31 protein-coding genes are annotated in these 41,229 nt (G+C 64.1%); 12 read left to right on the plus strand and 19 right to left on the minus strand.

What is annotated here, in order from left to right:
• Window positions 1-18: 18 nt before the first annotated feature.
• The 7 genes from EOA19_RS30630 to EOA19_RS30660 form a co-directional block, all read right to left on the minus strand.
• Entirely contained in the window at window positions 19-900 is an 882-nt protein-coding gene (locus tag EOA19_RS30630) for a DMT family transporter (protein ID WP_031213978.1), read from the minus strand.
• A 214-nt stretch (window positions 901-1,114) separates the two neighbouring features.
• On the minus strand, window positions 1,115-2,197 hold the full coding sequence (locus EOA19_RS30635; RefSeq protein WP_128305724.1) for a histidine kinase dimerization/phosphoacceptor domain -containing protein: 1,083 nt from the start codon (window positions 2,195-2,197) through the stop codon (window positions 1,115-1,117).
• Between the two features lie 158 nt (window positions 2,198-2,355).
• Window positions 2,356-3,846, minus strand: coding sequence for an efflux transporter outer membrane subunit (locus tag EOA19_RS30640; RefSeq protein WP_128305725.1), 1,491 nt, complete (start codon window positions 3,844-3,846; stop codon window positions 2,356-2,358).
• A gap of 12 nt (window positions 3,847-3,858) precedes the next feature.
• Window positions 3,859-7,002 carry an efflux RND transporter permease subunit gene (locus tag EOA19_RS30645; RefSeq protein ID WP_128305726.1) on the minus strand — a complete coding sequence of 1,048 codons (3,144 nt, stop codon included), beginning with the start codon at window positions 7,000-7,002 and terminating at the stop codon, window positions 3,859-3,861.
• Between the two features lie 3 nt (window positions 7,003-7,005).
• Window positions 7,006-8,217: an efflux RND transporter periplasmic adaptor subunit gene (locus EOA19_RS30650; RefSeq protein WP_164893085.1), complete on the minus strand. Its 1,212-nt coding sequence runs from the start codon at window positions 8,215-8,217 to the stop codon at window positions 7,006-7,008.
• A gap of 302 nt (window positions 8,218-8,519) precedes the next feature.
• Window positions 8,520-8,726 (minus strand): hypothetical protein, encoded by a 207-nt coding sequence (locus tag EOA19_RS30655; protein WP_128305728.1) that lies wholly within the window; start codon window positions 8,724-8,726, stop codon window positions 8,520-8,522.
• 140 nt (window positions 8,727-8,866) lie between these two features.
• Window positions 8,867-9,586 carry a hypothetical protein gene (locus EOA19_RS30660; RefSeq protein ID WP_023814319.1) on the minus strand — a complete coding sequence of 240 codons (720 nt, stop codon included), beginning with the start codon at window positions 9,584-9,586 and terminating at the stop codon, window positions 8,867-8,869.
• A 209-nt stretch (window positions 9,587-9,795) separates the two neighbouring features.
• Between EOA19_RS30660 and EOA19_RS30665 the strand changes: the two genes are divergently transcribed.
• The 6 genes from EOA19_RS30665 to EOA19_RS30690 all read left to right on the plus strand — a co-directional run bounded on the left by EOA19_RS30665 (window position 9,796) and on the right by EOA19_RS30690 (window position 17,427).
• Window positions 9,796-10,524 (plus strand): response regulator, encoded by a 729-nt coding sequence (locus EOA19_RS30665; RefSeq protein WP_031213974.1) that lies wholly within the window; start codon window positions 9,796-9,798, stop codon window positions 10,522-10,524.
• The gene (locus EOA19_RS30670; protein WP_128305729.1) at window positions 10,521-11,762 is read left to right on the plus strand and encodes an ATP-binding protein; all 1,242 of its coding nucleotides are present in this window, start codon (window positions 10,521-10,523) and stop codon (window positions 11,760-11,762) included. Before EOA19_RS30665 ends, EOA19_RS30670 begins: the two co-directional genes overlap by 4 nt.
• Window positions 11,763-12,321: 559 nt before the next feature.
• The gene (locus EOA19_RS30675; RefSeq protein ID WP_128305730.1) at window positions 12,322-13,491 is read left to right on the plus strand and encodes an acyltransferase; all 1,170 of its coding nucleotides are present in this window, start codon (window positions 12,322-12,324) and stop codon (window positions 13,489-13,491) included.
• A complete protein-coding gene (locus EOA19_RS30680) occupies window positions 13,488-14,594 on the plus strand; it encodes a glycosyltransferase family A protein (protein WP_128305731.1) in 1,107 nt (368 codons plus the stop codon). The genes EOA19_RS30675 and EOA19_RS30680 overlap by 4 nt, the downstream gene beginning before the upstream one ends.
• Before the next feature lie 4 nt (window positions 14,595-14,598).
• On the plus strand, window positions 14,599-15,633 hold the full coding sequence (locus EOA19_RS30685) for a glycosyltransferase (protein ID WP_128305732.1): 1,035 nt from the start codon (window positions 14,599-14,601) through the stop codon (window positions 15,631-15,633).
• 9 nt (window positions 15,634-15,642) lie between these two features.
• Entirely contained in the window at window positions 15,643-17,427 is a 1,785-nt protein-coding gene (locus tag EOA19_RS30690) for an ABC transporter ATP-binding protein (protein ID WP_128305733.1), read from the plus strand.
• A gap of 279 nt (window positions 17,428-17,706) precedes the next feature.
• Here EOA19_RS30690 and EOA19_RS30695 read toward each other — a convergent pair whose 3' ends face one another.
• The 9 genes from EOA19_RS30695 to EOA19_RS35480 form a co-directional block, all read right to left on the minus strand.
• Window positions 17,707-19,173, minus strand: coding sequence for a hypothetical protein (locus tag EOA19_RS30695; RefSeq protein ID WP_128305734.1), 1,467 nt, complete (start codon window positions 19,171-19,173; stop codon window positions 17,707-17,709).
• Between the two features lie 326 nt (window positions 19,174-19,499).
• The gene (locus tag EOA19_RS30700; protein WP_128305735.1) at window positions 19,500-21,704 is read right to left on the minus strand and encodes a diguanylate cyclase; all 2,205 of its coding nucleotides are present in this window, start codon (window positions 21,702-21,704) and stop codon (window positions 19,500-19,502) included.
• A 297-nt stretch (window positions 21,705-22,001) separates the two neighbouring features.
• Window positions 22,002-22,274: a cell division topological specificity factor MinE gene (gene minE / locus EOA19_RS30705; RefSeq protein ID WP_023813379.1), complete on the minus strand. Its 273-nt coding sequence runs from the start codon at window positions 22,272-22,274 to the stop codon at window positions 22,002-22,004.
• Window positions 22,271-23,086, minus strand: coding sequence for a septum site-determining protein MinD (minD, locus tag EOA19_RS30710; protein ID WP_031213651.1), 816 nt, complete (start codon window positions 23,084-23,086; stop codon window positions 22,271-22,273). Before minD ends, minE begins: the two co-directional genes overlap by 4 nt.
• 72 nt (window positions 23,087-23,158) lie before the next feature.
• On the minus strand, window positions 23,159-23,968 hold the full coding sequence (gene minC / locus EOA19_RS30715; RefSeq protein ID WP_128305736.1) for a septum site-determining protein MinC: 810 nt from the start codon (window positions 23,966-23,968) through the stop codon (window positions 23,159-23,161).
• A gap of 218 nt (window positions 23,969-24,186) precedes the next feature.
• Window positions 24,187-26,295 (minus strand): family 16 glycosylhydrolase, encoded by a 2,109-nt coding sequence (locus EOA19_RS30720; protein ID WP_128305737.1) that lies wholly within the window; start codon window positions 26,293-26,295, stop codon window positions 24,187-24,189.
• Window positions 26,296-26,321: 26 nt separating this feature from the next.
• Complete coding sequence (locus EOA19_RS30725; protein ID WP_206638138.1) at window positions 26,322-27,164, minus strand: glycosyltransferase; 843 nt, start codon at window positions 27,162-27,164, stop codon at window positions 26,322-26,324.
• A gap of 80 nt (window positions 27,165-27,244) precedes the next feature.
• Window positions 27,245-28,879: a carbamoyltransferase C-terminal domain-containing protein gene (locus tag EOA19_RS30730; RefSeq protein WP_128305738.1), complete on the minus strand. Its 1,635-nt coding sequence runs from the start codon at window positions 28,877-28,879 to the stop codon at window positions 27,245-27,247.
• Window positions 28,880-28,996: 117 nt separating this feature from the next.
• On the minus strand, window positions 28,997-29,347 hold the full coding sequence (locus EOA19_RS35480) for a hypothetical protein (protein WP_164893084.1): 351 nt from the start codon (window positions 29,345-29,347) through the stop codon (window positions 28,997-28,999).
• On the opposite strand from EOA19_RS35480, the gene EOA19_RS30740 reads away from it, so the two are divergent.
• The gene (locus tag EOA19_RS30740) at window positions 29,340-29,759 is read left to right on the plus strand and encodes a VOC family protein (protein ID WP_128305739.1); all 420 of its coding nucleotides are present in this window, start codon (window positions 29,340-29,342) and stop codon (window positions 29,757-29,759) included. The two genes, EOA19_RS35480 and EOA19_RS30740, sit on opposite strands and share 8 nt — an antisense overlap.
• A gap of 126 nt (window positions 29,760-29,885) precedes the next feature.
• On the plus strand, window positions 29,886-30,839 hold the full coding sequence (locus tag EOA19_RS30745) for an EamA family transporter (RefSeq protein WP_128305740.1): 954 nt from the start codon (window positions 29,886-29,888) through the stop codon (window positions 30,837-30,839).
• Between the two features lie 435 nt (window positions 30,840-31,274).
• Here EOA19_RS30745 and EOA19_RS30750 read toward each other — a convergent pair whose 3' ends face one another.
• The gene (locus EOA19_RS30750; RefSeq protein WP_128305741.1) at window positions 31,275-31,622 is read right to left on the minus strand and encodes a DUF2934 domain-containing protein; all 348 of its coding nucleotides are present in this window, start codon (window positions 31,620-31,622) and stop codon (window positions 31,275-31,277) included.
• Window positions 31,623-31,712: 90 nt separating this feature from the next.
• A complete protein-coding gene (locus EOA19_RS30755; RefSeq protein WP_128305742.1) occupies window positions 31,713-32,321 on the minus strand; it encodes a BA14K family protein in 609 nt (202 codons plus the stop codon).
• 377 nt (window positions 32,322-32,698) lie between these two features.
• Here EOA19_RS30755 and EOA19_RS30760 point away from each other — a divergent pair, with 377 nt between their 5' ends.
• Genes EOA19_RS30760 through EOA19_RS30770 form a run of 3 tightly spaced genes read left to right on the plus strand, consistent with a single transcriptional unit; the run spans window position 32,699 to window position 37,946 of the window.
• Window positions 32,699-36,823: a Pls/PosA family non-ribosomal peptide synthetase gene (locus tag EOA19_RS30760; protein ID WP_128305743.1), complete on the plus strand. Its 4,125-nt coding sequence runs from the start codon at window positions 32,699-32,701 to the stop codon at window positions 36,821-36,823.
• A gap of 14 nt (window positions 36,824-36,837) precedes the next feature.
• Window positions 36,838-37,305, plus strand: a complete 468-nt coding sequence (locus EOA19_RS30765) for a GNAT family N-acetyltransferase (protein WP_245486381.1) — start codon at window positions 36,838-36,840, stop codon at window positions 37,303-37,305.
• Window positions 37,302-37,946, plus strand: a complete 645-nt coding sequence (locus EOA19_RS30770; protein ID WP_128305745.1) for a 4'-phosphopantetheinyl transferase superfamily protein — start codon at window positions 37,302-37,304, stop codon at window positions 37,944-37,946. Before EOA19_RS30765 ends, EOA19_RS30770 begins: the two co-directional genes overlap by 4 nt.
• 9 nt (window positions 37,947-37,955) lie before the next feature.
• Here the strand turns inward: EOA19_RS30770 and EOA19_RS30775 are convergent, their stop codons facing one another.
• The gene (locus tag EOA19_RS30775; protein WP_128305746.1) at window positions 37,956-39,050 is read right to left on the minus strand and encodes a KamA family radical SAM protein; all 1,095 of its coding nucleotides are present in this window, start codon (window positions 39,048-39,050) and stop codon (window positions 37,956-37,958) included.
• Window positions 39,051-39,374: 324 nt separating this feature from the next.
• On the opposite strand from EOA19_RS30775, the gene EOA19_RS30780 reads away from it, so the two are divergent.
• Complete coding sequence (locus EOA19_RS30780; protein ID WP_128305747.1) at window positions 39,375-41,030, plus strand: acyl-CoA synthetase; 1,656 nt, start codon at window positions 39,375-39,377, stop codon at window positions 41,028-41,030.
• Window positions 41,031-41,229 lie beyond the last annotated feature (199 nt).

The raw sequence follows: 41,229 nt of genomic DNA on the forward strand, positions 1-41,229 counted from the left end.
ACCCTACTCCGCCCCACCCTACTCCGGCGATGGAACCGGCGGCCGTGATGTCAGCGCCGTGCCGAAGGCGGCGACAACGACGGCTGCGATCCCGGCCAGTTGCGTTGCGGTCAGGCTTTCATGCAGGAACAGGAAGCCGGCCAGTGCGCCCAGCCCCGGCTCCAGGCAGGTCAGCGTGCCGTAGATGCGCGCCGGCATGCGGGTCAGCGCCACCATCTCAAGGAAGAATGGCAACGCGCTGGAAAACAGGCCGACCAGCAGCGCGCTGACCAGGATCGACGGCGCCAGCAGCGCGGTTCCCGCCTGTGCCACGCCGAAGGGCAGCACCAGCACGGCGGCGATCGCCATGCCGTAGGCGGTGGTGCGAGTGCCAAGCTCCGCGCCGGCCTTCTGGGCCAGCACGATGTAGAGCGCCCAAAACCCGCCGGCCGCCAGCGCCAGCATCACCCCGATCGGATCAAGCGGCGCGAGGGAATGAACGAAGGGCGACAACAGCAGGATGCCGGCCACCGCCAGCGCGATCCAGGCAAAGTCGCTGGCGCGCCGCGAGCTCAAGGTCGCCACCAGAAGCGGGCCGGTAAACTCCAGCGCCACCGCGATGCCGAGCGGAATCCTGGCCAGCGCTGCGTAGAACAGGAGATTGAGCGCGGCGAGCGTCACCCCATAGGCGACCAGCCACGGCATGGTGGCACGCGAGGGCCGCATCTGCCAGGGCCGCAGCACCGCGATCAGCATCAGCGCACCGATGACCAGCCTGAGCGTCGTCGTGCCTTGCGCGCCGATCTGCGGGAACAGGCCCTTGGCGAAGGTGGCGCCGATCTGGATCGACACCATGGCGCCCATCAGTGCCGCGACCGGCAAGGGCGCTGCTTCGCGACTGGCAATCGGCGTCGATGTCACGTGATCCCATCCTCCATACCGCCGGGTCCAAACCCGACCGGCGGCATGGAGATAGGGCGAACCGGCCGACCTGTCGTGAGGCAGCCGCAACTGGCTGCTGGGGCAAGGACTGCAGGCACGCTATGAGCCTCCCGGCCGCGAAGCGTTCATTGCCGCGGCGGACAAGGAATAGCTGGAGATGATCCTGTAGGTGTGAGAGCGCAACGACAACGCTTTAGGCGGTGGCAGCCGAGCGCTTGAAGACGATGGTGACCCGCGTACCCTCGGCAGCGCTCGACTGCACGTCGAACTCCGCCCTGGCATTCTCGGTTAGCGAGCGGGCGATCAGCGCGCCGAGCTTGCCGCTCTTGGGCCAGGTCTCGCCGTCCGGCAGGCCGATGCCGTCATCGGCGATCACGATGCGGCAGCCATCACCGTCGACGATGCTGTGCAGCGTGATCGTGCCGCCGTCTCGCCCCTGGAAGGCATGTTTGAGCGCATTGGTCAAAAGTTCGTTCACCACCAGTCCGGTCGGCATGGCGACATTGATCGACACCGGATAGGTGTCGACCTTCATGTCGAGGCGGATGCCCTCGACCGCATGCGAGTTCATCACCGCCGACGCGATCTGGCTGAGATAGACGCCGAGATCGACCTCATCCTTGCCATCGTCCCCCGACAGCGTCTGGTAGAGGATCGCCAGCGCGTCGACGCGCCCTGCCAGCCTCTCGAAACGCTTCTGGTCCGGCTCGGCCGCGTTTCGCGTCTCCATCCGGATCAGTGCGGTGATCATCTGCAGATTGTTCTTCACCCGGTGCTGCAGTTCGCGCAGCAGCGTGTCCTTCTCGCGGATGCGCTCATCGATCGATCGCGCATCTTCGGTTTCGCCATGGGCAGAGACGTCGACCAGCGCCACCAGCCGGAAGCAGGCCTTGCCATTGTCGTCCTCGATGACATTGGAATAGACGTCGACGATCGCCTGTTGGTCTTCCTTCCGCTCCAGCCGGAACGTGCCGATGAAATCGGTGTCCTCGACCACGGCCTCGAACAGCGGCCGGCCCTTCTGCTTGTGCAGGCCGGTGCCGGAAAGCGCCGCCCAGTGTTGCCGAGCGAGCGTCGCCGCCTTGAGGCCGGACAGTTTCTCGAATTCCGGATTGGCATAGACGACACGCTCCTTCGCACCGAGGTCGGAGACGGCAATGGCGATCGGCACCTGGTCGAGGAACTTCTTGAACTGTTCGCTTTCCAGCGCGCTGGCAAGGTCCGGCGTTTCGAGCAGCTGCCCGACCGCTTCGGCCTTCTGTGTATCGGATGTCATCTGCGACGCCTGTGCTGTGTGATCACCATCAATAACAGCGATGCGATCTCCCCGCCATCGCCAAAGCACGAGCCGGCATTTCACGCGCCGCCACGAGCGGTGTGTCGCACAATCTCGAAATCTGCGTAGCCGCGTCGAAATACTTGACCGAGGCCCGCTCACGAGGCCGGCTTCGACGCCAGCCGTGGACCGGTCTTGACGTCGACGATCTCCGGCTTGGCACTGTCCACCGCGCCGTCCCAACCGCCGCCGAGCGCCTTGTTGAGGGCGATGTAGTTGATCGCCAGCAGGACGCGGCTTTGCAGCAGCGAGTCCTCGGCCGAGTAGAGAGAGCGCTGGGCGTCGAGCACATCGAGAAGGCTTGTCTCGCCGGCCTTGTAGAGCGTGCCTTCGAGACTTGCCGCCTCGCCATAGGACCTCGCCGACGAGGCGAGCTTGCCGATCCGGATGCGCTCCTGTGACAACAGCACCAGCGCATTCTCGACATCCTCGAGCGCCGTCAGCACCGAAGACCGGTATGCGATGAAATATTGATCGCGCTGCGCCTTGGCGACCTCGACGGCGGCCTGCAATTGACCGGCATTGAACACCGGCACGCTGAGCGTCGGCCCGAACGACCAGCCAATCGACGAATTCTTGCCGAGATCGCCGAGCTTCAGCGCCGCCGTGCTGATGTCTCCCGTCAGGCTGACCGAGGGATAACGGGCGGCTTCGGCCTGGCCGACCTTGGCGGTGTATTGCGCATATTGGCGCTCCGCCATGCGCAAATCGGGCCGCGACAGCAGGAGGTCGGCGGGAATTCCGGTGGGCATCGGCAGGCGTGGTGCAGGGATTGGGGCGACCCGCTTCAGCCGCTCGTTGAGCGAGGCAGGCGGCCGGCCGGCCAGCACCGCGAGACGATGCACGGCCTGGGCATAGCTTGCCTCCAGCGTCGGCACCGCGGCTTCGGTGCTCGCTGCCTGCCCCATCGCCTTGGCGACATCGGCGGCGGTCGCCGTGCCCGCCTGAGCCATGGTGCGGGTAAGTTCGGCGGTCTGCCTTTGCGACGCGACCGAACGGCGGGCGAGCGCGATGCGGGCCTGGTAGCCGCGCGCCTGGGCATAATAGGAAGCGACATCACCGACCAGGGTGAGAAGCGTCGAGCGCAGTTCCTCCTGTGAGGCGTCCAGCCCGTAACGCGCGGCCTCGACGCCCCTGCGGTTGGCGCCGAACAGGTCGAGTTCCCAGCTGGCGTCAAAGCCGGCCTGATACTCGCTGTAGGTGGCATCAGAGCCTGACGTGGCTTCTGACGACTTGTTGCGGGAGACCGAGCCGGAGCCGTCGGCCGACGGCAGCAACGTGCCGGCACTCTGGCGATAGCTGGCGCGCGCCTCGCGGATCCTGGCCTTGGCGGTGGCGACATCGAGATTACCGGCAACCGCTTCCTCGACAAGCGTGTTCAACTCGGGATCGCGCAGCCGCTGCCACCATTTCGACAGTTGCGCCGGCAGGGCAGGCTTTGTCGGCTTCTGGCCGCTCCAGCTTGCAGGCATCGCCAATATCGGCGTCTGATAATCCGGACCGACGACGCATCCCGCGAGCAGGACAGCGGTAAGCATAGGCGCAAGGAGCCGCCTCGCGGCCACCGAGCCACGTTCCAAGCCTGTCATGTGAAGTTTTCCTTATTGCTGGTTGGCCGTCACCGGCGTCTCGCCCGTATCTGGTTTGGCCGCCCTGCCCTTGAAGATGCGTCGCACCGTGACGAACAATAGCGGCACCAGGAACACGCCGATGACCGTCGCCGCGATCATGCCGCCCATCACGCCGATGCCGACCGAGTTCTGCGCGCCCGAGCCCGCGCCGCTGGCAATCGCCAGCGGCAGCACGCCGAGGATAAAGGCCAGCGACGTCATCAGGATCGGCCGCAGCCGCTGTCGCGCCGCCTCCAGCGTCGCCTCGACCAGCCCCATCCCGGCGGTCTGCCGCTCGATGGCGAACTCGACGATGAGGATGGCGTTCTTGGCGGCTAGACCGATCGTGGTCAGCAGGCCGACTTTGAAATAGACGTCGTTGGACTGGCCGAACAGGCTTGCCGCCAGCAGCGCGCCGAAGATGCCGATCGGCACCGACAGCATGACCGCGAACGGGATCGACCAGCTCTCATAAAGTGCTGCCAGGCACAGGAACACCACAAGTGCCGAGATCGCATAGAGCGACAGCGCCTGGTTGCCGGAAAGCTTCTCCTGGTGCGACAGCCCTGTCCATTCGTGGGAATAGCCGGCGGGCAGTTGCGCGACAAGCTTGTCGATCTCGTCCATGGCGGCACCCGAGCTGACGCCCGTGGCCGCCGCTCCCTGGATCTCGACCGCCGCCGAACCATTGTAGCGCTCCAGCCTGGGCGAACCGAATGTCCAATGGCTGGAGGCAAAGGCCGAGAACGGCACCATCGCGCCGCTGGCATTGCGGACCTGCCATTTGTCCAAATCTTCCGGCTGCATGCGGAAGTTCGGGTCCGACTGCAGATAGACTGGTTTCACCCGCCCGCGATCGATGAAGTCGTTGACGTAGTCGCTGCCCCAGGCGGTCGAAAGCGTGTTGTTGATGTCGGCCAAGCTGACGCCCAGCGCGCTGGCTTTTTCCTGGTCGATGTCGACCGAGAATTGCGGCTGGTCTTCCTGCCCGTTGGGCCTTGTGTTGGCGAGCAGCTTGCTCTGCCCGGCCAGGGCCAGAAGCTGGTTGCGCGTCTGGATCAGCGCGTCATGGCCGGCGCCGTTGACGTCCTGCAGGTAGAAGTCGAAGCCGTTGGTGTTGCCGAAGCCCTGGATGGCCGGAGGCGCGAGCGCGAAGACCTGCGCATCCCTGATCTTCGAAAACGCGCCCATTGCCCGGCCGGCGATTGCCTGTGCGGCCGAGGCCGGCGATTTGCGCAGGTCGAAATCCTTCAGCCGCACGAAAGCGATGCCGACATTCTGCCCTGCGCCGCCGAAGCCGAAGCCGGAGGCGGTGAACACCCCGTCGACGACGTCCTTCTCCTGGTTGAGATAATGGTTGGTCACCTCTGCCAGCACGCGCTCCGTGCGATCCTGCGTCGCGCCGACCGGCAGCTGCACGCTGGTGATCAGGATGCCCTGGTCCTCTTCCGGCAGGAACGAACTCGGCAGCCGGGCAAACATCCAGCCCACGGCAACGACGATGGCCAGGAACACGACGAGGAAACGCCAGGACCGGTTGATGATGCCGTGCGAGCCGTCGCGATAGGCAAGCGTGCCGCGATCGAAGACCCGGTTGAACCAGCCGAACGGACCGGTCTGCGTCGCATGGTCCTTGGGCGGCCGCAGGATCGTGGCGCAAAGTGCGGGAGTCAGCACCAGTGCGACCAGCACGGACAGCACCATCGCCGAGACGATGGTCACCGAGAATTGCCGGTAGATGATGCCGGTCGAACCGCCGAAGAAAGCCATCGGCACGAACACGGCCGAAAGCACGGTGGCGATGCCGATCAGCGCGCCGGTGATTTCGTGCATAGACTTGCGCGTCGCCTCTTTCGGCGGCAGGCCCTCTTCCTGCATCACGCGTTCGACATTCTCGACCACGACGATGGCGTCGTCGACCAGCAGGCCGATCGCCAGCACCATGGCGAACATGGTCAGCGTGTTGACGGAATAGCCGAACAGCGACAGCACGCCGAACGTGCCGAGCAGCACCACCGGCACGGCAATCGTCGGGATGATGGTGGCGCGCAAATTCTGCAGGAAAATGAACATCACGAGGAACACCAGCACGATCGCTTCGGCCAGCGTCTTGACCACCTCCTCGATCGACAGCCGCACGAAAGGCGAAGTGTCGTAGGGATAGACGACCTCGACGCCTTGCGGGAAGGTCGAGCTCAGCCGGGCGATCGTCGAACGCACCGCCTCGGCGGTGTTGATGGCATTGGCGCCGGTCGCCAAATTGACGGCGACGCCCGCCGCCGGCTTGCCGTTGTAATTGGCCTGCGTCGTATAGCTTTCGGCGCCGAGTTCGACGGTGGCGACGTCGTTGAGGCGTACCAGCGAGCCGTCCGTCTGGCTCTTCAGGATGATGTTGCGGAACTGTTCGGCGGTCTGCAGCCGGCTCTTGGCCGTCACGGTGGCATTGAGCTGCTGGCCCTTGCGCGCCGGCAGGCCGCCGAGCTGGCCGGCCGAAACCTGCGTGTTCTGCGCCTCGATCGCCGAGGCCACGTCGCTCGGCATCAAGGCGTATTTGGCGAGCTTGTCGGGGTCGAGCCAGATGCGCATGGCATAGCCGGAGCCGAACAGCTGCGTCGAGCCGACACCCTCGACGCGCTTCAGCGTGTCGTTGACGGTGGCATCGACATAGTCGGCGAGATCGGTCGAGTTCATCTTGCCGTCGGTCGACACGAAGCCGATGACCATCAGGAAGCCGGTCGAGGATTTGGAGACGGTGATACCGTTGCTCTGCACCACCTGCGGCAGCTGCGACTGCACCAGCTGCAGCTTGTTCTGCGTCTGCACCTGGGCGGTATCGGGATCGGCTGATGTGGTGAAGGTCAGCGTGATCGAGGCCGAACCGGTCGAGGTCGACGTCGCCGTCATGTAGTCGAGATTGTCGATGCCGGTCATGCCCTGCTCGATGACCTTGGTCACCGAGTTCTCGACGGTCTGCGCGTCGGCGCCCGGATAGGTTGCGCTGATATTGACCGTGGTCGGCGCGATCTGCGGATATTGCGAGATCGGCAGCGAGGTGAGCGCCAGAAGCCCGCCCAGCATGATCACGATGGCGATCACCCAGGCGAAGATCGGCCGGTTGATGAAGAATACGGACATCGCTCAGTTCCCGGCCGCGGCGGCAGGCGCCGGTTTGGCAGCGTTGGACGCGGCGGGCGCGGCGGAAGTGCCCTGCCCGCGGTCCTTGACCTCGCCTGTCGTCTCGTCGATCGTCACTTCGACGCCCGTCGCGTCGCCGCCGGGGCGCACCAGCTGCATGCCCTCGACGATGACGCGGTCGCCGTCGCCGACACCCGAATCCACCAGCCAGTTGTTGCCGACGCTGTTGCGCACTGCGAGCACGCGCGTCTCGACCTTGCCCTGCGCATTGATGACCATGGCGGTGGCCTCGCCCTTGGTGTTGCGGCTGACGGCGCGCTGCGGCACCAGGAAACTATTCTGCGCGACGCCCTCCTCGACCAGCGCCCGCACATACATGCCGGGCAAAAGCAGGCGATCGGGATTGGGAAACTCGGCTCTGAGCGCGAAGGTGCCGGTGGTCTGGTCGACATTGGCGCCGGCGAATTCCAGCTTGCCGGTCTGCGTGTAGATGGTGCCGTTCTCGAGCTTCAGCTTGACGCTGACATTGGGGCCGCTGAACTTCAGCCGCCCTTCCGAGATCGCCTGGCGCAGATTGAGCAGGTTGGTGCTCGACTGTGTGACGTCGACATTGATCGGATCGAGGGCACGAATGGTCGTCAGCACAGTGTCCTGGTTGGCGGTCACCAGCGCACCCGGCGTCAGCGTGGACTTGTCGATGCGCCCGGCGATCGGCGCGGTGATCGAGGTCCGGTCGAGGCTGATGCGCGCGGTCTCGGCACTGGCCTTGGCCGAGGCGACATCGGCTTGCGCCTGTGCCAGCGTGGCGGCGGCATCGTCATAATCCTGTTTGGAAACAACGTTCTGCTTCAACAGACCGGCATAACGGTCGAACTTGGCCTGTGCGGTGGGCACCGCCGCTTGCGCCTTCTGCTGTGCGGCGACCGCGCTGTCATACGACGCCTTGTAGCTCGCCGGATCGATGAGGTAGAGCGGCTGTCCCGCCGCCACCTCGCTGCCCTCCTTGAACAGGCGCTGCTGGATGATGCCGTTCACTTGCGGGCGCACCTCGGCAACCAGCGAGGCCGCCGTGCGTCCCGACAGCTCGGCGGTGATTGCCACCGATTGCGGATGCAAGGTGACGACGCCGACTTCCGGTTTGCCGGGCGCGCCCATGCCGGCGGGGGCGCTGCCCTCCTGCGAGCAGGACGCCAGCAGAAGAGTGGCGGCGAACATCGCGGCCCAGGGCGCCAGACGACGCGCCGAAAAACGAGGCTGGCTAGACTTGGAAATCATGGCCTGGATCTTTCCCTGGAGTTGCGTACGCGCTGGCAATGGACCGCTTGGTCGAGGGCATGCCGATCCATATGATGATAGGCCGCACCCGTCGGCGGGCGGCGACGAGCAATGCTTCGAAGCGGCTCATGTCGCGCTCCTTCTCGTCGGCCGGAGCTGCTCGAAGGTCGAGTAGCTGGCCGCGATGCCCACCAACATCATTATGCCGATCAGCGAGGACATGCCAAGCGCCTTGCCGGAGTTCACGCGATCTTGCGGTCATGATGTCCATGGTTGTCGAGCGACTGCGAGAGCGGAAGCGACAGCCGCCAGGCGGCGAAGCGCAGGCGGATCGCGCCCTTCAGCGTGTCGGCCGGCAGAGCCAGTGGCAGGCCGCGTCCGGCATGGTCGAGTGACAATCTCGGGCTGGCGGACGCGAGCAGCCGCAGCAGTATCATGGCTTCCCACATCGTCGTGCTTCCGTTTGATTTGAACTGGGCATGATTTGAAAAATAGGGATGGCGAAGATACGCCCGCCATCCCTGAAAGAGACCGGCCGGCCCGAGAACGGGTTGGGTACCGGGCCGGCCGGCGCAGCCGGTCAGAGTTCTCAGCCGTTCCCGGGCTGGGGCGGCGGACTGCCATCGTTGGGCAGACCTCGGGGGCCGGCTGCATCATCCGGCGGACCGCCCCAGGGACCGGGGGGTGGTCCGTGGGGACGTTCCGCCGAAGCGAGGATTTCGAGCTGTTCGGGCGTCAGCTTGGCGCGCAGTGCCGCGATCGCGTCTTTCAGCTTGCCGGCCGAAACCGCGCGGGCCGTGACGTCGTCGGCCAGTTTTTCCTGGAAGGCGAAGGGATCGCGCTTGCCGTCAGGGCCGGCTGAGTCGGAGCCCTTCGCTTCAGGACTGCCGGAGCCATCAGGACCACCGGGCCGCCCATGATCGGGCCGTGGCGGCGCCAGCACGGCCTGCAGCGCGCTGGTGTAGTCGCGCCAGGCGTCGAGCTGTTCGGAGCGGATGCCGACGCGGGTCTCGAGCGCTGCCAGCCGGGCGGCCAGCATGAATTCCGGCGGCGGACCCATGCGGCGGGGGCCAAAGCCTTCCGGTCCAAAACCTCGCGGGCCAAAACCCTGCGGACCATGCCGCATCGGCCCGTGCGGGCCGGGTCCGGCCATCGGGCCATGATCGGGTCCATCCTGCATTGCCCCACTCTGCTGGGCCATGACCGGTGGCGGCTCGCCGGGGGCGGCACCCGGATCGCGCTGTGTCGCCAGCACGGGGTGAATTGCGGCGACGGAAAACAGGCCGAGCGCAAGAAGTCTGCTTCGCATGACGGTGTTCCTTTCTCTCATGCTCGGACAAATGAGAGGATAGGAAGCGTATTTGTCCGCTTCGCGTCGGCGTATTGCCGAAGGTTTCCGCAAGAGGGCAATTTGTAACTGAATGTTTCCCACGGCCTGCCGGAAACATTCAGTTGCAATTTTCCGTGCCGCTTGGATGCGGCTCTCCCTATAATCGCGGCCAAGGCAAGGGCACGGTCATGCAGTCACAACCCCATATCCTCGTCGTCGACGACGACCGCGAGATCAGGACGCTTCTCCAGCGCTATCTCGACAGCCAGGGCTTTCGTGTCACAGCTGCGGCGGACCGGCGCGAATGCGAACAGAGGCTGGGCGCGGGCCAGTTCGACCTGATCGTGCTCGACGTCATGCTGCCGGACGGCTCGGGGCTCGATATCTGCCGGGCCTTGCGTGACCGCAAGCCGCATATCCCGGTCATCCTGCTGACGGCGCTGAAAGAAGATGTCGACCGCATCATCGGCCTGGAACTCGGCGCCGACGACTATCTCGGCAAGCCGTTCAACCCGCGTGAGCTCATTGCCCGCATCCGTGCCGTGCTCAGGCGCTCGGCTCCCGAGGAGGCGCCCGCCTCCCCGCGCGCGCGTACCTACCGCTTCGCCGGCTACAGGCTGGAGCCGGACACCCGCAAGGTGACGGATGCACAAGGCGTGGCCGTCGACCTTACGGGCGCCGAGTTCGACCTCTTGCAGGTGTTTCTCGACCGTCCCGGCCGGCTTTTATCGCGCGACCAGCTTCTCGACCTGACGCAAGGCCGCGAGCGCGACCCGCTGGAGCGTTCGGTCGATGTGCTGGTGAGCCGGCTGCGCCGCAAATTTTCCGACACCGGCGACGGGCCGCTGTTCAAGACCGTGCGCAATGGCGGCTACCAACTCACCGCGCGCGTCGACACCGTGGAGAGCCACGCGTGAACTCGCTGCGCCGCCGTCTCATCCTGCTGCTGGTCGCCTCGATCGTCGGCGTCGTCGGCCTGGCGACGGCCGCCATCATCAGCGTGCGCGGCGGCGGACCGCCGCCGGAACTGACCGTGCCCTGGATTGCCCAACAGATGGAACTGGTGGTGCGGCTTTTGCCGGGGCCGATCCCCGACGTCCTGCGGGTGCAATTCGCCGACCATCCGGCGGGCGGCAAGGTGGCTCGTGCGGAAACGGCGATGCTCAATGACATCCTGCACCGCCGTGGCCTCGACTTTCCGGCGGTCGTCAACGAGAAGACGGACGAACCCGGCCAGATCGCATCGATGCACCTGCCTGACCGCCGCTGGGCGATCATGGAGGTGCCGCATCTCAAGCCGCCAAGGCGCGAATGGCTGGTCTTGGCCGGCTGGATCTCGCTGATCGTCGCCGGCGCCACGGCGGTGTCGGTCTATTTCACCTCGGTGCTGATCCGCCCGCTCGAGATGCTGGAGGCCGCCGTCTCCAAGATCGGATCGGACGGCGTGCTGGCGGCGGTGCCGGAAGTGGGCTCGGCCGAGGTCAAGGCTACCGCGCATGCGCTGAACCAGCTCTCGTCGCGGCTGCGGACCGCCATGGAAAGCCGAATGCGGCTGGTCGCCGCCGCCGGCCATGATCTGCGAACGCCGATGACGCGCATGCGGCTGCGCGCCGAATTCCTCGACGACGAACGCGACAAATGGCTTCACGACCTCGACGAACTCGACCGCATCGCCGATAGCGCCATCCGCCTGGTGCGCGAAGAAGTGAACCAGGACGCCGTCGAACCGGTCGACCTGGCAAAGACGGTGCGCGATATCGAAGCCGAGATGGTATCGCTCGGCCATGCCGTCTCGATCGGGCACCTGGACAAGGTTTGCGTGCGGGCCGGCGCGCTTGGCCTGCGCCGCGCCTTGCGCAACCTGATCGTCAACGCCGCCACCCATGGCAAGGCGTGCCGCATCGACCTGGCCGCAGCCGACAATCGCGCCGTGCTGACCATATCTGACCATGGCCCGGGCATACCCACGGAACTCCTGAACAAGGCGTTCGAGCCCTTCTTCCGCGTCGACCCCGGCCGCCTGCAATCCGTCCCCGGAGCCGGTCTTGGCCTCGCCATCGCCAAGGAAATCATCGAGCGCTACGGCGGCATCGTGACGCTGCAAAACCGCCGGGGCGGCGGGCTGGAACAGACGGTGGTGTTCGAGGGAGTGTGAGGAGCGTTACGTGCGAGTTCCCGTTGGACGGAATGCCTGCCTCGGGAGCAGTGAGCCTTACGGCAAGAAAAAGACGGCGACGATGCTGCACCGCGCAAAGCCAATGGTTCCAGCCCATTTCTCGGCGTAACCAGAGCCAATCCCCTCGGCAAAAAACACAGACTCCGAAATTTCGCCTGGTTTAACAAAAGATTAGGCCTATCTTATTGCGTCAGCCTACGACGTCCTCCCAATCAGCCGAAGCAGGAATCTTTAGCGCTTGCTCACATAAGTATTTCATCCCGGTAGATTTTTTGTGTTGCGCCGCACAATAGGGTGGCCGAACCATTCCTTTGGGGTTCGTTTGCGACTGGACATACGCTGTGGAGGATTCCGGCACGTTGACCAACTTGTGCTGTTCGTCCGTCGATTTCGAGCCCGGCCCGATCGGACTCGCCGCGATCGGACCCGCAAAGCGAAGGTTTGACGGTGCCGGTGCCCTGGCGGATCTCGTCCGCCTGGTGCCCGAAACGACCGGCTGGCGGATACGTCGCGGACATCAATGCCGCGGAAGCCGCTGATGGGAAGCGCCCGCGACGTCCAACTTGATGCGTTGAGAGCCATCGCCGTGACGATGGTGTTGTATTCCCATTTCTTCGCCGCTGGAGGATCTTCATTCTGGGGCCATATCGGCGTGCGGCTGTTCTTCGTGCTGAGCGGCTTCCTCATCACGCGCCTGCTCCTGGACGCGCGTTCGGCCGCCGAATTCGAGACCGGCCCCGCGCTGCGATCCTTCTATATCAGGCGAGGCTTGCGGATATTTCCGCCCTATTTTGCCGTCCTGGGTTTCGTCTGGCTGGTCGACCTGGACCAATCCAGGGGATCGCTGGTCTGGCATGCGCTTTACCTGTCGAATTTCTGGTATGCGCTGCGCAATGACTGGAACCCTTGGGTGCTGTGCCATTTCTGGAGCCTGAGCATCGAGGAGCAGTTCTATCTTGCCTGGCCGCTGGTCGTCCTTTTGGCCCCACGCCGCCGCTTCGAACAGATCTGCATCGGCGTCATCGCACTGTCGCTGGCCTATCGCTTCTATTGGCCGATCACCGCCACGCCGGCGCTGGCGCGCGACCTGCTGCCGCCGGCGTCCATGGATGCGCTGGCGACGGGCGCGCTGCTTGCCTGCTGGCGGTCCAGGGGGGCGGCCCTGCCGCATTGGATGCGACTGGGCTGGCCTGGCTTCGCGGCCGCATTCCTTGTCATCGAGTGGTTTGTGCCAGCGCCTGCCGATCCGATGCTGGAATGGACCCACTGGCTCGTGCGGCAGGTCCTGCCCCTGGTGCCACTGATGGTCATCGTAGCCGCCTGTTCGCGCGGCCTTGGCGGCATCCTGGGCAAGCTTGCCGAACTGCCGCCGCTGCTTGGCCTCGGCCGCATCAGCTACGGCATCTATCTCTACCATCCGATATTGCTGTCGCTCGCCGTCAAGGCGCAGCCCTGGATTCCGCTCAACGTCTCGGAGCAAGGGCCAGGGCGATTCCTTGTCGCGGGCGCCGCCACGATTGTCGCGGCCTGGATTTCCTGGGTGGTTTTCGAGAGGCCGCTCAACAGCCTGAAGCGCTACTTCCCCTATGTCGCGCGCACCCGCTCCGCACAGGGCAGCCATGGCGGCTGGCTCGCGACGGCGGCCGTCGGACCGCCCGATGGCCGCACACCGGCGCTCGAACTCCAGCGCACGGATGCAGGACGATGACCGCCGCGCCGCTCGTCTCCGTCCTGTTGCCGGTCTACAATGCCGGTCCCTATCTCGCCACCGCGCTGGGAAGCATCCTGCGGCAGGATTACGGCCGCCTGGAGATCATCGCGATCGATGACGGCTCGACCGACAATTCGCTCGAGATACTCGAGCGCTGCCAAAAGGCCGATAGCCGCATTTCGATCGTCTCGCGCGAAAACCGCGGCCTTGTCGCGACGCTCAACGAAGGGCTGGCGCTCGCCCGGGGCGAACTGGTCGCGCGGATGGACGCCGACGACGTCGCCTATCCCTGGCGTTTGTCGCGCCAGGTGGCGCTGTTCGAGCGGCGGCCCGAACTGGGCTTCTGCGGCGCCGGCGTCGACATGTTGATCCGCGGCCGCATCGCCATCGGCAGGCCCGATCCGGTGTTCCAGTTCGGCCGCATCCCGATATTGGCGATGTTCTTCACAATCTTCATGCACCCGACAGTCGTCTACAACAGGAAGGTCGTCGACGACAGCGTTCTCCACTACGACCAGGCCTACAGGCACGCCGAGGATTTCGATCTTTTCAGGCGGCTGGCCAGCCGCTACCCGGCAGCCATGATGCCCGAAAACCTGGTCGTGTACCGCGTCCATCAGGCAAGCGTGACCAGCCGGCACGTCAAGGAGATGCGCAGGACGCATTTGCGGATCGTGGCCGAGAACCTCGAGCGCGAGGGCCTGGCGCAGGCCACGCGGGACCTGCGCGACATTGGCGACGCGGTCAGCCACGACACGGTTGCCCGTGCGGCCGGCTTCATCGTCGCGCTGGAGGAGGAAATCCGCTCGCTGCCGGCGGCGACGCGGCCGAGCTTCGAGGCCGGCGCGCTGAACCTGTTCTATTTCCTCTACCAGCTGGTGGCCGACGAAAAGCAGCCCGCGCTGACGCATGAATTGCTGACGCGGACCGCGAAATGGAATGCCATCCGGCGCCGCGAGCAATATGCGCTGCGGCCCGGCGCCTGGGCGCCCTGGCTCAGCCTTGCCTCGCTGTCGGCCGCCAGACAAGCCGATGCCATGGCATACTTCTTCAAATCCGCGCCCGCCGCGGCGGTTCTGGCGTCTCATCGGTTGAGTTAGGGGCATGATCGTCAAAGCCAACCAACCTCTGCAGCGCGATCGTTCGACGGCGCTTGGCCCTGCCCCGGCCGGTCCCCGCCCGGAACGAGCGGCGCCGGAAGTCAGCTTCATCATCTGCACGCGCAATCGCGTCGCCGTGCTCGATGCCTGTATCAAGTCGGTGCAAGCCGCGTGCCGCGCACATGCCGGCTTCGCCGCCGAACTCGTGGTCGTCGACAACGGTTCGAGCGACCGCACGGCCGAACGCCTGGCCAGCATCGCCGCTGCGTCGGACATTCCGTTCACGCCGGTCTGCGAGCCGCGCCCCGGACTGGCGGCCGCGCGCAACGCCGGGCTGCGGCGCGCGCGCGGCCGTGTGCTGGTCTTCGTCGACGATGACTGCGCGGTCCATCGCGACTATTTGCGCGATCTGGAGCGACACTATGCGTCCGGGGAACAATGGCTCATCCGGGGCGGACGTGTCGAGCTTGGCGATGCCAGGGATTTGCCGTTCACCATCAAGCGGTCGTGGGCGCGCGAGCGGCTGACGCCAGATGTTCATCCCGGCGGTTTCGTGCTGGGCTGCAACATGACGATGCACCGCGACGTCGCGGCCCGCATCGGCTATTTCGACGAACGCTTCGGCGCGGGCGGACCATTGCGGTCGGCCGAGGATACCGATTATCTCGTGCGCGCGATGCTGCTCGGCATCGCAGTCGAGTATGTGCCTGATATGACGATATTCCATCATCATGGCCGGCGGGATCGCAAAGCCATCGAAAAGCTCCACCGCGACTACAGCCTGGGCAATGGCGGGCTCTGCCTGAAGCATATTCGCCATGCGCCCTGGCTGCTTCGCCATTTCTGCTGGGCCGCAAGAGGGGCTATCCGGGAATTGGCGGGAGGCCCCGCCTTCGATCGTGAACTCAACCTGCCGCACTGGCCGATCGTCGCCATGAATTTGCTCGGCGCGGCCAGGTTCGCGGTTCTCCTTCTGGCCAGACGGCCGCGGGCCGAGCCAGTGCGGCAAGATCAGCAAGCCAATGCCCAGGCGAGGTGAAACGCTATAATGCCGATGCTGCCGCCAAGCCTGCCGATGCTGTTCCGGGCGTGCGGAAAGCGGCAACTGCGCCTGCTTCCGGCGGTGGTGGTACTCGGCCTGCTCAGCGCCGTCCTCGAAGGGTTCGGCATCGGCCTGATCATCCCATTGCTGGGCATCATCATGGGACATGGGGATGCGGCCGGAATGGGCGGCTTCTCCGCTGTCCTCCAGCATGTCGGATCGGGCTTGAGCGAGCGCGACCGGCTGATCGTCATTTCGGTCGCCATCCTCGGCTCGATCATCCTGAAGAACGTCTTCGCCTTCGCCAACACGCTGCTGACGACCTTCATCTCCGGCAAGGCAAGCCATTCCATCCGCAGCGCCCTGTCGGAGCAGCTGTTGCGGGTCGGCTACCCATTCTTCCTGCGGCAAAGCCCCGGGCGCCTGCTCAACATCATCTCCAACGAATCCTGGCGGGCCTCCGATGCGATCCAGATCATGCTGTCGGCCATCGTCAGCGCATCGGCCGCCATCATCCTCTTGGCTTTCCTGTTGCTGCTTTCGTGGCGCATGACGCTTCTGGTCACGCTCGGACTGGCGCTCGTCCAGATCGCGCACGCCATCCTCTCTGCCAATCTGAAGGAGCCCAGCCGCAGCGTCGCTTCGCGCAACGGCCACCTCGCCTCGCAGATGCTTCACCTTGTGCATGCCGGACGGCTGATCCGCATCTTCGGACAGGAGAACCGGGAAAAGGCGATATTCGACACGGCGTCGGATGCGGTTCGCCGCGCCTCCTTCGCGCTGCTCGTGCGCCAGGGAGCGCTGCCGCCGCTGACGGAGGTTCTCCACGCCATGCTGTTCCTGGCGGTGGTGATCGGCGCCTGGCTGGCGCAGGTGAGTTTCCCGCTGATCATCGCGTTCGTCATCCTGCTCTACAGGCTGCAGCCGCATATGCGGGCCCTGCAGGGGTCGTGGAGCCAGTTGCAGGGCCTGAGCGGATCGCTCGAAGAGGTGACATGGCTGCTGGATCCCGCCGGCAAGCCGCAACCGCCGCAAGGCGACGAGCCGTTCCACGGCCTGCGCCAGGGCATCAAGTTCGACGATGTGACATTCACCTATTCCGGTACGGACCGGCGCGAGGTCGTGCTGCATGCGGCGACATTCGAAATCCGCGGCGGCCGCTCGACGGCGCTGATCGGCCGCTCGGGCGCCGGCAAAACGACGATCGTCAATCTCCTGTGCCGCTTCGTCGAACCGGACACTGGCAGCATCCTCGTCGATGGATCGCCGCTCGACGGGATCGACGCCAGCCAGTGGCGACGGCACATCGCCCTGGCCAGTCAGGAACTGGAACTGGTCGATGGCAGCATTTTTGAAAACATAACCTACGGGCAGGATACGGCGACAGCCGGCGACGCCGAGGCCGCCGCAAGACTGGCCGAAGCGCACGAGTTCATCGAAAGGCTGCCTCAGGGCTACGAGACGCTGGTCGGCTACAGGGGCGTCAATCTGTCGGCGGGACAGAGGCAGCGGATCGCCTTGGCGAGAGCCCTGGTCCGCGATCCCGATCTCCTCATCCTGGACGAAGCCACCAATGCGGTGGACGGGCTGTCGGAAGCGGCCATCGTCGAGACCCTGAAGTCGAGAGCCGGCCGCCGCACGACCATCGTCATCAGCCACCACCACAGCACCATCTCGTTCTGCGACGACGTGGTCATCCTGAGCGGCGGCCGCGTGAAAAAGCAGGCCCCTTTCGGCGCCCTGGCCTCGCTCAGCATGGACGAGCTTTATCAGCACGAGCCGCTCGACTGAGGAGGCACCGCCGGCCGCGATCGTTTCCCGGGCGTGTTTGCAGCCTCCGGCCGGCGGGTCGTCGCAAAGGTTCGAATCAGAAGCTTGGGGAAGTGCCGCTGGCACCTTCCGTGATCGCACCAATGCCGCCCGGGACCGAGGCGCGCTACCTTGCCTGTGCGGCGGACCTGTCGATCCGCCTGGCCGGTGCCCCATTGGGCTTACTCTCCGGGTGAGGTGCCGGCCTCCCATGCACAAAAGACCTGAAGCGGGTCGCCTGAAGCCCTTCAGCGCCACACTTCAGCTAGCGGCGCCGACATTCCTGCGCATGCGCCGCCTGCCCGTCGTCCGTGCTTTCTTCGCCATCGCCCCGGCTATCTCGACCACGCCGTTCTCGGGCGGCCTGCCATTGGTGGCCTTGTGGAGCCGCTCGTAGGGCAGCAGTTCCTTGATCCGGGCATTGAGCGATGCGATTTCGGCTTTGAGGTCCTCGCATTCCTGCCTCTGCACGTCGAACTGTATCTGTTCTGACGCCTGTTGCAGCGTCAGTTGAGAAAGGTTGGCGTTCACCTTGGAAAGACTCATCTTGTCGCTTTCGCTCTCCTGGGTCAGCGCGGACAGTCTTTCATCGGCGATCTTCTTTTCGGCCAGGGCGTCGTTCAGTTCGCTCTTGAGCCTGGCGATCTCGCCTGCGGCTTCGCTGTTTTCGGTCGAGGTTTGCTCCAGCCGCGATTGCAGGTTCTGGATCTCCGAGTTCAACCCGCGCATTTCCGCCTGGCCGCGAGCCAGCTCGGCTTCCTTGTCGCCTTCCATCATGCGTGCCGCTTCGTTCGTTTCCGACAGCTTCGCCTGTGCGGCCTCGAGTGACTTCTGGAGCCGCATCTCCTCTTTCTCGCTCTTGCCGAGCGCGGCCAGCAGCTCCGCCAGCCGCGCTGCTTCGCTGGCATGGATCGTCGAGAGCTCGTCGAGCCTGTGGCGCGCCTGCGATTCCCGCTTCAGCGCCTTGTCGAGTTCGATCGAGAGGTTAACGTGCTTTTCGCGCAGCATCTTGCTTTCGCGCAAGCGCCTGTTGGCCTCGACCGTCCTGGCGGTCAGCCGCTTGGCGATGTCGCCGAACTCCGCTTCGCGTTTGGCGCTCGCATTGGCTGTCTCCACGAGTTCCAGCCTTACCGCGGCAAGCGCCGCACGAAGCGTCTCCCGGTCCTGAACCAGGCTTGTCTCGCGCTGCTGCAGCGCTTCGAAAGCGCCTTCACGCTCGCGCAGCTTTCTCGTCGCATCGTGCAGCTTCTCCGACAGCGCCCTTTGTTCGGCGGCCAGGGCGGCATTGGCGACCTCCAGCTCGTTGGCGCGCAGGATGTCGCTGTGCAGGATGTTGAGGAATTCACGCGTCAGATGGTGTGAGGTGCCGATCTCCGACAGCTTGTCGTTGATCTCCTCCAGATAGTCCCTGGCGTCATGGAAGAGACCCTCGAAGGCGCTCAATGCAGCCAGCCGGGTCTGTGTATGGGCCGTCAGTCGTGGCGCGGTTTCGGAACTGTCCGCATCGCCCGCGGCGTCGGCCTTGCTGGCGTTGTCGTCATTTGCCGCGTCGGCCTGGGGTGGCCCGTCATCGGGTGCCGCCTGGGCATCCGGCACATCGTCGCTCTCCGACGGCACCAGGTCGTCGGCGTCGAGACTTGCATCCAGCGCGTCCGCCAAATCGATCTGCAGGTCCTGGATCGCTTTATCCACGTCTTCAGCACGCTTGATCAGGCCTCTGAAGTTCATCACCAAACTCCCCTTACGCATACCTCGCTTCGAACTTAACAAATTGCTAATATATCCTTACATCCGCTGCTTGCGCAGGGGAAGCCCCGTCGGCACAAAGGTAAATTTGGGACATTTGGGGGTTGAAATAGCCCGAACAACCAATGCCGCAGCCGAAAAGAGCCGGATCCTCTGACAGTGTGGAGGTCTGAAGGACGGCAAGACCGCGGCCGCTCAGGAAGAGCCCGCGCGCGAGACCTCGAGGGCAGAGAGAACTTGCCTGATCCCTCTTGGCAGGCGCAGGATGACTATCGCGGGCCGGGCCGAGTGCTCTACCCCAAACGGTCTCAGCTGCTTTTCGGGGCTGGTACCAACTGGATCGGAGGTCGCTCGCCGGACGCGTTGCCCAGCGCGATGGCGACGCGGTCGCGCCCACTACCCTTGGCCTCGTAGAGCGCGTGATCCGCGGCGTTGGTCAATTCGGCCCAGCCCACGCCATGCTCGGGGTAGGCGGCGACACCGAACGAGGCTGTGACGGTGCCCAGCGTTCGGCCGCGATGCGTCAAATGAAGCTTCCTGATTGCCTGGCGCAGCGCTTCCGCCCGCTCGGCACCTTCCTGGACCGAGCTTCCCGGCATGACCAGGGCAAACTCCTCGCCGCCGTAGCGCGACACGACATCGCTATCCCTGGCGTGCTCGATCAAGGTGGCGGCGACCTGCTTCAGGACGAGATCGCCGGCTTCGTGGCCGAACGTATCGTTGAACTGCTTGAAATGGTCGACATCGAGCATGATGATCACCAGCGGCTGGCCCGAGCGCTCCATCCGGCGCAGTTCGCGGCTGCTCGTCTCCTCGAGATATCGCCGGTTGAACAGACTGGTGTTCGGATCGCGGATCGACTGCTGCCGCAACGTCTCGCGCAGGCGCAGATTGGCCAGGGCGAGCGCCAGCGTGTCGACGACACCTCGCAGGATCTGCTGTCTTTCAGTCAGCCATTGTGGCTTCTCGGCCGCATTCGGCTCGCACAGATGAAGGATGCCCAGCGTCTCGCCTTGGGCCGCCAGAGGCATGCAGACATAGCCCTTCTTGCCGTTCTCGGTGATATGCGCGCAGCGCGGCGTGAGCATGCCGGGGCCAGCGACATGTTCCTGGCCGCGCCTGAGCGCCCAGCAGTCTTCCGGCGCGAATTGCGTGGCGCTCGAGCGGACGTCGCCCCAATGCGCCATCTCTTCCACCAGGTTGCGCGACGCGCTGGTCAAGTGGACGGTTCCGCTCAAGCCACCGAGGAACTCGGCCATGGCCGTGCCGACCACCGAGAACGCTTCCGGGAAGGTGACGCAGGCCTGCAGCAGTTCGCCAAGCTTCACCAGACGAGTCGTGGTTTCGGACTTGTCGTGCAGTTCGCGGTTGAGGAGCGCCAGCTGATCGGCACGCTCGTTGACCACTCCTTCCGCGCGGCGCAGCTCGCTGATGTCGTTGAGCGTGAGGACCAGGCCGCCTTCGGATCTGCTGAGCGGACTGCAACTGGCGATGACCGGCAGATGCGAGCCGTCGGATCTGGTCAGGCGCACTTCGCCCTGGTGTTGCCGGTCCGTGGCTAACGCCATTTCGATGGGAGAAGCGCCAGCGGCGAACGCACCGCCTCTGGGGTCGCGAACCGTCAGCACCGAATCCCATTGCTGCCCGACGATCTTGTCGGCGCGCCGCCCGATCATCGTTGCCGCCGCTGGATTGGCGCTGGCGACGCGGCCGTCGCCGTTCAGAACCGCGATGCCTTCGGCAGCCGTCTCGACGATGTCCTCGACATGCGCACGCGCCGATGCAAGCTGGTCCGCCATCGTGTTGAAACCATCGGCCAGCTGCCCGAATTCATCGTTGCGGGCGTGGCTGATGCGCGTCATGGCGTTGCCTTTCGCCAGCGCTTCCATGCCGCGCATCATGTCCCCGAGGCCAGAGCTGAAACGACGGAGCAGCAGCCATGCAAAGCCGACCGCGACCAGCACGGCGGCCGCCGCGCTGAGGCCAACCAGCCAGAGCAGGCTGTTGGTGCTTTGTTCGGCGGCCTGCAGAACGGGGTCATATTCCAGCAGCACGGCGCCGATGATCGTATCCTCGGGATTTTCGATCGGAACGGCCAGTATGGCGTTCACTTCCTCCGGGTCGACAAATCTGCGCGGAATGCCGTCCGCCAAGGTCTGGCCTATTTCGTTGCCGGGGTCGTGACCGAATTTGTCGCCGACCTGGTGCTCTTCGTCGGCGGCATGGGCAAGGATGGTCTTGTCGTTGTCGAGGACCAGGAAATCCCGGTGCAGGCGGCGGTGCTGGTGCTCCATGAATTGCTTGAGCGCCTCGGGCCGCTCGAGCAGCGAAGGCGTCCCATCGGATGATTTGAAAACGATGGTGTCGGCCAATTCCCGCGCGACGTTGGTCGCTTCGGTCAACCCCAACGATTTGGTCGCCGCTATCTGCGTAAAGATCGCAACGCCGCCGACCAGCCCGATCAGGGCCGCGGCGGCCACCATGGAGAGAATGATCTGGCTCTTGATACGCATGTCATGGCTCCGCCGAGAACGACAGCATTGCGCATGTCAAATCGAGCCAGCATCTCATTTCCGGCTTTTTATTACCAAATGCTTATCAACGTCCTAACGATGGCAGGCGAAGCCGCTCCACACGCGGAGGGAGCGGACTGGGCTCCCCACCTCCCCCTTGTGGGGAGGTCGGACCGCAGGTCCGGGTGGGGGGTGCTGGCGCCGCCTCCCCACCCCGATCCGCTTTGCGGATCGACTTGCCGGGGCGAGCCACCGGTCTCGCCCGTCCTTCGGACCCCCACAAGGGGGAGGGTAAAGTCACCCCGCCATGGCCATCGGCACGGCGCTCTTGTTGGGGATCTGGATGTCGATTTCCAGTGTCGACATGGTCTCGCCGCGGTCCATCGAGACCTGCAGATAGTCCTGGTCGATCTGCACATGCTTGGCAATGACGGCCATGATCTCCTCGCGCAGGATGGAGACGAGGTCGGGCTGGCTGCGGTTGCGGCGCTCGTAGGCGAGCAGCACTTGCAGCCGCTCGCGCGCCACCGGGGCGCTGGAGCGCCGCTTGAAGATGTCGAGCAGGTTCATGCCGCCCTCCTTCCCAAAAGACGATCGAGGAAGCCCTTGCGCTCGAAGGGCACGATGACGGGCAATTCCTCGCCCTCCAGCCGCCTGGCGGCGTCGATATAGGCCTTGGCGGCCGCATTGAGCGGCTCTGACAGTGTCACCGGCGAACCGAGGTTGGAGGCGCGCAGCACGTCCTGGCTTTCCGGAATGATGCCGAGCAGCGGCACCGACAGGATTTCCAGCACGTCATCGATGGACAGCATTTCGCCACGCGAGGCGCGCGCTGCATCGTAGCGCGTGACCAGCACATGCTTGGCGATCTGCTCGCCCTGCTCGGCCCGCAAGGTGCGGGCGTCGAGCAGGCCGATGATGCGGTCGGAATCGCGCACCGACGACACTTCCGGGTTGGTGACGATGACCGCCTCGTCGGCAAAGCGCATGGCGAGCTGCGCGCCGCGCTCGATGCCGGCCGGGCTGTCGCAGAACACGTAGTCGAACACCGAGCGCAGCTTGTCGATGACTTCGCCGACGCCCTCCTCGGTCAGCGCATCCTTGTCGCGCGTCTGCGAGGCCGGCAGCAGGAACAGCGTCTCGACCCGCTTGTCGCGGATCAGCGCCTGCGAGAGTTTCGCCTGGCCCTGGATGACGTTGACGAGGTCGAACACCACGCGCCGCTCGGCGCCCATGATCAGGTCGAGGTTGCGCAGGCCGACGTCAAAGTCGACCAAGGCCACCCTCTTGCCGGTCTTGGCCACGGCCGCCCCAAGGGCCGCCGTCGAGGTCGTCTTGCCGACGCCCCCCTTGCCCGAGGTGACCACCACTACCTTGCCCATTGAAAAGCCTCCGTTGTTGTTCATTTGTTTTTGGTCGAGCGACCATCGGCCGCCCCAATATCGAAACGAATGTCAGCTCAGCGTCGAAACCCGCAAGGCGTCGCCGTCGAGAAACGCCTGCACCGGCTTGCCGCGCGAAACGCCTTCCATCTCCTCGGCGGTGACGTACCAGCCGTCGACCGCCAGAAGTTCCGCCTCGTTCTTGCGGCAGAAGATGCGCGCGCCCCTGTTGCCCAGCGCACCCGCCGAAGCGCGCCCGCGCAGCGTGCCGTAGACATGGATCGAGCCCGCCGCGATGATCTCCGACCCGGAAGCGACCGAACCGAGCACGATGACATCGCCATGCGGATGCACGATCGCCTGGCCGGAGCGGATCGGCGACTTGACCATCAGCGTGCCCGAAGCTTGAACCTGCGGCTCGCTATCGCCCGCCTTGCTTGCGCCAGCCTTGCCGTCGCCGACCTTGGCCGAGCTACCCGCGTCCGCGAGTTGTTCAGGCGCCTTGCCCTCGGCCTTGTCGAAACCCTCCGCCCGCGCCTCGCGGGGCAGCAACCCATCCGTCGTCGCCTCCTTGGCGCCGACCAGCACCGGCGGCAGGTTGGGCTCGAGTGCGGTGTGGCCGTCGAGCTCGATGGCGTAGATGCGGATGCCACGATGGCCAAGCACGCCGACCAGCGATTCGATCGCGGCGACATCGGGCTTCAAGGTGTTGAGATCAAGCACCACCGGCCGCCCGGCAAAATAGCCCGGCGAGTTGCCGATCCAGTGATCCAGCCCCTCGAGCCACACGTCCAAAGGCGCTTCGGGCGTCAGCGTGAAAGCGACGAAAGAACGCGCGCGAAAACGAATGGATTTGGCCTCGAGGGGGGCGGCAAAGGTCACGGCTGGCGAATCCTTACTGAGAGGTAAACGCTAGCGGGAGGATGGTTAATGAATAGTTAATGAGGTGTGATCCGACTTGGCGGCTGTGCCAGAATTGGAAGATCCGCCAGTTGCGGCCGCTGCCTGGCGACACACTGAATGTTTTGATAGGGCCGGTGGCCGACCAAGCCGGTTTCGGTTCAGCGTATATGATAGCCACCATCGTTTTCGGTGAGTTCTCAGGCCCAAATCGATACGTTCCTGAAGGTTGCCGTCGAAGGCAGGGCGCGGTCATCGATCCGTCCGGCGAGTTCCTCCGAACGAGGAACCCACAGGTTGGCGTGCAAACGCATTGGAAGATGCGGAATTGGGGTTGGATCCCATCCCACGCGTTCGTGGACGGCTCTGCCATCTACCCACCAAGAGATGCAACCTGGACTCCAGTCGATGGCGTAAAGATGGAAGTCTAAGGAGGCGTCGAACCCGAGCTCGATACGGCAGGGCGAACCCCGATAGCCAAAACCCATCGACGCTCCATCGTCTCCAGGATTAAAATAAACATTGACTAGCATGCTGTACGGGTCATTGCCGGTCAACTCGACGTCGATCTCCTGCCGAGGCGAGTCCCGGTGAAGGAAGAAGCCGGTAACGAGGCCTGAACCTCGGGCAGCTCTTATCTCCGCCTCAAACCTTCCGTGCCCGAAAGTGCGAGCGGAGGCAAACGCGCCGGAGCGATACGGTCTATCTCCGATTGCCATCTTGCTAAGAACGAGGTGTGCCCCGCGTGCATCGTGCACCAGACCCTCCCGGGTAAATGCGGCTAGATTTCCTGGGAACGTCTCAATGCGTCCTGGGAAGAGCGGTGTCGGGGTCGTCATCATCGCCCGGACGAGGCAAGTGCCGTTGGGCTGCACAGCTTGGTCCGTTGGTAGTGACAAAGGCCAGCCGCTTCCTGGAAGAATTGCCCAAGGCGAGTCATCAATCGGACCGGCCCAAGGCGCGGCACTATTCTCGAGGCGCAGTGCTGCCGCACGGTCGTCGCGGAAGACCCTCCACTCACGCGGGGGACCGATGGGAAAAGCCTGGATCGGCGGTGCGACACCTAACAGGGCGCAAAGCGGCTGCCACGAAGCATCGCCCGACTCACAGTTTGGCAAGAATGCAATTCTGGCGGAGGGTAAACGATCTAGTTCGATCCCGCGGCCGAGACAGGCATCCGCTTCGAGCACGAACTTTGCGCTCGTGCGTCCGATTGCAGCGGAGGTCGCATCCGTCGACAGCGGAGCGTCGACGAGGGCGTCGAATGTCTCAAGGAGCGCGCTCAGATCATTTGCCCCAATCGCGTGCTCATCACCGTCGAACACCCGCACACGAAGACCGAGCATCGACAATGCCATGGCCAAACCTTCCAGGTCGCGACCGGCGGTCCACGCAAATACGGGGCCAACGGCAGCTCTGCGTGGCATATGGACGGCATTTGCATCAACGATCCCAGCTCGTGCGAGATACGGTAGGACCGAATAGCAGTTGTCCGAGCCTCCATCCGGGCGTTGCAGGATTGCTGGCGAGGACAGTGCAAGCGCACCAAGCTCATCGAAACGATAGTTGATCCACATGTCGACAGGGCCGATGACCGGCATCGAGCGCAGCAGGGTCTCCGCACCTTCTCTAGACAGGACGTAGCCTGACAGAAACCAGAGTCCACGCTTCGGGCGAAACAGGGCGTCGCAGATGTCGACACGTGCGGCCGTTCCGCCGGCGTCCTCATAGGAGAGATAGAGCAGACGCGGACCTCTCTCGCCAGAACAACGCCTGCCTGCTGCGCGCCACCCCCGGTCGATCGCTGCAGCGGCGCCGCGTCTGAACCAGACATCGTCCTCAAGCACCAGAACGTTCTCGCAGGTGCCTGCGACGATGGCCTTCCATGCCTCAATGTGCGATCGGGCGACTGCTACCTCTTGCCGCGTCATCCTGATCGGCTCGTCGACGCCAAAGCACTCCTCGAGTCTACCATCTGGTTGAACGTAGAGCTGATCGCCAAGAAAGTAAGTCTGGTCGACATCAGCCGTTGCTGCTACCTCACGACCGTCGCGAGCATCTACCGCGGCCAGCCGCCTCGCTAGGGAGGCCAGAGACGCGCCATCAGAGGTTATAAAGCGGCCTAGCTCACGTAGCGTCCGCCGCAGCCGCTGCGGTTGCCGCTCCAAATTCACGATCAGAACCATTCCGATCTTCCCCCTGCCCTTACCGAACGCCGAGATCCGACCGCCGTGTATCAGGCCGAACATGATGCGCGATGCGCGGAAGGCGAGCCTTTGTATCCGACCAAAGGTTTTCTGGAGATTCACGTCACGGACTCGCTGCGCATCAGATCTTAGCAGCCGTACACGTTGCGCCAATTGCGGGTATCCGCCCTGTAGGATAGGTCCCAGCGCATTTCCGCGATTAACGACCAATCGCGCAGTAGCTCAAAATCGAATGGAAGACCAACTAACTGCAGTTCGCGCGCGTGGACAGCCAGCGCGGCAGTAAGATTCCCCGGCCCTGTCGTGGATTGGATTTCGGGACAAAGATCATCGCTGAGCAGCCTTTCAGTCGCGCGGAAGAGCGCGCGTCGCAGGACTGGATGATCGGCAGGTGCAGCGATCGGGTCATTATTGACGTAGAAGATGCGGCCGTCCGTGGGCAGATCCGATCGCCAGATCTCGGCATTTGGCATCATTCCGCTCGCTGTGATGTCGTAACAGAGCGGCTGCATCTTAAGCTTGCCGTCCCGAAATATCTGTTTCCAGCCATCTCCGAGAAGCACGTCATCCGCATCGACGTAGAGGCCTCCTTCCGCGAGCACAAAACACATGCGCAGATAGTCGCAGCGCATCGCCGGATGGCTGCAGCGGGCGAACGCTTCGCGCTCCCGTCTGCCATAGGTGTCCGCGATATAGGCTGCAGCGCTGGCGTCGTCGAACATGTGGAACTCGAAACCATCGTCGGCAAGGCGATCCCAACTTTCGAGGCAGGCGCGAACATCCTGCGGCAGGTTGGTCGGATCGTGCCAGTATCTGACCAGCCTCCTTGGAATAGAGCCCGCCTCCACGTTGCGGTCCTCGACTGCTCTCGTCGAGACTTCTAGCTGCTGCAAGGTAATCTCGCGGATGAAAGCGGATCGAAGGTCCTCGCGCTCTTCGAAGCCGAGTGGATATGGATTCATGTCTGTCATGGGCCCCGAAGTAGCTGGTTCGAGAACTGAGGGCTTCCGCGCATGCCAACCGCCATGCAAAGTTTCTCCGCTTTCCTGCGCTAGGCTGGCAAGCGATCGACGACTTGGGCCTTTGCCGCGCTCAGGTACGCGTGGCAGCGTGGGGAACTCTTGAGAAGATGTGCTCTTCCCTCTGCGATAAAGCCGTCTAGACCATGCTCGTGAGTATATGCATCGAGATCGGTCATGTTGTTGATAAAGCCCTTGCCCTTGAAGTTGAGAGACGTGTTGCACAAGACTCCGTAGCCAGTGCGAGCCTTAAACGCGACAAGGAGGCTATAGAGGTCGTTGTTGGTATCGGGCGTGACCGTCTGAAGGCGCGCGGTTCCATTCACGTGTGTGACGGCCCGGAGTTCGTCCGTAGTCGAGCGATAGGTATACAACATATGCGGACTCTCTTGATCGCATCCGAACCATCTCTTCGCGTCATCCCGAAGGCAAACCGGGGCGATTGGGCGGAACTGTTCGCGCTGCTTGATCTCGTTTAGTCGCACTCTTGTCTCGTCACTAAACGGAGCAGCGAGAATGGATCTATTGCCTAGCGCGCGGGGACCGATCTCGTATCTGCCGTGCACCCAGCCCAGAATGAGGCCATGGGCTAGCATGTCGGCGACCCTTTCGTGATTCTTCTCGTACACCTCGTATTGACCAAAATCGATTGCGCTTTCGGCGCGAAAGCTTAGGCCCGAGTAGACGTTCCAGTCGATCTTCGGATTGCCGGTATAGCGGAACTGCGCATCGATGGCCGTGCCAATCGCCGCCCCCGAATCGTTCGCAACCGGAGGGACGAATATCTCAGAAAAGAGGCCTGTCTCCTTCCACTTGGTGTTCCAGTCGCAGTTGAGGCCGCAACCGCCCGCTATCACCAGCGGTCGCCCTTTCTCCAGATTTGTCCTCGCGAACTGGTGGAAAACGTCGAAGATCGCATCGCTGTAGATTCCCGCGAAGTTGCGGAATTCGTGATCATCCAGGCCCGCGTCGAGATGCGGCGCCTGAGCGATGCGATCGTAGTCGCTGAGCTTTGGATAGGGACCATTCAGCAGGAAGCGGAGTAGGTCCCTCTCCTCCTCGGTTGGGGCACTACGCTTCGAGAACGAGGCGAGGGCCATCAGCTTTCCCGCGTCAGAGGCGCGGGGGTACGGTCCGTGCTTGGGGAACGTAGGGTCAGCTAGGCCGTAGAGCAGTCCATATCGATTTCCCGGCTGGGACAGTACATCGGCGATTAGCGTGATGTTGAACTCAGAGTCGATATCGTAGAACGTACCTATCTCTCCTTCCCACACTAGTGCGTAACAGGCGGTTCCCTTGGGCAAAGGCGACATGCCAAACGCGCAGAGTATGTGAGACCTCTCGTGGGAGGAGGAAAAATAGTCAGCCTTGCCACGCAAAAGCCTGCCCTTATCCATGATTGCGCTGTTGGTCGAGACGCCTCGATACCCACTGTTCCTGTGGGAGCCGTGTAGATACTCGTGATGATCACGCAGCCACCAGCCACCCATGCAGATGACGTCTGGAATGACATCGAGCTCACCGATAGCATCCAGTACGTCAGCTACTGAAATCGCGGAATATCTGTAGTTGGAGTCCTTTTCTGCCTCAATGGAGAATGCCAGGCGGGAGTCCCGAAGAAAGGCTATGGCACCATCATGGCCAGCATTATACGATAGGAAATTCATATCCGGTCACTTCCCCTCCCAAAAAGCAAAAGCATTCCCTAACAGTATTCACGGTTCTGTAATGTATGAATCAATTCATAGCCCGCAAAGCAATACCGACGCATAATATATACACGTTTAATTTGGTGTCACCGCCCAGCCGATCAGCGCCCGTGCCTCGTCGCCCGACAGGCCGGCCGCCAGCGCCTCGACCTCCAGCAAGTCGGTGCCGGCGATCTCGCCGGTTTCCGGCAGCGCGTCATCCGCCGTCAGCGGCAGGGGGGCTCCCTGTCGATCTCCATCGCGCCTAGTGCCAGTGGCGCTCGCAAAAAGCGGACACCCGATGCCAAAGTGAACGCGTGCCTCGACGCCGCTGTGCTGGCGATTTAAAAAAGTTGAGATGCGATGTCGGATCCGCAGGCTGTCAACCGTCTTAAAGCAGGCGCCTGGATTGGCATCTCGACAACCAAAGGAATGATCGATGAGCAAGAAGATTTTCGTGAGCCTGCCAGTGGCCGACGTGAAGGCATCCATGGCGTTCTATGAATCTCTCGGGTTCAAGAACAATCCCAGGTTCACCAGCGAGGCGGCGGCGGGGATGGTGTGGAGCGAAAACATCAATTTCATGCTGCTCAGCCGTGAAAAATGGCAGACGATGACCACGCGCCCCATCCCGCCATCGACGTCCAGCGAGGTCATGCTGGCGCTGTCCCTGGACAGCCGCGCGGCGGTCGATGCGATGGCCGCAGCTGCCGCCGCGAATGGTGGCACCGCCGACATCAATCCGATCGAGGATCACGGGTTCATGTATACCCGCGACCTCGCTGATCCCGATGGCCATGCCGTGGGCGCGATGTGGATGGACGTTTCCGCAATGCCTTCCGGCGACAAGGCGGACTGACATCGTTACTCCATCGAGGACATAGGCCGCCGAGCTCGGATTCCCCACCCCTTCAAAACGGATGCACGCCCCCACGACACAGGCTATGTTGCCCCGTCTGGCCGAAATCATCGAAGGGGGCATGACATGCAGGCAGTGCCGATAGCGCATGAATCCTCGCAACCCGTGGTAGGCCCCTCCCTGGCCGGCTATCCGGCCGCCGTCCTGTGCTGGCTGCTTTCGGCCGGTGTCTATATCGCGGCCAAATGGGTGGCGCTCGAAATGCCGCCCTGGGGCCTCTGCTTCTGGCGGCTCACGCTTGCCTGCGCCATCCTGCTGCCAATCGTGCACCGCCATCACGAGGCGATGATCGGGCTTTTGCGAACCCGCGCCCTGGAGGTCGTCGCCGTGGGGGCGATCGGCCTCACGCTCTGCCAGGGTATGATCTACCATGGTCTCAACCACACCGACGCCACCACGGCCCGCATCATCATGGCGCTGTCGCCTGTCATGACGATGGTGCTCGCCCGTTTCGTGCTTGGCGAGCCGCTCGGGCAGTGGAAGTCGCTTGGCGCGCTGGTTGCGCTTGCCGGGATGATTTTCATCGTTGCCCACGGCGACCTGACGGCGCTGCTGCAACTCAAGGTCAACGCCGGCGAGTTGTGGATCGTCGGCAGCGCGTTCTGCTGGGGCCTCTACACCGTGCTTTTGCGCCGTGCCAAATTCGGCATCGAACTCCTGCCGATGGTCGTGCTGCTGCTCGGCGCCGGTGCGCTGGTCGCCTTGCCTTTCCATCTGTGGGAATTGTTCAACGACGAACGCTCCGCCATGAACCTCCACAGCCTTCTCGCGCTCGCCTATCTGGCTGGCCCCGGCGGCGCCCTGATGTACTATCTCTACAACAAAAGCGTGCAAACGCTGGGCGCGAGCCGGGCGAGCATGCTGCTCTACCTGCAGACGGTGTTCGTGGCTATCCTCGCCTATCTGCTGCTCGGCGAAGGCTTGCACGATTACGATCTGGTCGGTGCGGCCTTCATCGTCGCCGGCATCGTCCTCGCCACAATGGTCAAGCCCAGGCCGGCCGAACCACGCGCGGCGTAGAAATCTTGCGGGCGAGAGATCTTGCGGGCGAGAGATCTTGCAGGTGACGACTGTGCGGCGGGTCAACAAAAAACCCGCCTTTGCGGCGGGTCACTGGCGCAAATCAGCACCATAGGCAGAAATGTAGCATAGCTGCCCTCACCCGTCAAGAAAAAATTCCTATCGACGTCAGCACCGGCTGCTCGCCGGACCCGTGCATTCCCGACCAACAGCCAGCGGCGCAATTGCGGTGGAGGCCGACATTCGAACGAAAGTAAATTCAGATCCAGCTTGACGGAACATTAGCTATAGCTAATTGTTGATCTGTGCGGCAGGTGGTGCCCTCCATCGCCTGCCGAAGATCGGCCGTCCGATCGGCCCGCGTCCTCCGCCAGAGGCGCGGGCTTTCGGGGCCGCCGCGCAATCCAGCCGGTATTTCCATCCTTCAGCTTTCGATCATTTGGCCAGTCCCTCATCGGGGTTTCGCCGCCTTTTGGCCTTGAGGCTGCGGGCGGCTTGCTCCACCGCGGCGCGGTCGTTGCCGAGGCGGTCGAGCAGTTCCTGTGCCTCGTCGCCCGATATGCCGGTGCGCACCGCCAGCGCCTCGACCTCCAGCACGTCGGTGCTGGCGATCTCGCCGGTTTCAGGCAGCGCATCGTCCGCCGTCAGCGGCAGGGCTGCCTCGCGGTCGATCTCGGCCTCGGCCTGGTGCCAGTGCCGCTCAGGGTCGCCTTGCATGCGGCCTTCCCGTTCCCAGATCTGGTAGGCGCGCTCACGAATTCTGTCGTCCCGGTCGTCGCTCATGGTCAGTCCTCCTTGGGGTCAGAGTTGAACGCCGCGCCAATGCGGACGCTCCGGATAATCCGCGCGATCGGATCGTGCGGCGCGCGGGCTCTACTGGCATTGCCGCCTCGGGCCGCCGGAATATGGCTGGTAGGAGTTGTCTTCCGGGCGGTAGGAGCGGTAGCGGCTGAAGCAGTAATCGACATGGTCGGCCGAAAGTGCTTCGCCGCCACCATCGGCAACGTAGACGCCCAGGCCGGCGCCGTTTTCGTCGCCATCGCCGGCAACCAGCGGGACAGGCTGACCGGCGGCTTGAAGATAGGGCGAGATGCAGGGGCGCAGCTGCCCGCTGTAGGAGCGATAGCTGTTGTCGTCCGGATGGTAGGAGCGATAGCGGCTGGCGCACCAGGCGAGATGCGGACGCGGCAGGTCGGTCGCCTTGGGCGCGATGGCGCCGGTGACGGTGGGGTCAGGCGGTGTTTGCTGCGGTTTAGCGGAGATGTCCGTCGGCGCGGGCGGGGCGGCCGGCAAGCGCTCAAGGCCCTGCCCGGCTTTGTTCACCGGCAGCGCCTTCTTGGTCCACAGCTCCGCCACGCTGACAGTGGCCGTTGCCTGGCGCGGCGGCTTCGCGGCAAGCAGCCAGGCGGCGAAGCCCAGTCCGCTGCCGAAGACCGCAAGGGTCAGCACGAAGCCGCAGACCAGTCCCAAAACCGCTTTCACGACACGCTCCTTAAGTCCCTGCTCATAGAATGCGGGGCCTCAAGGCTGGTTCCTGAAAAAGGCCGGCGCCGGAGCTGCCAATCTCCCCATAAGTGGGGGTTGAGAAGTGGTCCGCGTAGCGGACGGAAAGCCAATTGCTTGGCTTTCCGAACGACGAACGGCCGGCAGGCCAGAGGGGGGCGCCGTAGGGCGCGACGGGCGGAGGCTTCCCTCCCCCGCAAGCCCCGACAAAGAGGGCCAAAACCCCCGCCCAGACACAGTTCAGAAACAATATTCAACAGTTCGGAAAAACTGGCGAAAAGATCGGATGGCATAAGCATCCCACAACAACTGGAAAAATGGCCGTGCCGGGCGATGCCCGGCCTGGACGGGAAAGTATGGAAATGGATCACGGTGTCGATATCGCCGAACTGGACGCGGAACGATCGGGGCTGGAAAGCGGCCTGGCAGGTGTCGATGCGCTGGTAAGAACGGCCCCCGCGACAGCCAGGCGCGGGCAGATCCTGACGGGCGCCGACTTTGCCCGGCACGGCCTCCCCGGCGAGCGGCTCGACACCGTCTTCGAACAGCTCGCCGAAATGTTTGCAGCGCTGCCGGCGGTGATCTCCGACGGGCGTGTCTGGACCTATCGTGAACTGGACAGCCGGGCCAACCAGTTCGCCCGCCTGCTGGTCAAGCGCGGCGTGCGACCGGGCCACCGCGTCGGGCTCATTCTCGACCGCTCGGCGGAGACCTATGTCGCGCTGCTCGCCGTGATGAAGGCAGGTGCTGCCTTCGTGCCGCTGGCCACCGCTTTTCCCGAGGAGCGGATGGCGCTCATCATCGAAGACGCCGGCGTCAGCCTGATCGTCACCATCGCCGCCTATGCGTCGCGCGCCGGCCAGCTGCCGGTCCCGCATCTGCTGATCGACAGCACTGCCGCCGAAATCTCCAAAGAGTCCGGCGCGCCGCTGAAGCCGAATGCGAAGGCCGCTTCATCAGACGACACCTGCTACATCCTCTACACCTCGGGCACCACAGGCAAGCCCAAGGGCGTGGTCATCAAGCACCAGAGTTTCGTCAACTTCATCCGCGTCGCCGCCGCCTCCTATGGCTACCGGCCGGGCGACCGCGTCTATCAGGGCATGACCATCGCCTTCGACTTTTCCTCCGAAGAGATCTGGGTGCCGTTCGTCGCCGGCGCTACGGTGGTGCCGGCACCGGGCCAGATGCCGCTGGTGGGCGAGGAACTGGCCGATTTCCTGCGGCTCCATGACATCACCTGCATCGCCTGCAGCCCGACGCTGCTGTCGTCGATGACGTCAGATGTGCCCAGCCTGCGCACGCTGCTGGTCGGCGGCGAGGCCTGCCCGCACAATCTGGTGGTGCGCTGGTCGAAGCCGGGGCGGCAGATCCTGAACACCTATGGGCCGACCGAGGCGACCGTCACCGCTACAATGGGCGCGCTGACGCCGGACAGTCCCGTCACCATCGGCGCGCCGCTGCCGACCTACTCGATCGTCATTCTCGACGCTTCGCTGCCGCAGCTTGCCGAGCCGGGCGAACTGGGCGAGATCGGCATTGCCGGCATCGGGCTCGCGGTCGGCTATCTCAACAGGCCCGACCTGACCGAACAGAAATTCATCGCCGATTTCGTCGGCCTGCCGAACAACCCGTCGAAGCGCATCTACCGGACCGGCGACCTTGGCCGCATCAACGACCAGGGCGAGATCGAATATAACGGCCGCATCGACACCCAGGTGAAGATCCGCGGCTACCGCATCGAGCTCGGCGAGATCGAGGCGGTGCTGCTCGACCAGCCCGAAATCGCCCAAGCCGCCGTCACCACTTGGGAGATCGAGCCCGGTCGCGTCGAACTCGTCGCCTATTACGCTGCGAAGGCCGGCCAACCGGAGATCTCGCGCGCTGACCTCGCCAGGACGATGAAGCGGCGCCTGCCCGACTACATGGTGCCCTCCTATCTGGAGGAACTGCCGGCCATCCCGATGACGGTTTCCAACAAGGTGGATTTGCGCCAGCTGCCGAAGCCGACAAGTGTGCGGCTTTCGGGCGATCGCGCCATGGTCGCGCCCGGCAATGACGACGAGCGTTTCCTGGCCGACGCACTGGCCGCCGTATTGAAATTCGAAGACGTGTCCGTCGAGGACAATTTCTTCGACGATCTCGGCGCCAACTCGCTGCTGATGGCGCATTTCTGCGCCCGCCTGCGCACCAGGAAGGAATGGGCGACGGCGTCGATGCGCGACATCTATCTCCACCCGACCGTGGCGCGGCTGGCGCTTCACCTGGGCGTGGCCGACGAGATGGCGACGGCCACCAACGAGCCCGTCCTCACCCGCCGGGCCTCGAACTTCGCCTACTGGACCTGCGGCGCCGCACAGCTGCTGTTCTACGCGCTCTACAGCTATGGCGCCCTGTGGGCGGTCAATGACGGCCTCAACTGGATGTATGACGCGCTCGACGATCCGCTGCAGCTGTACATCAGGTGCGTGGCGCTTTCGGCCGCCGTGTTCTTCGGCATGTCGGGCTTTGCCGTCATCGCCAAATGGGTGCTCGTCGGCCGCTGGAAGGCGGAGGCGTTTCCCATCTGGGGCGTGCGTTACTTCCGCTTCTGGGTGGTCAAGACATTGATCCGCACCGCGCCCGTCGTGCTGTTCCGCGGCAGCCCGCTCTACAGCATCTATCTGCAGCTTCTCGGCACCAAGCTTGGCAAGAACGCCGTCATCGAATCGAAATCCGTGCCCGTCTGCACGGATCTCATTTCGATCGGCGCCAACACTATCCTGCGCAAGGAATCGATGATTCTCGGCTTCCGGGCGCAGTCCGGCTATATCCACACCGGGCCGCTGACCATCGGCCGCGACGCCTTTGTCGGCGTCGGCTCCACGCTCGACATCGACACGAGGATCGGCAACGGCGCCCAGCTCGGCCATTCGTCCTCGCTGCACCGCGGCCAAAGCATCCCCGACGGCGAACGCTGGCATGGGTCGCCGGCCGTGCCGACCACGGCCGACTATTGCAAGGTGCGCAATGTCGATCCGTCCAACATCCGGCGCTTCCTGTTCGAAGCGGTTCAGCTGATCGGGCTGTTTGCCATCGTCACCCCCTTGCCGCTCTTGTTCCACAGCTATTGGGAAAATGTCGGCGACGACTACCAGGAAACCATCGGCGTCGTCGCGATCGGCACCACGGTTACGCTGTTCGGCTACATGGCCGCATCCTTTCTGGCGGCGACGCTGGTGCCGCGCCTGGTCAGCCTGCTGTTGAAGCCCGGCCGCACCTACACGCTGTACGGCTTCCGCTACTGGCTGCAGACTGTCGCCGAATTCTCGAGCAACTCCCGCGTGCTCGGCCTGCTGGCCGGCGACAGCTCGGCGATCGTGCACTACATGCGAGCCATCGGCTGGAACCTCAACAAGGTGGTGCAGACCGGCTCCAATTTCGGCTCCAACCAGCAGCACGAAAACCCGCTTCTGTGCGAGATCGGCACCGAGACCATGGTGTCGGACGGCCTGTTCATGATCAACATGCACAAATCCGCCGCCGCCTTCCGGCTCGAGCCGACGAGGATCGGCGAGCGCAACTATCTCGGCAACAACATCTATTATCCGCCGGACGGGCGCACCGGCGACAACGTCCTGCTCGGCACCAAGGTGATGATCCCCATCGACGGGCCGCTGCGCGAGAATGTCGGGCTTCTGGGTTCGCCGGCATTTGAAATCCCGCGCATGGTGAACCGCGACAAGGAACTCATCGCCGGCATCGACGAGGACGACCGGCGCCGGCGCATCCCGTTGAAGAACCGCCACAATCTGGTGACGATCCTGCTGTTCGTGGCAACGCAATGGATCATGTTGTTCGCCACGCTGGCGATCTGGGACCGGGCGCTGAACTACTATACCGAATGGGCTGAAGTCGCACTGTTCGTCGCCGTGCTTTTGACCTCGGCGATCACCATTCCGTTCTACATCTTCGTGGAACGGGCGAGCCTTGGTTTCGGCCGGCTGAAGCCGCAGATGACGACGATCTACGACGTCACGTTCTGGCGCCACGAACGCCACTGGAAGCTGGCGGATTCGCCGATCGTGCGCCTGTTCGCCGGCACGCCGTTCCGCCCGATGATCCTGCGCATGCTGGGCGTCAAGATCGGCAGCCGTGTCTATGACGGCGGCAGCAATCTGACCGAACGCTCGCTGGTGGAGATCGGCGACGACGCCACCCTCAACGAGGGCTGCGTCATCCAGGCCCATTCGCTGGAAGAAGGCGCCTTCAAGTCCGACTTCATCCGCATCGGCAGGGGCTGCACGCTCGGACCTTCAGCCTTTGTCCATTACGGCGTGGTGATGGGCGAAGGCTCGGTGGTCGATGTCGACTCCTTCGTCATGAAGGGCGAAGAGCTGGAGCCCAACTCCATATGGCGTGGCAACCCGGCCAAGCTGCATCGCTTCGTCGAACCGATCACCGACGATGGCTCCAAGGCATCGGCCAGGGCATCGGCTTGAAAAAGGGTATCGGCTTGAACACCGGAGACATCCGTCTGGTTGCCGTGACCGAGGCCAACCGTGCCCTGGTCACGGCCCTGGAACTGGCTCCGGAGCAGAGGGATTTCGTCGCCGGCAATGCGGAGTCGCTGGAAGAAGCCGAAACCGACAAAGACGCGCGGCCACGCGTCGTCATGGCCGGGACCCGTGTCGTCGGTTTCCTCATGTACGAGGCGCCCGAGGATGACGACGAGGCGCGCATCTACCGCTTCATGATCGACCGCGCCTCTCAAGGCAAAGGTTACGGCAAGGCCGCGCTGCGCGAAGTGCTGGACGAAATCCAGGGGCTCGGCCACATCAGCCACGTCTCGATCTGCTACGAACCGGACAATGAGGCCGCGCGAAACCTCTATCGCAGCGCCGGTTTCATCGAAGAAGGGCTCGACGAGGACGGAGAGATGATCGCCGATCTCGCTTTGCCGGCAGGGATGCAAGGGCCGTGACGCGGCTGCCCGAGGAAATCGCCTTGGCCGAAGCGATCGCCGCCATCGCACCATCGGGAGTCCGGATCGGATGCCGGCTCATACGCGACGGCGACGACGCCCATCTGCTGCCTGGGGAAGCGCATTCCATCCCCGCGCGTCAGCCTGGCATGCGGCGCGCCAGCGGCGCGGCCCGGTGGATCGCGCACGGACTGCTGGCGGAGCTTGGCGTCGGCGACGTCGCCATCCTGCGCTCGCCAACCGGCGCGCCGGTCTGGCCCGACGGAATAACCGGTTCGCTCGCGCACGACGACGACATGGCCGTGGCGGCGATTGCACCGATTGGCGATATCGCCTCGCTCGGCATCGACGTCGAGCCCGCGCAGCCTCTCCCGGATGACATTTTGGCGCTCGTGACAACACCCGCGGACCGCACGGACGCAGCCGACCGGCATCTTGCCGGCCGCATCCTCTTTGCCGCCAAGGAAGCCGTCTACAAGGCCGTCTATCCGCTCGATCGCAAGGTGCTGGGCTATGAGGACATCACCATCGACCTGAACGCAGGCTGCGCGACGACGAAGACGGGCCGCAAGGCCAGCCTCGCCTACTGCGTTGCCCCGCGCGTGGTGGTGCTGGCATTTGTCGAGAAAAACGCACGGTAGCGCGCAGCCCTATTGGCCAACGACCTCCGTATACGCCCTCACCTCGCCATCGAGCCCGCGCAGCCGCCAGTTCTCGCCGTCCCGTCCCTCGACATGGCAAGGCCCGATCGGCACCTTGCCGCCGCCTTCCGGCAGGTCGAGCACATAGACGGGGTTGCAGATGCCCGACAGCCGCGCCCGCAGCGCTTCAGTCAGCGCCTGTCCCCGCGCGATCGTCGTGCGTCGGTGCGCCATGCCGCGCGCGAGGTCGCCATGGTGCAGGTAGTAGGGTTTGACGCCGAGGCGGTACATCAGCTCGCGGCAGAGTTCTTCCAGCGCCTCGATGCTGTCGTTGACGCCCTTGAGCAGAACGCTCTGGTTCAGCAGCACGAAGCCGGCTTGCCGAAGCGTGCGGCAGGCGGCCTCGGTTGCGTCGGTGATCTCGCGCGCGTGGTTGAAATGGGTGACGACAGTGACCATCAGCCGGCCCTGCAGCGCCGCGACGAGCCCTGATGTAATGCGCGACGGCAGCACCACCGGCACGCGCGTATGGATGCGCAGCAGCCGCACATGGGGGATCGCTTCGATGCGCGCGAAGATTTCGGCCAGTGCCTTGTCGGGCAGCGACAGCGGATCGCCGCCGGTCAGGATCACCTCACGGATTTCGGGGTGATCCGCGATATAGGCCAGCGCCGGTTCCAGCGCCTGGCGCGTGTAGCCGCGGCCGATCGCGGTCAGCGATTCCTTGCGGAAGCAGAACCGGCAATAGACGGCGCATTGATAGGTCGGGAACAGCAGCACCCGGTCGGCATGGCGATGCGTCAATCGCGGCACCGGGCTGAATTCATGGTCGGCGATCGGATCGTCGAGTTCGCCTTCCACCTCCTCCAGTTCCTGCGGAGAGGGGATGACCTGCGCCCGGATCGGATCGGCCGGGTCGTTCCAGTCGATCAGGTCCAGATAGGCTTTGGGCGCACGCACCTTGTGGTTCACCGCCGCCGCTTGCGCCGCCACGCGCTCAGCTGGCGACAACGGCAGGGACGCCAGATCGCGCACGTGGCGCACGCCGGCGCGAATTTCGGCCTGCCAGGCGGTGTCGGGGTGGAATTTGGTGTCTGTGGTCATCGGAGTTTCTCGGGCGGGTATATTTGGGCCGGACCTATCCGCTGGATGACTGATTAGGTCAACCACGCAGATTGTCAGCGCTGTGATCCTTCACACCCCCCTCTGTCCTGCCGGACATCTCCCCCGCAAGGGGGGAGATTGGATGTCGTTGAGGCGCCGATCTCCCCCTTGCGGGGGAGATGCCCGGCAGGGCAGAGGGGGGTGTTCAAGCACCAACCTTCCCACCCACCAACTTTCGCCGCATCGACCACGCCCACAATTTCGGGCAAGTTCACACGCGACAGCGCCGCATGGGGAGATGCGGCGCAGCCAGGGAGGACTGCCATGACCAACACACCGGCGCTGTCGCGCTATGTCGATGCCGTTGCTCACTTTCGCATCGACGATGAGATCGCAAGACTTCACGGCGATCCCGCGACGGGCATCAACGCCTGCATCGAATGCTGCGATCGCCATACCGGCCAGAACCGGCTGGCGCTGCGCGCCATCTCCGTCGGTGGCGAGCTGCGGGAGTTCAGCTTCGACGATCTCAAGGAGATGTCGGCGCGCGTCGGCAACATGCTGAAAGCGGCTGGTGTCGGCTCCGGCGACATCGTCGCCGGCATGCTGCCGCGCATTCCCGAACTGGTGGCACTCATCCTCGGCACCTGGCGTATCGGCGCGGTCTACCAGCCGCTGTTCGCCGCCTTTGGCCCCAAGGCCATCGACCACCGGCTGAAGACCAGCGGCGCGAAGCTCGTCGTCACCAACATGGCCAATCGCGGCAAACTCGACGAGGTGGAGGATTGCCCTCGGGTTGCGACCATCCTTGCCCCAGGCGAAGCCCTGCCGGCCGGCGACATCGATTTCCGCGCCGCCTTTGCCGCCGTCTCGCCTGACTGCCAGCCGGTGATGCGCAAGGGCGACGATTTGTTCATGATGATGTCGACCTCGGGCACGACAGGTTTCCCCAAGGGCGTTCCGGTGCCGCTCAGCGCGCTGCTGGCCTTCGGCGCCTATATGCGCGATGCCATCGGGCTGCGGCCCGCCGACGTCTTCTGGAACATCGCCGATCCCGGCTGGGCCTACGGCCTCTATTACGCCATAACAGGCCCGCTGCTGCTTGGCATCGCCACGACCTTCAACGAGGGCGCCTTCACCGCCAGGAGCACCTACGACATCATCGAGCGCCTCGGCGTCACCAGCCTTGCCGGCTCGCCCACCGCCTTCCGCCTGCTGCTGGCCGAAGGACCCGAGGCCGCCGCCCGCGTCAAGGGCCGCCTGCGTGTGGTGAGCAGCGCCGGCGAGCCGCTCAACCCGGAGGTGATCCGCTGGTTCGACGCTCATCTCGCCGCCGCCATCCACGACCATTACGGCCAGACCGAGAACGGCATGATGGTCAACAACCATCACGGCCTGTCGCACCCCGTACGCCACGGCTCGGCCGGCTTTGCCATGCCGGGCTACCGCGTCGTCGTGCTCGACGAGGCCGGCAACGAGCTTAGCCCCAACCAGCCCGGCATTCTCGCCGTCGACATCGCCAACTCGCCGCTGCGCTGGTTCGGCGGCTATCATCAGGCCGAAACCCCTGCCATTGCGGGTGGCTATTACCGCACCGGCGACACGGTCGAGTTCGAGCCCGACGGTTCGATCTCCTTCATCGGCCGCGCCGACGACGTCATCACCTCGGCCGGCTACCGCATCGGCCCGTTCGACGTCGAAAGCGCGCTGCTCGAGCATCCGGCGGTCAACGAGGCAGCGGTCGTCGGCGTGCCCGATCCGCAGCGCACCGAAATCGTCAAGGCCTTCGTCGTTCTGGCGCCCGCCTTTCGAGGCAGCGAGGCGCTGGCCGAGGAACTGGCGCAGCATGTCCGCAAGCGCCTCTCGGCCCACGCCTATCCGCGCGAAGTCGAGTTCGTCAGCGAGTTGCCGAAGACGCCGAGCGGCAAGATCCAGCGGTTCCTGCTGAGGAAGGCCGAGGTGGAGAAGCGGAAGGGGTGACGCTGCCGATCTCCCCACTTGTGGCAGGGCTATCGCATATGGATTCTTGCGAAGAAGAACCCCCACCCTAACCCTCCCCACAAGGGGGAGGGAATGCTGCCGCGTGTCTTTAATTCTTGTTGGCGCCGAAAAGACAGGCGATGCTTCTGGGTCAGCGCCAACGGAAGTCTCCCTTCCCCTTTTGGGGAGGGGTTAGGGG

The sequence above is a fragment of the Mesorhizobium sp. M7A.F.Ca.US.010.02.1.1 genome, from assembly GCF_004023085.1.
GTDB lineage: Bacteria > Pseudomonadota > Alphaproteobacteria > Rhizobiales > Rhizobiaceae > Mesorhizobium.

Excerpts from the sequence above, each read along its gene's own strand:
- EOA19_RS30635 (WP_128305724.1), bottom strand. The coding sequence starts at position 2,197 with ATGACATCCGATACACAGAAGGCCGAAGCGGTCGGGCAGCTGCTCGAA.
- EOA19_RS30640 (WP_128305725.1), bottom strand. The coding sequence starts at position 3,846 with ATGACAGGCTTGGAACGTGGCTCGGTGGCCGCGAGGCGGCTCCTTGCG.
- EOA19_RS30665 (WP_031213974.1), top strand. The coding sequence starts at position 9,796 with ATGCAGTCACAACCCCATATCCTCGTCGTCGACGACGACCGCGAGATC.
- EOA19_RS30650 (WP_164893085.1), bottom strand. The coding sequence starts at position 8,217 with ATGTTCGCCGCCACTCTTCTGCTGGCGTCCTGCTCGCAGGAGGGCAGC.
- EOA19_RS30685 (WP_128305732.1), top strand. The coding sequence starts at position 14,599 with ATGATCGTCAAAGCCAACCAACCTCTGCAGCGCGATCGTTCGACGGCG.
- EOA19_RS30690 (WP_128305733.1), top strand. The coding sequence starts at position 15,643 with ATGCCGATGCTGCCGCCAAGCCTGCCGATGCTGTTCCGGGCGTGCGGA.
- EOA19_RS30655 (WP_128305728.1), bottom strand. The coding sequence starts at position 8,726 with ATGTGGGAAGCCATGATACTGCTGCGGCTGCTCGCGTCCGCCAGCCCG.
- EOA19_RS30700 (WP_128305735.1), bottom strand. The coding sequence starts at position 21,704 with ATGCGTATCAAGAGCCAGATCATTCTCTCCATGGTGGCCGCCGCGGCC.
- EOA19_RS30760 (WP_128305743.1), top strand. The coding sequence starts at position 32,699 with ATGGAAATGGATCACGGTGTCGATATCGCCGAACTGGACGCGGAACGA.
- EOA19_RS30730 (WP_128305738.1), bottom strand. The coding sequence starts at position 28,879 with ATGAATTTCCTATCGTATAATGCTGGCCATGATGGTGCCATAGCCTTT.
- EOA19_RS30745 (WP_128305740.1), top strand. The coding sequence starts at position 29,886 with ATGCAGGCAGTGCCGATAGCGCATGAATCCTCGCAACCCGTGGTAGGC.
- EOA19_RS30645 (WP_128305726.1), bottom strand. The coding sequence starts at position 7,002 with ATGTCCGTATTCTTCATCAACCGGCCGATCTTCGCCTGGGTGATCGCC.
- EOA19_RS30695 (WP_128305734.1), bottom strand. The coding sequence starts at position 19,173 with ATGAACTTCAGAGGCCTGATCAAGCGTGCTGAAGACGTGGATAAAGCG.
- EOA19_RS30780 (WP_128305747.1), top strand. The coding sequence starts at position 39,375 with ATGACCAACACACCGGCGCTGTCGCGCTATGTCGATGCCGTTGCTCAC.
- EOA19_RS30680 (WP_128305731.1), top strand. The coding sequence starts at position 13,488 with ATGACCGCCGCGCCGCTCGTCTCCGTCCTGTTGCCGGTCTACAATGCC.
- EOA19_RS30775 (WP_128305746.1), bottom strand. The coding sequence starts at position 39,050 with ATGACCACAGACACCAAATTCCACCCCGACACCGCCTGGCAGGCCGAA.
- EOA19_RS30740 (WP_128305739.1), top strand. The coding sequence starts at position 29,340 with ATGAGCAAGAAGATTTTCGTGAGCCTGCCAGTGGCCGACGTGAAGGCA.
- minD (WP_031213651.1), bottom strand. The coding sequence starts at position 23,086 with ATGGGCAAGGTAGTGGTGGTCACCTCGGGCAAGGGGGGCGTCGGCAAG.
- EOA19_RS30675 (WP_128305730.1), top strand. The coding sequence starts at position 12,322 with ATGGGAAGCGCCCGCGACGTCCAACTTGATGCGTTGAGAGCCATCGCC.
- EOA19_RS30750 (WP_128305741.1), bottom strand. The coding sequence starts at position 31,622 with ATGAGCGACGACCGGGACGACAGAATTCGTGAGCGCGCCTACCAGATC.
- minE (WP_023813379.1), bottom strand. The coding sequence starts at position 22,274 with ATGAACCTGCTCGACATCTTCAAGCGGCGCTCCAGCGCCCCGGTGGCG.
- EOA19_RS30725 (WP_206638138.1), bottom strand. The coding sequence starts at position 27,164 with ATGACAGACATGAATCCATATCCACTCGGCTTCGAAGAGCGCGAGGAC.
- EOA19_RS30660 (WP_023814319.1), bottom strand. The coding sequence starts at position 9,586 with ATGCGAAGCAGACTTCTTGCGCTCGGCCTGTTTTCCGTCGCCGCAATT.